Genomic DNA, 45,479 nt, shown 5'->3' with positions numbered 1-45,479 from the left:
CCCGGCAACCAACGCCACCGTCGACGTCAACCTCGGCAACACCACCGGCGCAGGCACCGAAACCATCCCGGCAACCAACGCCACCGTCGACGTCAACCTCGGCAACACCACCGGCGCAGGCACCGAAACCATCCCGGCAACCAACGCCACCGTCGACGTCAACCTCGGCAACACCACCGGCGCAGGCACCGAAACCATCCCGGCAGCCAACGCCACCGTCGACGTCAACCTCGGCGAAACGGGTCTCCTGGGCGATGGCGGCGCGGCAGCCGAAGGCACCGTCGACGTCACCCTTGGCACCGGGACGGGTACTTCCCCTGGTCTGAGTATCGACCTTGGCGTCCACCTCGGTACTGACATGGGCACCACACCCCCTGCGTCAGATCCCACGGACGGATCCGGAACGGGATCCGATCCTGCTGACGGATCCGGAACGGACGCCGGCACCACCGACGGCACAGGCACCACCGACGGCACCGGCACCACGGACCCCGGCACCGACGGCACAGGCACCACGGACCCCGGCACCGGCGGGACCGACAGTTCCGGCACCGCAACGGGATCGGACTCCGGAGCCCTTGCCACCGGCGGGACCGGATCCGGAATCGTTGTCCTGCCTGCGGGTTCAATGACAACGGACTCGTCAATGGCAGCCAACACGTCCGCGGCAGCCATGGGCTCCGGCCAGACAGTAGGCGCCAAGCAGTCCCTCGCCAACACCGGCGCAGACGCTGGCTTGCTGCCCCTCGCCCTCGCACTCCTTGCCATCGGAATGCTGATGGTCATCCGGAGGAAGAAGGCGTAGCCCCCTGAAGGAAAAATCAGCCGGGACCGCGCGTCCGGGCTGAGCACAACGGACCCATATCGGCGGTCCGGCTTCGACTGGTCCTTGGACGCTCCGAAGCCGGACTGCCGATAAGGCCGTGTCCGGGGCTGGCCAGTTCGGGGCATCCCCTGCGGCATCTCGGCGTCCTCCGCTCCGCGCGCGTATTACCCTTAACGGGACCCACTGCGGATAAGGACGGCAAAGTGTTGGAAGATTCGCCCAGCGGGATGACGGCTGATGTGCTGGACGGCCGCTACAGGCTCGGAGAAATAATTGGCCGCGGAGGCATGTCATCGGTCTACACGGCCCGCGACGAGAACCTCGGCAGGGACGTGGCGCTGAAGCTCTTCGCTCCCCAGGCTGCTGACGCGGATGAGCTCAAGCGTCAGGAAGCCGAGATCAAGCTGCTCGCCACGCTCAACCATCCGAGCCTCGTGACACTGTTCGACGCCGGCGTGGACACCCGTGTGCCTGACCAGCCGCGGCCGTTCCTCACGATGGAACTCGTGGCGGGCCAGGACCTTCGGGGCCGCCTCCGCCACAGCCGGGTTCCGCTCGAGGAGCTGGCCGTGATCGGAGCCGGGGTCGCCGACGCGCTGGCGTATGTGCACGGTCTGGGCATCATCCACCGCGACATCAAACCGGCCAATATCCTTCTCGTGCAGGTGCGCCCGGGAGAACCGGTGCGGCCCAAGCTGACCGACTTCGGCATCGCCCGGATCGTCGACGGCACCCGGCTCACGGCGACCGGTACCATGGTGGGCACCGCGGCGTACCTGAGCCCGGAACAGGCCATGGGCTCGCCGCTGTCGCCGGCCACGGACATCTACTCCCTGGGCCTCGTGCTGCTGGAATGCATCAAGGGAACCGTGGAATATCCGGGCAGCGCCGTGGAATCAGCGGTTGCCCGGCTGCACCGCGCACCCGAGCTTCCCGCGGACCTCCCGGAAGAGTGGCAGCACCTTCTGGCCTCCATGACAGCCCTCGATCCACTGGACAGACCCACCGCCGCAGACCTGGAGGTCGCACTGCGCCAGGCCCTGGTTTCGCCGGAATCCGTGCCGGGCGACGTGGCCGAGGAGCATACCCGCGTCCTGCCCGCCCTGCCGTCGCGGCCGCCGTCGTCAGTGCTTCCGGAAGGCTACGCCCAGACCGAGGAGCCCGCTGAAGACACTGCCACCGCACGGCAGAACAGCGACACACGCCGGGACGGCAAGAGGCCCAGCCGGCGCGTCTGGCTGGCGTCCGCCGTCGCCGCTGCCGCCCTGCTCGCCGGTGGAGCGGCGGTGGCCGCCGCCGTAATGGCCCCAAAAACGCCCGACGTCGTGACGTATCCCACGGTGACCGGAACCATGGGTGATCATCTCGCTGAGCTGCAAAAGAGCGTTCAACCGTGATCCCGCACGCCGGGTTGGGCCCGCAGGGCATCCGGCGGAGCAGCGCGTTGTCGGCTCTCGCCGCCGGCGCGCTTGCCGTCAGCCTTGCGGGCTGCGGCGGCACTGCCCCGGAGTTGGAGACCGCTGCCGCGGGGCATCTGCAGCAGCGCGTGCTCGCTGTCACCAAGGCAGCCGCGGGGAAGAATCCGGCCACCGCACTCAAGTCCCTTGACCAGCTGACATTGGAGCTCGACGCCGCCGCTGCCGCCGGCCAGGTTTCCTTCCGGCGCCACCAGAGCATCACGGTGGCCGTCAACGCGGTGCGCGCCGACCTCGCGGCCGTGCAGGCGGCCACGAAGTCCGCGGCGAAGGCCGCTCCTCCCGCGTCTCCCGCGACGACTTCACCGGTTGCCGTCTCTCCGGCGCCCGCGCCGGCCACGGGCGGACAGCCGGGCTCCGGGCAGGGCAAGTCACGGCAGAGCGAAAAGGGCAAGGGATCAGACAAAGGCAAGGGCTAGTCCGCGGTCAGCGCCGTTTAAGGTCCGGGCGGGCAGGACGCACGACGGCGGTGCTTCCTGCCTGCCCGGCCTTCAGCAGGCAGCTGGCCTGTTAGGTGTTCTCCGGTCCTGCCGCTGACGCCGGGAAACGCTCCCACGCCCGGTGCGCTGCCAGCAGTTCCTGGATCGCGGGCAGGACATCTTCCGGACCGTCACCCAGCACTACGCCGGCTGCGTCCTCCGTGATGCTGGCTGCATCCACTCCCGCGGCACCTGATCCCCATGCCCCGATTGCCTTGGCATGACGGAAGGCCTCAGACAGCAGGAGCACCACCCGGGGATCAAGCGAGGCACCCGGTTCGCCGGCCTTGGCATCGAGCCCCGGCTCAGCATTGTCGGCGGGGGCGCCGGAGCCGGCCACAACTACTGCGTCGAACTCCGTGGAGCGCGCGGTGAGATAGGTCCGCTGAACCGGGATCCCGCCGTCGTTCTCCGCGCCGAGCGTTCCTCCCACGGGCGCGATCACCAGCGGAACGATTCCGGCGGCATGAAGGGTCTTGCGTGCTGCGCGGACGGCATCAAGATCGCTGGATCCGTCCGCGACGATGCCCACTACCCGGCCGGCAACGGGCCAGGTCTGCCCCAGCTGGGACAGAGCTGGGCTCGGATCCGCGTCAGGCACTGCCTCGGTGGCCTCGGGCGCCAGCATGCCGAGTCCCTGCGCCACAGCCGCGCACAGCCTGGAATCGATATTGGCCAGGGCAAGCAGCTGCCGCTCACGGATCGCCTTCTCGTAGCACTTGCCCAGTTCGAACGTATACGCCTGGATCACGTGCTCCTGCTCCACCGGCGTCAGGCTGCGGAAGAACAGCTGCGGCTGGCTGAAATGGTCGTCAAAGCTCGCCGGAGACTTCCGCTCCTTGATGGCCTCGGCAATTGCTTCCGGCACCTCCACGAACGCGCCCAGATCCTGCCCGGCTTTGAAGGGGCACCCGCCGTCCAGCGAATTCGGCCGGTACGGGGCGACTCCCCCGTGAACGGCCGTCTGGTGCATGCCGTCCCGCAGCATGTCGTTCACGGGAGCCTGCGGACGGTTAATGGGGATCTGGCCGAAGTTGGGACCGCCAAGCCGGGAGATCTGCGTGTCAAGGTAGGAGAACAGCCGGACCTGAAGGAGCGGATCGTTGGTGACATCGATTCCGGGAACCAGGTGGCCCGGGTGGAAAGCAACCTGCTCTGTCTCCGCAAAGTAGTTGACTGGGTTGGCGTTGAGTGTCATGAGACCGATGGGCTGCACGGGCGCGAGTTCCTCGGGCACGAACTTCGTGGGGTCCAGGAGGTCGATCCCCTCGAACATCTGATCTTCAGTGTCCGGGAAGGTCTGGATGCCCAGCTCCCACTCCGGATAGGCGCCTGCCTCGATCGCATCGGCAAGATCCCTGCGGTGAAAGTCAGGGTCCATGCCGTTGATGATCTGTGCTTCTTCCCAGACCAGAGAGTGCACGCCCTGCTTGGGCTTCCAGTGGAATTTGACGAGCGTGGTGATGCCCTCGGCATCTACCAAGCGGAAAGTGTGAACGCCGAAGCCTTCCATGGTCCGGTAGGAACGCGGGATACCGCGGTCGGACATGTTCCACATCGTGTGCGCCTGGGCCTCGGTGTGAAGCGAGACGAAATCCCAGAAGGTGTCATGGGCGCTCTGGGCCTGCGGGATCTCGCGGTCCGGATGCGGTTTGGCCGCGTGGACAACGTCCGGGAACTTGATGCCGTCCTGGATGAAGAACACCGGGATGTTGTTGCCGACAAGGTCGTAGGTGCCTTCGTCGGTGTAGAACTTGGTGGAGAATCCCCGGGTGTCCCGCACCGTATCTGCCGACCCCCTCGAGCCCAGGACGGTGGAGAACCTCACGAATACAGGGGTCTCCACGTCCTTGGCCAGGAAGCCAGCCCGGGTGATTTTCGCGGCCGTTCCATACGACCTGAAGACTCCGTGTGCGCCGGCGCCCCGGGCGTGGACGACCCGCTCGGGGATCCGCTCGTGGTCGAAATGCGTGATTTTCTCGCGAAGATGGTGGTCCTGCAGCAGGATGGGACCGCGCGAGCCTGCCTTCAGGGAATGGTCAGTGTCGCTGAGCCGCAGTCCTTGCGCGGTCGTAAGGTACTGGCCGGACTGCGCCCGGGAATTGGCTGGGGCGCCGGTGGGGGTGCCGGTTGGGGACACTGCCTCGGGCCCCTGTTGGTCAGGCTTGGGAGGTAGCGGCTCCCGGGGCGTAGTGGGCTCCTCGGCGCTGGGAGGCTCGGGAGCGGGCGCACCAGGGATATTGATGTTGGTCTCTGCTGACATGAAATGCTCCTTCTATCTTGGACAGCCTTGGCAAGATTCGGCACACAATAGAAAAGCTAAGCCTGCTTAGCACTCTATGGAATATGCCTTCAGGCCACAACCGAGGTCCGTTTTTCGATGGACGCCGTCTTGGTCAGCAAAGGTACTGTCTCTCTTCAATTGCATCGCGCTTCGGACTAGCTTGGAGATGTTCCACCGAACGTGCAGCTATCAGAACCGCGGGCTGACCGCCCGCTCCCTGAAGGAGTGAACTACGCATGGCAACTGTTCAGGAATCCATCGACGTCGATGTCCCCGTGACCAAGGCCTACAACCAATGGACGCAGTTCGAGGACTTCCCGCACTTCATGAGCGGCGTTGACGCGGTGCGCCAGCTCGATGACACCACCGTTCATTTCGAGACAAGCATCGCCGGCGTCAAGCGTGAATACGACGCCCAGATCACCGTGCAGGAGCCTGACCAGCGTGTCAGCTGGGAGAGCCTGAACGAGCCCCGCAACGCAGGAACCGTATGGTTCGAGTCCCTGGGACCTGAGCAGACCAAGGTCAATGTCGAACTCACCTGGGAACCGGATTCCGCGGTGGAGAAGGCTGGCGCCGCCCTGGGCCTGGATTCCCGCCAGGTTGCCTCGGACCTGAAGAAGTTCAAGAAATACATCGAGAGCCAGGACTCCGAAACCGGCGCGTGGCGTGAAAGTGTCCGCGACGGCGACGTCGAAGACACAGCCGGGCCAACGGGTACCGCTGCGGCTGCAGGAGTTCCTTCGCCGACCGGAGGGGCCGGGGCTGCCGGAGTAGCCGGGGCTTCCGGCGCTGGAGTTGGGGCGGCCGGCGCTGCTCCGGCCGGTAGCTACGGAACAGACGACGACGGCACGGGCTATGCGGCCGGACCCGGAATGGACGCGACCCCCGGCCGCACCTACGAATCCGGTGACGGCTACGACACCGCAGCCACCGAAAGGCCGGTGGATGCGGATCCTGACATGGCGGTCGAAGCCCCCTACGGCGACACGGAAACGGGGGAGCCCCGGATAGACACCAGGGGTGACACCCGGCGAGACGAAACCCCGGACCGGTAGACCCCGCCGGTCCGACCCCGCTGAGCCGGCCGGGCTAACCCGGACGGCCGGGGCTAAGCCGGCCGGTCAGAGCAAACCAAAGCAGAAGCGCCCCGCCMCWCGAGTGGCGGGGCGCTTCCGATCTGTTGAGACTGTAGTCGCTAGCTCAGGCTCGCAATAACCTTGTTAAGCGTCGCGGAGGGCCGCATGACAGCAGCGGCTTTCTCGGCGTCCGGGCGGTAGTAGCCACCAATGTCCACGGGTGAACCCTGGACGCTCAGCAGTTCGGAAACAATGGCGTCCTCGTTGGAGGCCAGGGCCTCGGCGATGGCGGAGAAGGACGCAGCCAGTTCGCCGTCCTCGGTCTGCTTGGCCAGCTCCTGCGCCCAGTACAGGGCCAGGTAGAAGTGGCTGCCTCGGTTGTCGAGTTCGCCGACCTTGCGCTTCGGGGACTTGTTCTCCAGCAGGAACGTGCCGGTTGCACGGTCCAGCGTGTCCGCGAGCACCTGTGCACGGGCGTTGTCGGTGGACGTGGCCAGGTGCTCGAAGCTGACAGCGAGGGCCAGGAATTCGCCGAGGCTGTCCCAGCGGAGGTGGTTTTCGTTCAGCAGCTGCTGGACGTGCTTCGGAGCGGATCCGCCTGCACCGGTCTCGAAAAGGCCGCCGCCGTTGATCAGCGGAACCACGGAGAGCATCTTGGCGCTGGTACCAAGTTCGAGGATCGGGAAGAGGTCCGTCAGGTAGTCACGCAGCACGTTGCCGGACACGGAGATGGTGTCCTCGCCCTTGCGGATGCGCTCCAGGGTGAAGGCCGTGGCCTTGTCCGGAGACATGATCTCGATCTGCAGGCCCTCAGTGTCGTGCTCCTTGAGGTATTCACGGACCTTTTCGATGAGCTTGGCGTCGTGGGCGCGGTCTTCGTCCAGCCAGAAGACGGCAGGTGTGTTGGACGCGCGGGCGCGAGTCACGGCCAGCTTGACCCAGTCGCGGATCGGCAGGTCCTTGGTCTGGCAGGCGCGCCAGATGTCACCCGGGGCCACCTCGTGCTCGACCAGGACCGCTCCGGAACCGTCAACGATCTGGACCTTGCCGGGGACCTGGACCTCGAAGGTCTTGTCGTGGCTGCCGTACTCCTCTGCGGCCTGGGCCATGAGGCCGACGTTCGGCACCGTGCCCATGGTGGTGGGGTCGAAGGCACCATTGGCACGGCAATCGTCGATGACAACCTGGTAGATGCCGGCGTAGGAGCTGTCCGGGAGAACTGCCAGAGTGTCGGCTTCCTTGCCGTCCGGTCCCCACATGTGGCCGGAGCTGCGGATCATGGCCGGCATCGAGGCGTCCACGATGATGTCGCTCGGGACGTGCAGGCTGGTGATGCCCTTATCAGAATCGACCATGGCCAGCGCCGGGCCTTCTTCCAGGCCCTTCTTGATCGCGGCCTGGACGCCGTCGCGGACGTCCTCCGGAAGGTCTTCAAGCCCGTTGAGGATCGCGGCAAGTCCGTTGTTGGGGCTGATGCCGGCGGCGGCGAGCTGCTTGCCGTAGGTGTCGAACAGTTCGGAGAAGTAGGCCTTGACCACGTGGCCGAAGATGATGGGGTCCGAGACCTTCATCATGGTGGCCTTCAGGTGTGCCGAGAAGAGCACGCCTTCTTCCTTGGCGCGCACCACCTGGGCCGCGAGGAACTCGTCGAGGGCCGCGGCTCGCATCACGGTGCCGTCGATCACTTCGCCGGCGAGGACGGGGAACGCCTTCTTGAGGACCTTGACCGTGCCGTCTTCGCGGACCAGCTGGATCTCGATGGTGCCGTCAGCCGGGATCACCACGGTCTTTTCGTTGGAACGGAAGTCATTTTCTTCCATGTGCGCAACGTTGGTTTTCGATTCGGAAGACCATGCGCCCATGGAGTGCGGGTTCTGGCGGGCATAGTTCTTTACGGACAGCGGAGCGCGGCGGTCGGAGTTGCCCTCGCGCAGGACCGGGTTCACGGCGGAGCCCTTGATCTTGTCGTAGCGGGAGCGGATGACGGTCTCTTCATCGGAGGACGGGTTGTCCGGGTAGTCCGGCAGGTTGTAGCCCTTGGCCTGCAGCTCTGCGATGGCGGCCTTCAGCTGCGGCACCGAGGCGCTGATGTTGGGAAGTTTGATGATGTTGGCTTCCGGCTTCTTCGCCAGGTCCCCGAGCTCAGCCAGGGCGTCGCCGATCTGCTGCTCTTCGGTGAGGTAGTCGCCAAAGACAGCGATGATGCGGCCGGCCAGCGAAATGTCGCGGGTCTCCACCTGCACACCTGCCGTGGAAGCGAAAGCCTCAACGATCGGCAGGAACGAATATGTAGCCAACATCGGCGCTTCGTCGGTGTGGGTATAGATAATTTTGGCCATGCTCGGGCGTCTCCCTGGAGGTCGGCTTGTATATGGAATCCGGTCTATTTCACCAACCTTTAACTTACCCGAGGACGCCGCGTTGAACCCCACCCGAGCGGCCGGATCCCGTTCCGTGACCTCACGCCACGCCCCCAAGGTGACCAATCCCATTGTCCCCAGCCCGGCGGACCTTTATCTTTAGGTCATGGAAGAAAACCGCTTAGGCGGCTGAACGTCATTCAGTAACCCCTTGCGGCAGGGGCAGAGCGCATTACCCCTACCTGGAATACATAACTTGAAATGTCTATCTACAGAGCTTGTCATACCCGGGTAGGTTCAATCCGTCACTCGGCGGGCAGCACCATCGCCCGCCCCACCCCGATAGGTAGGACCACAATGACGAGCACAAAGTCTCTGGCCACTAGCCTCATAAGCCTTTCAGCAGGCTTGCTGCTGGCGCTGTCCGCAGCTGGCGGCGCAACGGCCTCTCCTTCAAAGTCGCAGGATTCGGGCCAGCCGCAGGTCGCCACCTCCACCGTCGCGAGTGCAACCACCACCGTCGCGAGTGCAACCACGGCAGGTTATTGGACGCCTGAGCGCATGCGCGCCGCCATTCCCGGCGATGTGCTGGCTGACCGGGCGGTTGCCCGGCAAAACTCCAAAGGCACCAATTCCGGCCCCAGCGTGGAGGAGAAGGGTTCCAGCACCAAAATCGCCGGCACGTCCGGAAAGGGCAGCAAGACAACCGCACTGCACAAGGATGAGCTTCCGGTAAACCACATCGGGAAGGTGTTCTTCACCCTCGGGGGCGCCAACTTCGTGTGCTCCGGGAACTCCGTGGTTTCGACCAACAAGAGCACCGTCTCCACGGCCGGACACTGCGTGAATGAGGGCCCGGGCGCCTTCGCCACCAACTTTGTCTTCGTTCCGCAGTACAAGGACGGTGCGGCACCCCTCGGCAAATGGCCGGCCAAGGCGCTGTTTGCGCCGAAGCAGTGGAGCGGCGACGGAAACATGCAGTATGACACCGGCTTCGCGGTCGTTTCCCAGCTCAACGGCCAGAACCTTGCCGACGTCGCGGGCGCCTCGGGTGTCGCTTTCAACCAGGCACGCGGACTGAATTACAAGTCGTATGGTTACCCGGCCGCCGCACCGTTTACCGGCCAGACCCTTGTGAGCTGCACCGGCAAGTCAGCCAATGACGTCATCAACCCGCAGTTCGACACCCAAGGTATTCCTTGCGACATGACCGGCGGTTCCTCGGGCGGGCCATGGTTCATGGGCTCGGACGCTACGGCGTTCCAGAACTCCATCAACAGCTATGGCTATGGCACGCGCTCCACAACGATGTTCGGTCCTTACTGGGGCGACACAATCCAGCAGGCCTACAAGAGTGCATCGGCCACCAAGTAAGGACGGCCCGCCACCCGACGAGGAGGACCCGGTAAGCCGCTCCGACGCCAGCCAGACCCCGGAAGAAATTCTGGAGTACTGGACGCCGGAGCGGATGGCGGAAGCGAAACCGCGTGAGGTCCGGCTCCCGGACCCTCGAGGCCGACCGGACCCTCAAGGGGAACCCGGCCCACAAAGTGAACCAGGCCTCCAAGGTGAAGCAGGACCGTCACCTGAGGACGACTGAATCAAGTTAAAGCCCGACGGCGGTTGTCCCCATAAGGGGGCAACCGCCGTCGACGTTTCACTGCGTTCTAGTGGAAACTGCGCTCTAGTGGAAGAAGTGGCGCGCGCCCGTGAAGTACATCGTGATGCCTGCCGCGTTGGCTGCCGCGATGACCTCATCGTCCCGGACGGAACCGCCGGGCTGGACCACGGCGCGGACGCCGGCGTCGACCAGGATCTGCAGGCCGTCGGCGAACGGGAAGAACGCGTCCGAGGCAGCCACGGCGCCGCGGGCACGCTCCGGCGCCCCGCTCGCGTCGGTGCCGGCGGCGCCGCCGGCGGCGTCGACGTCGGACGTCACGGTGACGCCCAGGCTGTTGGCGCGCTCAACGGCAAGCTTGCAGGAGTCCAGGCGGTTGACCTGGCCCATGCCGATGCCCACGGCAGCGCCGTCTGCAGCGAGCAGGATGGCATTGGACTTGGCTGCGCGGCAGGCGGTCCAGGCGAAGGCGAGGTCGGCGAGGGTGGCCTCGTCCGCAGCTTCACCGGCGGCGAGGGTCCAGTTGGCGGGGTTGTCGCCTTCGGCGTCCACCTTGTCGGAGACCTGGACCAGAACGCCGCCGGAGACCTGGCGGATTTCTGCCGGGTAGCGGCCGTAGCCCTCCGGGAGGGACAGGAGGCGGATGTTCTTCTTCTTGGAGAGGATCTCGACGGCTTCGGGCTCGAAGCCGGGGGCGATGACCACTTCGGTAAAGATGCCGGCCACGGTGCGGGCCATGCCGGCAGTGACGGTGCGGTTGGCTGCGATTACGCCGCCGAAGGCGGAGACAGGGTCGCAGGCGTGCGCCTTGGCGTGGGCGTCCGCGATCGGGTCTTCGGCTGAGTCCGAGCCGACGGCCACACCGCACGGGTTGGCGTGCTTGATGATGGCGACGGCGGGCTCGGTGAAGTCGTAGGCTGCGCGCAGGGCGGCGTCGGCATCCACGAAATTGTTGTAGCTCATGGCCTTGCCGTGCAGCTGGTCGGCCTGGGCGATGCCGGCGGGGGCTGCCCTGTCCACGTACAGGGCGGCCTGCTGGTGCGGGTTTTCGCCGTAGCGGAGAACTTCGGAGCGTTCCAGCGCAAGGCCGGCGTAGGCCGGCCAGTCAATGATTCCGTCGCCGTCTTCGTCCAGGAACTGGCTCGCCGTCCAGGTGGCCACGGCGTTGTCGTAGGTGGCGGTGTGCGCGAAGGCCTTGGCGGCCAGCCGGCGCCGGGTCTTCAGGTCGAAGCCGCCTTCACCGGCGGCGCGGACAACCTCACCGTAGAACGTGGGATCAACCACAATCGCGACGGCGGCGTGGTTCTTCGCGGCGGATCGCACCATCGCGGGGCCACCGATATCGATCTGCTCCACCACGTCGTCCTGGGCGGCGCCGGACTTGACGGTCTCCACGAACGGGTAAAGGTTCACCACCACGAGGTCGAAGGTTTCGATCTCCATGTTGGCGAGGGTATCCATGTGGGCCGGAACGCGGCGGTCGGCCAGGATACCGCCGTGCACGCGCGGATGGAGGGTCTTGACGCGGCCGTCCAGCATTTCCGGAGAGCCGGTGACTTCCTCGACTTCCTGGACCGGGATGCCGGCCGCGGCGATCTTCTTGGCCGTGGAGCCGGTCGAGACGATCTTGACGCCTGCTGCGTGCAGGCCCTTGGCCAGCTCCTCCAGACCGGTCTTGTCGTAAACCGAGATCAGGGCTCGGCGGATGGGAACACGGTCTAGCTGCGTGAAGCTCACAAAGGTCTCCGTCTTTTTACGCGGTTGTTGCCGCGGTTGGTGGGGATAGGGCCAGTTTATCGCGTTGCCGGACGTGTCCTTCCTGCCCGCCCGAGTGTGAAGGCCGCCCACTTCCGGAGCGCCGCAACGTAAGGTTTTAACAGGAGGCCGAGATGAACACTTACACCACTGTGCCCAGCGGCGAACAGGTGGTCCAGGAACTGCCGTGGCGCTGGAAGGTGCAGGGCCGGATTTTCGTGATCGGCGGCCTTGGATTCATGTTTGATGCCTGGGACGTGACGCTGAACGGCATCCTGATTCCGCTGCTGTCCACCCACTGGCAGCTCACCCCCGGCGAGGCCGGCTGGATCGGCACGGCCAACCTGATCGGCATGGCGCTCGGTGCGTTTATCTGGGGCACCATCGCCGACACCATCGGGCGCAAGAAGGCCTTCACGGCCACGCTGCTGATCTTCTCGCTGTTCACCGTTTTCGGGGCGTTCTCCCCCGACTTCACCTGGTTCTGCGTCTTCCGCTTCATGGCCGGATTCGGCCTGGGCGGCTGTATCCCCGTGGACTACGCGCTCGTGGGCGAGTTCACTCCGCGCCGGCAGCGCGGCAGGGTCCTCACCGCCATGGACGGGTGGTGGCCGGTGGGAGCCGCGCTGTGCGGCTTCGTTTCGGCGGGGCTGGTGGCGGCCTTCGCGGACTGGCGCCTGACCATGCTGGTGATGGTACTGCCAGCCCTGCTGGTTTTCTGGATCCGCCGCAGCGTCCCCGAATCGCCCTTGTTCCTCATCCGCAAGGGCCGCCGCGAGGAAGCCGCCAAGGTCATCGACGATCTGGTCCTGGCCACCGGCGCGGAGCCTCGCGCCTACAGCCTGCCCGATCCCGGGGCCGTCCCGCGACTATCGGCCGGCAGCGCCTGGCAGCAGCTGCGCGGCGTCTGGCAGTTCAACTGGAAAATCACCGCCACCGCCTGGGCGCTGTTCTTCAGTATCCTGCTGGTCTACTACCTGTCCCTGACCTGGATGCCCCGCATTCTAATCGGCGCCGGGTTCGCCGAGTACAAGGCGTTCCTGACGACGGCGGGGATGGCCGCCGTCGGACTTCTTGGCGTGGTGGCAGCGGCGCTGCTGGTGGAGCGGATGGGCCGCAAGTGGCTGCTGGCCATCACCGGACCGCTGTCCGCCCTGACGCTGGTGATCGTGGCCTTTGTGGTGGACATTCCGACGGCGGCCGTGTTCTGGCTGCTGGTGTTCGGCTTCGTGGTGCAGGTGGCCATTCCGGTGCTCTACACCTACGTCTCCGAGCTATACCCCACGGAGCTGCGCGGCACCGGCTTCGGCTGGGCGTCCACGTTCTCGCGGCTGGGCGCGGGCTTCGGCCCGCTGATCTTCGCGAACTACTTCTGGCCCGAGCTGGGGCTGGCCACATCATTCGCCCTCGCCGGCGGCCTGGTGGCGCTGGCCGTGCTGTGGATGATGTTCTTCTCCCCCGAAACCAGGCAGCGCCGCCTCGAATAGCGTTTCGAGCTAGTTGGGAGAGTGCGCCACGGCCAGCTCGGCGAGGGTGGACACCAGAAGCCGGCGTTCCACCACCTTGATGCGTTCATGCAGGGTGTCTTCGGTGTCGCCGTCCTCGATGGCCACGGCTTCCTGGGCGATGATGGGCCCCGTGTCCACGCCCGCGTCAGCCCAGTGAACGGTGCAGCCCGTCACCTTCACGCCGTAGGCCATGGCATCCCGCACACCGTGGGCGCCGGGGAAGGACGGCAGCAGGGCGGGGTGCGTGTTGAGGTATTTCCCGTCGAACGCGTCGATGAATTCCGGGCTCACGATCCTCATGAAACCGGAGGAAACCACAACGTCCGGCTGGTACGCCTCCACGGCTTCCGTTAGAGCGGCGTTCCAGGCGGCACGGTCCGGATAGGCCTTGAAGTCCACCACGAACGTGTCGATCCCGGCGTCGGCCGAGCGCTCCACCCCGAACGTTCCCGGCCGGTCCGCCCCCACCGCGGCGATCTCCACGTCCAGCTGCCCCGCTTGCACTGCGTCGATGACAGCCTGGAGGTTGGAGCCGGTTCCGGAGACGAGGACTACGATGCGCATTGCTCCAGCTTATGCGGCCGCTCGCGTAGGCTGGAAAACATGAACCCCACCCCCGGCCCGAACGGCTCACAGCGGACAAGGCATCCGCTCAGCGAGGACGCAAAGTCCTCGCTGCTGAAGACGCACACCCTCTTTCGCATGTTCATCGTGGCGGTGCTGGGCTCGTTCTTCGTCTTCCAGCTGGACGTCGGCTACCTGTGGCTGGCGTCAATCCTGACCGTGGCCGGGATCATCCTGGGGATCATGGTGCTCATCCGTGCCGTCAGGCTCAAGGAATCCAGGCTGGTGCTCTTCGGAACCATCTCGGGCCTGGTGGTGTCCGCCGTGATGGTGCTGCTGGTGCTGGCCTCCGCCTTGTTCTTCAACCAGGTGCGCGACTACCAGCAGTGCGCCCGCCACGCCCTGACCAGCCAGGCGAGCAACGACTGCCGCGCCCAGCTTGAGAACTCGATGCCCGGCCAGTTCCGCTGAGTGTACGGGCTACTTGCCCGGTGCCGTCCCGAGGTCGGCTTCCCGCAGTTGCTGGCGGCGTTCCAGCCACGGCCCGGCTGCGTAACCGACGACGACGCCGATGCCCGCTTCCGCTGCCACCCAGACTGCCGTCCACAAGGGGTCGGGGCCGATCTCCGTGAGCCGGCCGATTCCGGCCGAGCCGCCCGCAATCCACGCCAGGACGCCGGCCAGCAGGCCGGCGGCGACGCCGATGATGATGCCGAGGAACAGCGTCGAGGCGGCGGCCGTGAACCAGCGGACGCGGACCTTGATGGACAGCCACTCGTCGAGGTGGTTCTCGCCTTCACGCAGGAACCACCAGCCGGCCAGGACACCGGCGAGTACCGGCGCCACCAGCGCCACGAGGCCGTAATCCAGCGGTCCGGCGGGAATTGCTGCAAGCACGGGTACTGATGGAAGCGGCCCGGCTGCGGTGCCCAGCGGGCCCACCTGTGAACCAGCACCGAGGGCGAAGCCCGAGCCGGACACCCAGGCGAGCGCGAAGACGGCAAGGTTGGGAATGAAGCCGAGCTGTGCGATGGTGAGGACCGCGCCTCCCATGGCCCCGGCGTCGAGCCCTTCATATACAGCCACCACCAGGTTCCAGTGGATGACGAGATCCACCGCCAGCAGGGCCGCCGACAAGGCGAGCGCCGCCATGATGGCCACGAACCCGGCCTTCGCGGCAGAGGCCAAGTACGATCCCGCCCAGCGTGAATGCTGGCTGGTCCGGGCGATCCAGTCAACGGCGTCGACGCCGATCAGCCGGCTCCACGAGCCAGCCTCGCGCCGCGCACCGATCACCATGCCCAGGGCAAAGGGAACCAGCGGCAGTAGCGCAGCCCACCAGAGGAAGACCCCAACGTCGTCCGTGCGGCAGACAAATCCCGTGGCCACACCGAAGGCAGAATAAACGAGCCAGGACCCCAGCAGCGCCTGCCAGAGCTGGTCAGTATAGGAGGCCCGGGCCAGGCGCCGGCCCGCCCGCCAGGCCAGCAGGAACGGTATCAGCGTCAGGCCCAGGGGAATCAGCGAGAGCGTGCCCGTTTCCGGCCGGGCCGCAGCCCCCTCGGCGACGACGGTCAGGTACAGGGGCACCCCGTGAATGACCAGCCAGGCCTGGCCGGCAAGCCGCGCCAATACGTCGACGTGTGTGTCCTGGAAACCGGACGTTGCCCACACGGCCACGATAGGGGCGACGACCACCAGCGCGGAAATTATCGCCGCCTGGGCCGACTCCAGCCCGCCCTGCAGCCACAAGGGCATGGGAAGGCCACGGTCTCCGGTCTGATCAGCGCGCAGTTTCATCGTGTCCCATCGTGCCACGGGCGGCCTGGCTCTCCTGATTTCGACAGGCTCAATGCCGGCAGAAGACAGGCCGGAGTGAATCCGCGCAGGCTTCTATGCAGGCAACGCCCAGCGCTTTTTCGGGCGTACCGACGTAAAATTACTGTGTCCGCAATCAGTGGTTGGAGGCAGAAAATGACTACCGCATCCCCACATGCACACGGCGTTCACTTTGGTCGGACAGACGTCCAGAACGTTGGCATGGGTGTTGGTATTGTCGCGTTGGTGGTTGGTGTCCTGGGGTTCATCCCTGGTATTACCGCACGTTATGGCGAAATGATGTTCCTTGGGCCTGATTCGCACGCCATGTTCCTAGGCCTGTTCCAGGTATCCATGCTGCTCAACATTGTGCAGCTGGTCATCGGCGGAACCGGCTGGGCCATGTCACGCAATGAAATGGGTGCGCGCAGGTTCCTCATGGGCGCCGGGGCGCTGTACATCATCCTCAGCATCTACGGGCTCAGTGTCGGCGTGGATTCGGCGGCCAATTTCCTGTCGCTGAACATGACGGACAGCTGGACCCTCCTGGTGGTGGGTGTACTGATGATTGCCGCCGGCTGGATGTTCTCGCGGCATCTGGCCGAGGACAGGAAATAACCCGGAACGCGAACGCCCGGGAACTAGGAGCCGCGAATGAGTAGATATCTAATCTGAGTATTCGTACTACCGGTTGGTGCAGGTGCCACACGAAAGTCCGTGGGCGGCTGCACCAACTTTGCGACCGGGTACTGTCAGCTGAACCGGACCTCGTGGCGGAGCGTCGTGAGACCCGCGCCGGGTCCGGCGGTTCGACGGCGTCCCTTGCGTTTAGAAGCGGATCAGGGAATACGGCAGGCTCGGCAGATTGCCCGCAGTCCAGGGCCGTTGAGGCGGTTCGGACGGGACATTGCCGCGACCGTCGCGCAACACCACCACGACCGTGCCGATGATTGCCAGCGCTGCAATTACGGCAAGGATTACCAGGACGACGACGATCGATCCAGACATCACTCCAACACCTCTGACATCAATTTTACGGCGGAACGGGCATCGCCATCAGGGTTGTTCTGCCCGCCAGCCTGCCGATAGTAAGCAGGCGAATATTTTGACTCTGGACGGAACCGGCGCCCGGGCATATGCTGATCTCCCATTGCCTCTGGGGGGTGAATCGGAATGGGCAGCAGCCTGCGTCTTCTTTGCGCCATATCGTTGCGCGCGCTCCTGCTGCCCACAGTGATCGCGCTGGCCTGGCTCATCTGGGGTGCAGGACCGGCGACGGCATCGTCTCCGGACACCGGAACGCTCAGTTCAGGGTCGCTGAATTCCGGATCATTACTCGCCAAGCCCCTCAGGTCCGGCCTGGCCGGTGACGTGGCCGCGGCAGTGACAGGAGCCCTCGGACAGAACACCGGCCGGAACACCGGTCATCGCACCGCCGTCTCCAGTGTCCTCCCGGCGGTTCCAGCGCTTCCCGGAGCCACGCGTCCCGTCACCGCAGCGATCTCAGCGGTGACCGACTCTGCCGAGGCAGTCATCGGGAAGGCATCGGGGGTGGTTTCCACCGTGACCGGGACGGCTGCGCCGGTGCTGTCCGAGGTCGACAAAGTCGTTGGCACCGTAAATGATGCCCTTGCCTCAGTGGATCCGCGGCTGCCACGGATCCCGGTGCCGGACGTCACCGTACCGGTAGTCCAGGTGCCGGGCGTCACCGTTCCCGAGGTCCCCGTGCCGGGCGTCACCATTCCAGGGGTCCAGGTCCCGGGCGTCACCTTTCCTGGGGTCCAGGTCCCGTCTGTGGACGTTCCTACCGTTCCCACACCGCTCCCCTCGGAGCCGCGGCCGGTTCCCGCTCCCGACGCCGAACGCCCGGCGGCGGCGGTTCCTTCGCCGTCAATTGGTGAACCCAAAGCTCCGGCGGCTTCCGTGGTTGAGGCACCGTCCACGACGGGAAGAGTATCCGTCGCAAAGAACGCCGCACCGGCATCACCGGGCGCCAACTTTGCGGACTCCGATTCACGCGGCCAGACGCTGGCGCAGCTTGCCATGACGTCCTCGGGACGCCCCCTGGCGGCAGTCACACTCCATGCGCGGCCGCTCGTGCACACCCCGCTCGCCCCGGAGCACGCCTACCTCGCCGCGACACAGGGCGAGTCCGGTTCCTCGCTCTCGGGCTCTGACGGCCCGGGCGGGCAGGCTGCAGATGTCACAGGGGCGTGGCGCAACTTCTCCCGGGACCTCGGGGCGCGCGTCCTCGACGCCGCCACTGCGCTGCCTTCCAGTCCGGCATTCGATCCGGGGTCTTCCCCCGACTGAACAGGTCAACTCTGCCTTCATAACGGCAGAAACGACCACCTGCGCCACCGGCGTACGGATCCCAAAGTTCAGTCAAGGAGAACATGTCATGTCTACCCACGCCTCGATGCTCGCTGCGTCCCGTTGCCCCCTGCCCTCGTCCGGAAGCGCGCACAGCCACTCCGGCCCTTCCCGCGCCGGCATCGGCAACTGGCCCGACCCCATGCGCGGACGCATCGGTAACTGGCCCGACCCGATGGCCGGTTTCATCGGCAATTGGCCGGACCCGATGGCCAAGGGCAGCCTCGCTGCCGGGTCTTGAAAAACACGAGAAGAAAGCAGTAAAAAGCACTGCCCCCGCTCCACCAGGCGGTGGAGCGGGCACAGCGCTTCTTCGCATTCAGTTTTCCGGACTGCTTTCCGGCGGCCCCGCCTTCTCTGCGGTCTCAGCCACTGATTCATCTGGGCGCACTTCTTCAGGTTCTGTTTTCCCCGAACGGACTGCCTCTGCCTTGGGCGGACCGGGAAAGTAGCTGATCACCCGCGAGAGCTCCCGGCTGAGCACAGTGCCGCCAACCATGTCCGGAGGCAGGGCCTCGTTCTCCACCCTCCGGGCTGCCGCCAGAGCCTGCAGCCCGGCTTCCGTTATCGCCACCTCGTTGCTGCGCCGGTCCGTGGAACTGGACCGGCGGGAAACAAGCCCGGCTCCCTCAAGCCGCGCGAGCACCCTGCCCAGCGATTGGCTGCGGACTTTGATGTCGGCGGCAAGCCGCTCCTGGTTGAGCGGCCCGGCCGCGAGGCCTTGAAGGGCGATGACGGCCGCATGGGTGAGGCCCAGGTCAGCAAGGGCCTGATCCTGTCGGCGCTGGATGAGCCGGGCGGCCATGGACAGCAAGTGATGGGGCCCCCACGGCTCGGCGTCAGCATTCGGGACCATCGGTTCCGTCCTTCCTTCTCAAGCCTGAGTTGGTCAGGAGCAATGCCCCGGCCGCCGCGACCACGGGGGCCGGTACCGCCCGGCCCCCGTGCTTTGCGTGTCAGCGACGGGTGTCGTCAACGCCGTCGGTCTCGATGCGCTCCTTGCGGACTTCCTCATCAACTGTGACCTCGTCCGTGACGGTTTCGGTGTCCAGGCGGACCCGTTCCACGGGCACAGTCTCCTTGTCCACGACCGGCCGTTCTTCGTGGAGGATTACCTCGTGTTCCTCTTCGCTGAGGTCCGGTCCGCTCATTGCGTCACCTGCGTTCCCGTCCGTGATGGGTTCGCGTTCCACCCGTACTTCCTCACGACGCACCGGTACCGTCTGCGTGACATTTTCCGTCGTCACGTACTTGCGCAGCCGCGCCCTGCCGGTGGCCTGCCTCTCGGTGCCCACGTTGAGGCGCTCCTCGGAACGAGTCATGGCGTCGTCCGTGGTGGGGCCCGAAGTGTCCCGGCCCACCGTGCCTGATTCGTCCGCTGCGTTGTAGGTGCCGCCACTTGCAGCAAAGCCGGCGTCGCGCTCCGTGTTCGAGTACCGCTCTGTGTTCGAGGACCGCTCTGGGTTCGAGGACTCGGTGTCGCGGTCGATGACACCGCCAGTGCCCTGACCTGCTGTGGCGTCCGTGCCTGATGTGGCGTCCGGGTAGGTCCCGCCGCCGCTGAGCTGATAGTGGTCGTACAGACGTTCCTCCTCCGAGGGCTCAAGGTGGCCGTCTGTGTCCACCCGCGGGGCGTCCTTGACCTGTTCCTTCGTGTAAGGGACCACGATGTTGTCACCATCGACGCGGGCGCCTTCAAGGGGAACGAAGGACTCGGAAGTCCCGAAGAGGCCCGTCCGCGCCGTCACCCAGGTGGGCTGGCCGTTGTCGTCATCCGCGTAGATCTGGCCGATAGAGCCAATCTTGCCCCCGTCAGTGGAGAGGATGTTTCCATCCCGCTGGAGCAGGTCGTCGATATGTTCCTTGGTGAGCATTCTTGTCTCCTTGGATCTTGACTATTGATGCAACTGGCTTGCTGGGCTGGACGCCCTGATGTTGCGGGCGCTTTGCCGGTGCGGCCCGGTGGCAGGGATACCTCTGGCTGAGGAACCGGCCGTCCGCTGGCGAGATTTCTGAAGGTCAACCTCGCATCTACACCCTAAGCATGCTTACTATCGTATTGGCAAGCCTGCTTAGCATTTTAATGTTTTCGGAAGGCCGGCCAGCAAGGGGGCGCCGACCCTGGTGACGTGGCGCCGGCGCCCGCTGAAAGCGGCGGCAATCCCGAAAATCTCCATCGCAAGTCAAGAAAAAAGACAAGGGTGCTTACTATTTATTAGTAAACATGCTTACCATTGCATGCCAGCAACGCTGGTTCTTGAACAGCAGCTGACCCTTTCGGAAAGAGAGAGCGAAGATGACAGAGAACCAATGGCCGCAGGACGGGAGCCTCACGGTTCCCCCGGCTACACCGAACTCACCGGCTTACGGCTCGGGCGTCTCCTCCGGGAGCCCGGCGTCAGCCTCGAAGACCGACACGGCGAAGGAAGAAGCCGCCAATGTGGCTGGCCAGGCCGCCGGCGCCGCCCAGAATGTGGCAGGCACCGCCAAGGCCGAGGCAGCAAATGTGGCTTCCGAAGTGAAGACCAATGCCAAGGATCTCCTGCACCAGGCGAAGTCCGATCTGACAAGCCAGGCCGGCACCCAGCAGCAGAAGGTAGCCGAGGGACTTCGGTCCATTTCCGGCGAACTGCATAACATGGCCAACGCCTCGGATCAGCCCGGCGTCGCCTCGGACCTCGTCCGCCAGGCGGCAGAGCGCTCACAGTCCGTAGCATCATGGCTGGACAACAGGGATCCGGGGTCGCTGCTGGACGAAGTGAAGTCCTTTGCCCGCCAGCGCCCAGGCACCTTCCTGCTCCTCGCTGCCGGCGCAGGCGTCCTTGCGGGCCGGCTGGGCAGGAGCCTGCAGGCCGGGGCCCCCGCCGCTACCCCGGCAACCGGCACCGCCGTTCCGCCCCAGCCGGTTCAGCCGCCCGTCACGGAAACCGCAGTCGGAGCCGGCATAGGTGAGCCGTTCTACGACGAATCCGCACTCGGTGCGCCCGCCTTCGGCGAGCCGGCCTACGGGGAGCAGACCTACGGCACCCCCGCGTACGGCGAACCGGCCGCCGGGGAGCCCGCTTTCGGCGAGCCTGCTTTCGGGGAGCCCGCTCGGCCCGGCATGGCAGGTCCGGCCTCGGCGCAAACCCTTCCGGGAGGTTCCCCGGCAGGAGTTCCGCTGCGTGACGTCGATGACCCCTTTGCCGAAGGCGAAGGACGCCACCTGTGAGCAGCCAGATACCGGAGACCCACTCCACTGCCGCGCATGCCAAGGCGGATTCGACGTCCCTGGGAGATCTCCTGGGTGAAGTCACCCGGGACCTGTCCACCCTGATCAGGCAGGAAATAGAACTCGCCAAGGCCGAACTCAAGCAGTCCGGCACCCGGGCCGGCAAGGGCGGCGGCATGCTCGCCGGCGCCGGCGTGGCCGGGCACTTCGTGCTCCTGTTCCTGTCCATCGCCCTCTGGTACGCCCTCGGCGAGCTGATGGGCCTCGGCTGGTCCGCCGTCGTCGTTGCAGTCATCTGGGGCATCATCGCCGCAGTGCTGGCATCGGTAGGACGCAAGGAACTCAAGGCCATCAAGGGCATGCCCCAGACCGTTGAGACCGTCCAGGAAATCCCGCCCACCCTGAAACCCAATGGAGACCACCGATGAGTGAAAACCCGGACGCCATCCGCGCCGACATCGAAACGACCCGTGCACGCCTCGGCACCAACGTGGACGCGGTCGCCGACAAAGTATCACCGTCCAACATCGTCCACAGGCAGACTGACAAGGTCAAGGACGCCGTCTTTGGAGTGAAGGAGAAAGTCATGGGAGCTGCGGACCACGCCTCAGGCAACGTCCATTCGGTCTCGGGCACCGCCGGATCCGCAATCGGCGACGCCGGCGCGGCCATCAGCGACGCCCCGCACAAGGCAGCGGTGAAGACGCAGGGCAACCCGCTGGCAGCCGGGCTGATCGCGTTCGGCGCGGGCCTGCTTGTCTCGGCCCTTATCCCGCCGAGCGAGAAAGAACGCGAGGCTGCCGACGCCCTGAAGACCGCAGCGGAACCGGTCACCACCCAGCTGACCGAAGCCGCCAAGGACATGGCCCAGGGCTTGAAGGAACCGGCCCAGGAAGCCATGGAGAACGTCAGGGCGACCGCTACCGACGCTGCTGACCACGTCAAGGGAGAGGGCCAGGCGGCCGTCTCCGACGTCAAGTCCAGCGCCACGGATGCGAAGGACCACGTGCAGAACACCTAAGGTCCAAACCTTTCGGACCTGAAGCACGACGACGGCCGCCTCACCTTCGGGTGGGGCGGCCGTTTCGCGTGCCGGGACTTCCGCCAGGACCGCAGCGGGCGCATTCCAAGCGGATGACGGCCTCCTGCGTCGCTGCCCGATTCTTAGAGGCCGTTGCGTTCGATGGCCTGGCCAATAATGCGGGCCCCTTCCGGGAAGGCACCCGGGTTGGGTCCGGCGTAGTTGAGTCGGATGAAGGGCCCCGCCGGTTCGGCAGGGAACCATTCGGTGCCGGCGGCGATGATGACTCCCGCACTCTCGCAATCGCGGGTGAGCTGTTCGAGGTCGGTCCCGTCCGGCAGGCGTGCCCAGAGGTTCAGACCCCCCTTGGGAACCTGCTCGATGTGCGCCTGCGGGGCGTGCTCGCGCATGCTGGTGACCAGCAGGTCCCGGCGGGACTCAAGCTGGTGGCGGACGCCGCGCAGGTGCGTCTGCCACCCGGGCTGCGTCACGACGTCGAGCGCTGCCGCCTGAAGCAGGCCGCTGACGTACATCGATTCCGCCGCCCGGTCGGCCAGGATGCGTTCGCGCGCCGGGCCGCGGGCGATGACCGCGGCGACACGGATCGCCGGGGATACGCTCTTCGTCAGAGAGCGAAGGTAGACAACGTGGCCGGAGTCGTCGCGCGCTGCGATGGGCACGGGGGTCGTCGTGATGCCGAAGTCATGGGCCCAGTCGTCCTCCACAAGGAACGCACCGTTCTCGCGTACGACGTCCAGGACTTGTTCGCCCCGCCGGGCGGGCCATTGCGCCCCGGTGGGGTTCGCGTAGTTGGGCTGTGCGTAGAACACGCGAGCGCCGGTCTCGTCAAAGGCGCGGGCCAGTTCTTCCGGCTCCGGACCGTCGGGGCCGCTGGGCACCGGGACTACGCGCACACCGGCCTGCGCGGCGGCCAGGATGGCGCCCCAATACGAGGGCGATTCCAGCAGCAGCGGCTGCCCCGTGCCCACCAGTGCGCTGAAGATGGAGCTCAGCCCGCTTTGGCTTCCAGGGAGTACGACGACGTCGCTCGGGTTCGGCGGTGTGGTCCCCGCCGGCGTCGAGGTGCCGAGCTCGTGTGCGAACCAGGACTGAAGCTCCGGCAGGCCGGCGGCGGGTGGACGGGACAGGGCTGCATCGCCCCGGGCCGCGCGCACGAGGGCGGCGCGCACGAGCCGCTCCGGCAGGAGTTCGCGGTCCGGGTAACCGGAGTGGAAGGAGATCGCATCATTCGGCACAGTGCGCATGGTGCTGGAGGCCGGGGGCAGCGGTGCCAGAGGTGACCGCAGCGCCGCAGTCTGCCAGCCGTAGTCGGACGGGCGTGCGGTCCGGACAGCCCGCACAAAGGTCCCGACGCCCGGCCGGCTCTCGATCAGGCCCTGCGCCGTGAGGGTCTGCAGGGCCTTCTGCACCGTCACGGGGCTGGCCTGGTATTCGGCCACCAGTGACCGCGTGGACGGGAGTCTGGATCCCGGTGCGGCCTTGGCGATCCATTCCCGCAGTCGCGTCGCTATTCGGGAACTGCTATCGTTGTTCATGAGAGACAATAGTAGCGCTACTACGCTAGTTCGGCCAGTGATATCGCCACGACAACCCACGGGCCTGTGGTGGGGGCTCATCGGAGTAGCGGCCTTCTCGTTCACCGTTCCCTTCACCCGGGTGGCTGTCGCAGGACTGTCGCCGTTGTTCATCGGCTCCGGCCGGGCGGTCGTAGCCGCAGTTTTGGCCGCCTTCGCCCTCGCACTCACCCGGCAGCGACTCCCACGCGGCATGCAGTGGGCCCGACTCGCGGTGGTGGCCGCCGGCGTCGTCGTCGGGTTTCCCCTGCTCACGTCCTTCGCGCTTGCCACCACCCCCGCCAGCCACGGCGCCGTGGTGATCGCTCTTCTCCCAGCCGCGACGGCCACGGCGGCGGTTCTCCGTGGGCGCGAGCGTCCACCGCTGGCGTTCTGGCTCATCACCGGCGTGGGCGCGCTGGCTGCCATCGTCTTCGCTTCCATGCAGTCCGGCGGCCTCGGGCAGCTGCACTGGGCGGACGTGCTGCTCCTCGGAGCCGTGGTGGCTGCGGCCATCGGCTACGCCGAGGGCGGCCTGCTGGCCCGCGAGCTCGGCGCGTGGCAGACGGTGTCCTGGGCCCTCGTCCTCGCATCGCCGCTGATGGTGTTCCTCGGCGCCCTCTCCGTGGCTCAGCAGCCGCCTTCCGCTACCCCGGTCCAGTGGCTGGCCTTCGCCTACCTCGGCGTCGTGAGCATGTTCCTTGGCTTCTTCGCCTGGTACCGCGGCCTGGCCATCGGACCGATGGCCAAGGTCAGCCAGGTCCAACTCATCCAGCCGGTCCTGAGCATCTGCTGGGCCGGGCTCCTGCTGGGCGAGAGCCTGACCTGGACCACCATCATCGGCGGCCTCGCCGTCATCCTCTGTGCCGGCATCGCGGTCCGCGTACGGCTCAACCCGCCGCGCCCGGCACAGAATCCCTGACGATTCAGACCCAACAGATCCTTCATCCACCAAAGGAAGTCCCCATGTACGTCCCAACGCATTTCGCAGCCGGCCCCGACGCAATCCATGATCTCCTCACGCGGCCCGCCGCTGCCAATCTGGTCACTATGACCTCGCAGGGCCTGCTCGCCACACTGCTGCCGTTCGTCTTTGAGCCCTCGATTGGTGAACACGGCGCGCTGCACGCGCACCTCGCACGGAACAACGCCCAGTGGTCCGAACCCGCGATCGGGGAGGCACTCGCAATCCTCCAGGGCCCGGACGCCTACATCTCGCCCTCCTGGTACCCATCGAAGGCCGAACACGGACGCGTCGTACCAACCTGGAACTACTCCACCGCCCATGTGTACGGCAAGCTGGTTATCCACGACGACCCGGCCTGGCTCAGCCATCACGTGAGGCGGCTGACCGACCTCAACGAAGCCGAGGCCGAGCGGCCCTGGTCCGTGGACGATGCACCTGAGCGCTACGTCTCCGGCCAGCTGCGCGCCATCGTGGGCGTCGAACTGCTGATCACAAGGATCGACGCGAAGACCAAACTCAGCCAGAACCGGCCCGACGCCGACGTCGACGGCGTCGTGGCAGGACTTAGGGCCCGAGGCCAAGCTGCGAGCGCGGCCGATGTGGAACGGGCAAATTCAGCCCGGCCGTCAGTCCGTGACTAGGACGCAGGTCTCCGTCTCCCGGGCGGGGCTCCGGGCGGCGCCGGTTGAAGACCCGTCCCGCGGCCACGCCGGGCACGAGCATGCCGGGCAAAAACACTGGAGAATGGACGTATGACAGCCATCATCCTGGCGTGGGACCCCGACCGCAGGAACGGCTGGAACCATGCCGCCGCCGTCGAACTGGTGACGGAAACGGGCCAGTGCCTGGCCACGTGGAGCGTGGCTTGCCAAGCGGACATCCGTTCCGGCACGGAAGCCTGGCTATGGCTGCAGGCCCGCACCCACAGCGGTCTCCTCGGCCACGGCACGGTGGTCTCGGAGGACCTGCCGGCTGAGACACCAGATGGGCCAACCGTCCGGACCGGCGGCGGGGAGCCTGAACTGGCTGCCACCGCGATGCGGCACATCCGGGTGGCCTTTGACGCTCTGCTGCCCGTCGGCGACCAGGTTCCGCCCCATGCTCTCGCTGAAGCCCTGCCCCGTCTGAACTGGGACGGCCAGGACCTGCCGGACATCGTCCTCGACGTGCTCGACGCCGCGCGTATTCGGAACGTATGGAAGGAGTTCGGCCCTGCTCCAGCCTCGGACCCCACCCATCCCGTGCCCGGCACGTACCCTGAGAGCGCAGTCAGCAAGGTGCAGGTTAACCGGTACGAGCGCAGCCCCGACGCGCGGCGGATCTGCGTGGCGCACCATGGGGAAAGCTGCGCCGCCTGCGGCTTCTCCTTCGAAGCTGCCTACGGCGAGGCCGGCAGGGGCTTCATCCAGGTCCACCACATCGTCCCGGCGTCACAGATCGGCGGCGTGTACCAGCTGGATCCGGTCGCGGACCTGGTGCCGCTGTGCCCGAACTGCCACGCGATGGCGCATCTTGGGGTGGGCACGCCGCGCACCGTGGCCGAGCTGAGGCGGATCATGGCCGGGGCCGGTTACCTGGCCGGGCAAACGGTGGCCGCGGAAGAGATGGAGGCCCAGCGGAACGCCCGGCGGATCCTGGAACAGCAGGAGTAGTCGCCGGTCGCCCCGGCCCCGGGCCACCCGCCGTCGTTCCGCAAGGGCCGGAAGACCCAAGTACCCAGGCGTCCTGAAGGTGTTCCGCAAATCGCTGGACTTCCTGATAGCGGGCCGACAAGACTGTCTCTTAAGCAGGCAGCCAGGTCCGCCGGCTCGACGCTTTACCTTTTTCAATGATGTGAAAGGAAACACTCGTGGAGGCTCTGTCAGCTTTCTTCCCGCTAATATCGATCATCCTTGGGGTGCTGGTTGGCGTCGGCGCTATTTGGCTGGCCGTAAAACTGATGTGGAAGGTGGCTGAACCCAACGAGGCGCTCATCATTTCCGGCCTGACCCGCGGAACGCTTGAGGGCACCGACGGGATGGACTTCAAGATCGTCACCGGTAAGGGTGCGCTCGTGGTTCCGGGGCTACAGACCGTCAGGGCCTTGTCCCTGACACTGAATGAAACCGAGCTCAAGGTTTCTTGTGTCACGTCCCAAGGCATCCAGGTCATTGTGGACGGTGTGGTCATTTACAAAATCGGCGATGCACCCGCCTTCATTGCCAATGCGGCCAGAAGGTTTCTCGGCCAGCAGCCCAAAATGGAAAGCCAGGTCTACAACGTCTTCGAGGGCCATCTCAGGTCCATCATCGGCAGCATGACGATGGAGGAAATCATCCGCGAGCGCGACAAGCTCGCGTCCCAGGTCCGCGGCGCCAGCGGCGTGGAAATGGAAAAGCTCGGCCTGGTGGTTGATTCGCTTCAGATAAAGGACCTGCAGGATCCCACGGGGTACATCCAAAACATCGCGAAACCGCACATTGCACAGGTCAAGATGGAGGCCCGCATCGCCGAGGCCACTAGGAACCGGGAGGCGGCAGAGAAGGAAGCCGAAGCTGCGGCGCAGATCGCAGACGCCCAGAGCGTCTCGGCCATCAAGCAGTCCGTTGCCCAGGCCAATGCCGAACGTGCCAGGGCCAACGCGGCCCAGGCCGGACCGCTGGCGGAAGCCACGGCGCGGCAGCAGGTGGTAGTCCAGGAGACCGAAGTGGCCAAGCTTGAGGCGGACCGCGAGGAACAGAAACTGCAGACCAGCATCCGCAAACCCGCAGACGCCAAGGCCTACGCCCAGCGCACCGAGGCGGAGGCCCAAAAGTCCGCCGACATCAGCGCCGCCGAAGCACGAGCCAAGCGGACCGAGCTCGAAGCGCAGGCCAACGCCCGGCGGGTGGAAGTCGAGGCGCAGGCCAACGCCACGGCCGCGGCCGCCATCGCGGGGGCAACCCGCGTGACAGGTGAAGCCGAAGCGGCCGCCACGAAAGCCCGCGGCGATGCAGCCGCGTCGGCAATCAAGGCCAAGGCCCTCGCGGAGGCGGACGGCATCAAGGCCCGCGGCGAGGCACTCGGGACCAACCAGGACGCCGTGATCGCCCAGCAGTTGGCGGAGAACATGCCGGCAATTGTGGCTGCCGCCGCGGAACCGTTCGGCCACGTGGACCAGATGACGGTCCTTAACGGCGCGGACGGCGTCAACAGCATGCTCGGCGGCATCCTCTCCCAGGCCGGCACGTTCCTTCCCCGCCTTTCCTCGGCGCTCAAGAACGGTCAGGATCCTGCCAAGCATGCCCCCAAGCCTCCCAGTGCATAGGAATGTGGACCGGAGCCTCACCGGAAAGATCGGCAGGGTCACCGGGCGGATCGGGCCGGGCACCATCGGCGAGGTGATGCTTCCGTTCCGCGGCGGAACCAACGCCTTCCACGCCCACCCGTTCGATAAGACCAGCATCTTCTCTGTAGGTGAAAAGGTCCTCGTCATTTACTTCGAGCCGCCGCAGACCGTTTATGTGGACGAGCTGCCGGACGTCCTGAGGTCCGACCCCGCCGGTTGAGCCCGTCGAAACCCTGGCCGCCCGCCGGTTGAGCCGGTCGAAACCCTGGCCGCCCGCCGGTTGAGCCCGTCGAAACCCCGGCCCTCCTGTTAACCCAACCTTCCCCTTCCCGTCACGCCCGCTCCCCCGCAACGTCAGACGCCGGGCACACCGTGGAGGGGTGAGGATCGCAATAGTCGCTGAATCATTCCTGCCGCTGATGAACGGGGTTACGCACTCCATCCTGCGGGTGCTGGAGCATCTGCAGGAGCGGGGAGACGAGGTGATGGTGATTGCGCCGTCGACGTCGGACACAGATGTTCTGGACGTTGTTTACGGCGCGTTTGTGCACCGGCTCCCCTCCGTCCCGCTGGCCGGGTACACGAATCTCCGAGTGGCGCTGGGCGGTGTGAACCGGGTCAAGAGAATCCTTGCCGATTACGCACCGGACGTGGTCCACCTGGCGTCACCGTTTGTACTCGGCTGGCGGGCAGCGCAGGCGGCGCAACAGCTGGGCATCCCGAGTGTGGCGATTTACCAGACCGAGGTTCCCAGCTACGCGGCGCGGTATGGGGTCCCGTTCCTCGAGAACTGGGCGTGGAACCGGGTGGAGAACATTCACCTGCTGGCCTCCCGGACGCTGGCGCCCTCCACTTTCGCGCTGAACCAGTTGCGCGGCCGCGGGATTCCGCGGGTGGACATGTGGCGGCGCGGTGTGGATACCGCGCGGTTCTCGCCGGAAAAGCGCGACGACGGCTGGCGGGCTTCCGTGGCTCCCGGCGGCGAACGGATCATCGGCTATGTGGGCAGGCTGGCCATCGAGAAGCAGGTGGAGGACCTGGCGGTGCTGGCCGACATCCCCGGCACCCGGCTGGTCGTTGTGGGTGACGGGCCGCAGCGTGCCGCCCTGGAGGAGGCGCTTCCCGGTGCCGTGTTCGCGGGGTTCCTCGGCGGCGAGGAGCTGGCCCGTGCGGTGGCATCCTTCGACCTGTTCGTTCATCCGGGCGAGTTCGAGACGTTCTGCCAGACCATCCAGGAGGCCATGGCATCGGGTGTGCCGGTGGTGGCCACGGGCCGCGGCGGGCCGCTGGATCTGGTGGAGAACTCCCGCACCGGGTGGCTGTACGAACCCGGCGATCTGGCCGGACTGCGCGGGCACGTCGTGGACCTGATGGGCGACGACGCCAAGCGCCGCGCGTTCGCGGCGGCGGCGCACGCTTCGGTCCAGGGCCGGACGTGGCCGGCGCTCAGCGCGGAACTGGTCCGGCATTACAAGGCAGTCATTGCGGGTACGCCGGTTTCGACGGGCCCTACCAGCGAAATCTACAGCCCCCCGCCGGTTGAGCGTCTCGATCCTGAGGCCCTCCGTACCAACCCAGCCCGCAGCACCGAAGGAGCCGCCCTGTGAAAATCTCCGTGATCGGCTGCGGCTACCTCGGCGCCGTGCATGCTGCCACTCTCGCCTCGATGGGCCACACCGTGGTGGGGATCGACGTCGACCCCGCCAAGGTGGACCATCTCGCCAGGGGCACTGCGCCCTTCTTCGAGCCTGGGCTGGACGAGCTCCTCAGCGACGGCCGCACCACCGGCCGGCTCACCTTCTCTACGGACTTCGCCGATGCCGCAGACGCCCGGGTCCACTTCCTCTGCGTGGGCACCCCGCAGTCCAAAATCTCCGACGGCGCCGACCTCAGCTACCTGGTCTCCGCCACCCGAACGCTCCTTCCGCATCTGGGCCGCGGTGCCGCCGTCGTCGGTAAATCGACCGTGCCCGTGGGCACCGTCGACATGCTCGGCAAGATGCTCGCCCGCCGGCCGGACGTCCTGCTCGGCTGGAACCCGGAGTTCCTGCGACAGGGAACCGCAGTGAAGGACACGCTGGTGCCGGACCGGCTCGTGTACGGTGTGGCGGGCGGCAAGGAATCCGCCTTCGCGCGAGGGAGCGGAATTGCGCGGGGTGTGACCGCCGTGCTGGATGCCGTCTACGAGCCGCTGCTGTGCGCTGGCATTCCGCGGCTGGTCTGCAACTTCGCCACGGCGGAACTGATCAAATCGGCGTCGAACGCGTACCTGGCCACAAAGGTCAGCTTCATCAACGCGATGTCCGAGTTGTGCGACGCCTCCGGCGCTGACGTGAGCGAGCTCAGCGAGGCGATGGGCCTTGATCCGCGTATCGGGAACCGGTATCTGCACGCGGGCCTGGGGTTCGGCGGCGGCTGTCTGCCGAAGGATATCCGCAGCCTCAAGACGCAGGCTTCCTCACTGGGCGTTGGTGCGGTGAGCGACTGGATGGGGCTGGTGGATTCCATCAACACTGGGCAGCGGAGCCGGACGGTGCAGCTCGCCCGCGACCTCTGCGACGGGCACCTGGCCGGGCGGACGGTGACCGTGCTGGGCGCCGCGTTCAAGCCGGACACTGACGACATCCGCGACTCCCCCGCCCTGGACGTCGCACTCCAACTCGCTGCGGCCGGGGCGCACGTGACGGTGACGGACCCCAAGGCCATCAACAACGCGTGGATGCGCTACCCGCAGCTGCGCTTCGAGTCAGCTCCTGGGCGGGCGCTGGAGGGTGCCGAACTGGTGCTGTTGCTGACCGAGTGGGACCAGTACCGCTCCATGTCGCCGGCCCTCGTTGGGCAGCTGGTACGACGGCGGACGGTGCTGGACGCGCGCAACGTGCTGGACGCTGCGGCTTGGGAAGCGGAAGGCTGGACAGTGCGCGGGCTGGGTACGAACGCCCGGCCGGTCGCCTCGCCGGTTTCGACAAGCTCAACCAGCGGCAGCCAGACCCGCTGATCGAGCCTGTCGAGATCAAGGGACAGCCGGGTCCGACAAGCTCAACCAGCGGCAGCCAGACCCGCTGATCGAGCCTGTATTTCGCCGATCGAGCCTGTCGAGATCAAGGGACAGCCGGTTTCGACAAGCTCAACCAGCGGCGTTGCTCAGGCACCGGAGGTGCCCAGCACCGCCCACCCATATGCCGGCAGACTCACAGCGTCCCTGCCTGGCTGTTTCTCGCCCCGGCCTGCCAGCAACCCTGTAGCCGGCTTGGGCACAGCCAGCCGGGCCGGTTCACCGGACAGGTTCAGGGCCACGACCAGGGCGCCGCCGTTGGCGCGGGCCTCGAAAACAAGGTGCTCGTTGCTGAGGGTCAGGACCTCGGTGTGCGCGCCGTGCAGCCACGGGTGGCGCCGGCGGAGGCTGATCAGTTCCTGGTGCACGTGGTAGACGGGCCGCCCCACCGTTGCCAGATCCGAGGGCGCGGCGGGGAAAGCCGGCCGGACGGCGTCGTCTCCCCCGGCTCTGTCCTCCTTGACGCCGCGGAATGCCTGCTCGTCGCCGTAGTAGATAGACGGTGTTCCGCCGATTGTCAGGAGTACGGTGAGGGCGAGCGGCAGCAGGTCCGGATTCTCCAGCTTGCTCGCGATGCGGGTGACGTCGTGGTTCCCTACGAAGGTCAGGGGCAAAAAGGTATCGAGGAACCCGTTGTGCCGTTCCAGTGCCGCCGCGAGCTCGTAAAAGTTACCGTCGTTGAGTGAGCTCCAGATGGCCTTCCAGAGTTCATACTGCGTGACCGAATCCAGGGTGCTCGCACGCACTTCCGCCGCGTAGTCCCCGTGAATGTACTCGCCGAGGAAATACGCCTCCGGATACTCGCGGCGTACCTCCGCCAGGACAGGCTTCCAGAACGACGGCGGGACCGCGTACGCCGCGTCGAGGCGCCACCCGTCGGCGCCGCGGCCGAGCCAGTGCTTCATCACGTCCGTGACGAAGTGGGCGACCTCGGGTTCTTCGTGGTTCAGCGCCACTAGGTGATGGTGGCCCTCGAAGTCTTCGTACTCTGGCTCGCTCCCCGGGGACCAGGCGGAGTCCGGCCATGTCAGCCGGAACCAGGAGGCCGTGGCTGCCTGCGGGCCTTCGGCGAGAACGCGCTGGAACGGCTCGAAGCTGCGGCCGGTGTGGTTGAAGACGCCGTCGAGCAGGACCTTGAGACCCCGCGCGTGCGCCTGCGCAATCAGTTCGTCAAAGTCGGCGTCGTCGCCCAGGCGGGGGTCGATGGTGTAGTAGTCCGTGGTGTCGTATCCGTGCGATTCCGACGAAAAGACGGGACCGAGCGCCAGCCCGGACGCCCCGAGCCCCACCACATAATCAAGCCAAGGAAGCAGCTGCCCGAGTCGGTGGGTCAGCCGCCGTTCCGGCGCCATCCCGGGTTCGGCCCCGACAAAGCCGAGCGGATACACCTGCCACCAGATGGCGTGCTGGACCCATTCGGGCTCCGTCATAAGGAATCCTTCCGTCAAAGCCCAAACATACCCTGAGGTCCTGACAAGAATGGGAACACTTCCGGCGGGACGGCGCCCCTAGTCTCCCTGAAGCGACTGGACTTGGAGCAGGAACTTCAGTCCGCCGTCAGTGAGCACAGGCGGCTTGGTCCAGCGCGGCTCGGGATGAACCAGGTCGAGACATTCCAGCGTCCACCGGACGTCAAGGTAAAGATCCTGGGCCAAGTCAAGAGGGACGGAGTTTCCGGAAGTCATCCGGAACCCCGCTCGCTCCAGCGAATCGGCAATGATCCGCTCGCGCCTGTCCCCCGCCGGCGTGGACCCGTCGATCATCCACTGGACCACGAGTGCGGTCACCAATCTCATGGCGTCTTCTTTCGGGAAAGCCACTCGCTCGGCGATGTAGTCCCAAAGTGGCCGCCCGCCGTCGTGCATTTTCCGAGCCGCAGGCGTCAGGTGCAGGCGCCCTTTCAGCTTCCTGATGAGCTTCCACGCCTGCAGCTGTTCACGGAGACGCAGAACGGGCAACGTCTGGACCTCGCGGTTCGCTTTTCCCGGCCACCTATACTCCCACCCGAGCTCATCCATCATCTGCCGGACCACGGCCGGTTTGAGGTAGCCGTCCTTGGTGAGTTCCAGACCGGCCGGAGGCATCTGGCCGAGCAACCAGAGGACGGGACGGAGCACGGCACTGAGTTCAGCGTCGGAAAGCGGTTCCGGCCAGATTTTCCGGCTCAGCGCGCGAAGCCGCCCGTTGATGTCGGCCAGGTCCACAAATGAGGGGTTAAACGTGCCGCCACCGTCACCGGTCGCGAACTTGTACCAGTCCGCCATCTCCTGATGATCGTGGTGGCCCGGATCGGCCAGGACTTCGATCAGCCGCCGGTATCCGCCGATTCCGCCGGCGTCCTCCACCGGGCCGCGGTTGGCGCCCTCCACACAAATCATGGTGCAGGCCGGTACCGAGGCCTCACCCAGGACTTCGACTTCGTGGATCCATGAGTCACCGAAGTCATACTCGTACTCCAGTTTCGCGGGGCCTGGATTGCGGGTGTCCGCCAGTTCAAAGAGCACGACGCCGGACGCGGGCTCCGCGTCGGTGTCCTCTGCCGCTTCATCAGGTCCCATGATGCTTCGGTAACTGCCGTGGCGGTCGACGGCGGTGATGGCGTAGAGGTGCCGGTTCTCCCAGCCGAAGGCCACCTGGATGGCGCTGTGAAGTTCGGGAACAGTAATGGTCTCCGGGACGTGCAACCGGCGCCAGATAAGGGGTTCGGTGCCCCGGATGCTGATGCGGAGATCGTAGGCTGGGACAGTGCCGGCTGGTTCCATGCTGGCTATTTTGCCAGAGGCTGCCGGGTCGGATGCTCCGGTTGATTGGCTGGCGGACACCGCGGGGTAGAGCCTGTCAGGTCAGCCCTCTATGATTTCCCCAAGGGGGTTGGCACTCAATGAAGGATTCGTGGTCTCACACGGTGGTCGGTTAATGGATGCTCCTTTGCGGCCCGAGCAGCATGAGGATCCGCGTCCGCACTACCAGGCAATCTTCGATGCGCTTCCGGACGCTGTGCTGGTCATCGCCGAGGACGGCGTCATCAGCTTGGCCAACACCGCGGCGGGAACAATGTTTGGGTACGCGCGGCAGGAGCTGGTCGGCCAGAATCACCGCTTCATCCTTGCTGAAGGCTTTCGCGACGGCTTCGAGCGGCTCTTCGCCAGCCTCCGCCGCGGCCACGGAACGGCCGAGGGCGCCGCGGCCCACCTTCCGTTTGAGACCTATGGCCTCCGCCGCGACGGCACAGAGTTCCAGGGCGAGGTGGCCTGTTCCCTGCTCGGCTCGGAGCAGGGCGCTTCCATGACCGTGTCCGTGCGAACCACAGCGCACCGCAAGGAGGCCGACGCCGGGTTGCGGGAGGCAATGTCGTTGCTCAGCGCCACATTGGAGTCGACGGCCGACGGCATCCTGGTGGTGGGCTCGGACGGCCAAATCGCCGGCCTCAACGATCAGTTTGTGTCCATGTGGGGAATTCCGCGTGAGCTGCTGGCCACGCATGACGACGAGGCTGTGATGGGGTTCGTGCTGGGTCAGCTCTCAGACCCCGCGACGTTTCTGGACAAGGTGCATGAGCTCTATACCCATCCCACCGCTGAAAGCCACGACGTCCTTGAGTTCATTGACGGGCGAACGTTCGAGAGGTATTCGCGTCCGCAGAAGGTTGACCACCAGGTAGTTGGCCGGGTGTGGAGCTTCCGCGATGTCACACCACGGCGCAAAGCGCAGGAGCAGGCCCGGCAGGCGTTATCGGACCTTGCCGCACAGGCGGCCCAGCTCAAGGCGATGGCGTTCCAGGACCCGTTGACCGGGCTGGCCAACCGCAAGCTGTTCCACGACCAGCTGACCGAGGCCCTGCACGGCGAGTGCAGTGCCGCCGTCGACGTCCTTCTCCTGGATCTGGACGACTTCAAGGAGGTCAACGACATTCTGGGCCACCACGCCGGGGACCAGATGCTGATCGAGGTGGCCCGGCGTTTGCGGTCCTGCGTTGGGTCCGAGGACACTGTGGCCCGTCTCGGCGGCGACGAATTCGTGGTGCTCCTGACGGGTTCGCAGGACGCAGAGTCGGTGGCGGCATGCATTGTGGAATCCCTGAATGTGCCGGTATGGATCGAGGGGGCCATGCTGCGGCCCAGCCTGAGCCTGGGACTCGCTTCGAGCCAGGATGCTGTAGTCGCTTCGGAGCTGCTGCGCCACGCAGACGTGGCCATGTATGCGGCGAAGGCTGCTGGCAAGAACCGCTACATGCGGTTCGAACCTGAGATGATGACGGCGCTGGTCCAGCGGACTGACATGGAGGCCGGCCTGCGGCTCGCCGTGGACAACGGCGAGCTCACGGTCAACTTCCAGCCCATCGTGTCACCTCTGCTTGAATCCGTGACCCAGTTCGAGGCACTTGCCCGGTGGGACCGGGACGGGGAGAGGATCCCGCCGTCGCTGTTCATTCCGGCGGCGGAGCGCAGCGGGCTGATGTCCGCCATCGGCACGCATATGCTGCAGGAAAGCTTCACCCAGCTGCGGCCCTGGCTCGCCGGCGACCCCAGACACTCCCTGGCGGTGAACGTTTCCGGAACGCAGTTGAAGGAGCGCGACTTCGCCGATGGTGTGCTCTGCCTTGCGGAATCCTGTGACATGGACGCCAGGCAGCTCGTGCTGGAAGTCACGGAGAGTGTGTTCTTCGACCCCGATGAGCACGTCATCGAGCAGTTGGGCTGCCTGCGCCGGGCGGGTGTGAGGGTGGCGCTGGATGATTTTGGAACCGGCTATTCATCGCTGGGCCGGCTTCAGGACCTGCCCGTGGACGCCGTGAAGATTGACCGGTCCTTTGTCTCCATGATCCGAACGGGCGCGGAGAAGCTGCCGATTCTCAGTTCCATGATCAACATGGCCCACAGCCTGGGCCTAACCGTCACGGCGGAAGGCGTCGAGACGGCAGCCCAGGCCGCCTATCTGACGGACCTGCGCTGCGATTCTATGCAGGGCTACCTGTTCTCCCACCCGGAACCCGAGACGGGACTGGAACTCGCCATCCTGCGCTCGGCGGACGCCATCGACGCGCTGGAGGAGCTCCGGCTCAAGCGGTGAGGGCAGGCCGCTGGTTGAGGGCTGGATCGCTGGTTGAGTCTGCCGAAACCGAGCACCGAGTGCCGCTGGTTGAGCCTGCCGAAACCCTGGATCACGACAGGCTCGATCAGCCACACCGCTGGTTGAGCCTGCCGAAACCCTGGATCTCGACAAGCTCGATCAGCAAAGTCTGAGCTCCACGAGCGCCCGAGCAATTACCGCTTCTCGCAGGAGATGCCGTCGTTGTCGCGGTCAAGGTCGTATTCGCGGAGATAGCGCTTCGGTGCACCGTCGTTGTACGCGTAAACAGTGTTATTGACCGTGAAGTTAGTGACTGGTCTGCCGGAGGTCCGGTCCCGGGCGCCCTTCCTGCCCACACCGTGGGGATAGACGCGGTTGAGTTCAGTGCAGTTCTTGTACGACCTCGGTGCCGGGGCAGCATTTGCCGGCACGGAAACAGTCAACAGCAGACCCGCGGCCGCCACAGTTGCCACGAGAATTATCTTCACGCTCATAAGAATGACTCCCCCATTGAAAAACGCCTCCGGCCACTGGTCGGCGGGAGCTAGAGGAATGCTATCCCATGCCGGCGCTCCTTCAGCGCTGGCAGAACGAAATACTTGCATTAGCCGTGTCATATTTTCGAGGAACCATTGACGACGGATCGGCCGGTGCTACGCTCGCCTCACACTTCGCACACCTTGTGAATTAATGGGGCATCAATGAACACGAGCCAGTACTTCAGCGCGCGCAAAAGCGCTTTCCTCGACGGACCAGCTGCCCGCGCACGCGTCAAATGGCTGGCCCTGCCTAGCCTGCTGCTGCTGCTGACGGTGACCGCCTGTGGAAATGGAGCGGCGGCCAGCAGCAGCGTTCTGGCCAACGGTGGCACTGGGCAGCCGCAGGTAGCCACGGAAACTCCTTCAGAGAGCACGCTGGCAATGACCCCGTGTGCGTCAGAAAAGGACCAGATGCCGCAGTCGTCGGAGGCCTTCATCTGCACCAAGGACGCCTCCGGCCAGCTCGTGTGGCTCGAAGCATCCGCCTCCAAAGCCGTCACGGACCAGCGGGCTGCGGACGTTTTAGCCAAAGCTGCCAAGGCCAAGGCCGCTGCCACGAAAGTTGCCGCTGCCAAGGCCGCAGCGAAGGCTGCGGCCGACAAGGCCGCGAAGCTGGCAGCCGAAAAGGCTGCGGCAAAGAAAGCTGCCGCGGACGCCGCGGCCGCCCGAGTTGCATCGCAGCGAGCTGCCGAGGCTCGAGCTGCACGGGATGCAGCCGCCGCCCAGGCCGCGGCGGAACAGGCTGCCCAGCAGGCGCTGGTAGCGCCTCCGGGGCCGGCGGCATCGGACTGCGACCCTAACTACTCGGGCGCGTGCGTGCCCATCGCATCAGACGTCGACTGTTCAGGGGGCAGCGGCAACGGCCCCGCCTACGTGCAGGGACCGGTCCAGGTCGTTGGCACTGATATCTACCGGTTGGACGGCAACCACGACGGCTACGGCTGCGAGGGCTGACCCCGGCCACTGGTTGGGCCTGTCGAAACCCTGGATCTCGACAAGCTCGATCAGCGGGGCCGCGCTCGATAGAGGCAGCCTCGGCTACCGGCGGTCGAGCTCAGGCCTCTCCACGGGCTCCTCTTCCTTGACCATCTCCGCGCTCCGGTCCCACAGCTCCCGCGCGAGCTCAGCGTCGTACGCCTGTTTATTGGCCTTCGCCAGGGCCCGCTTGGCGTAGTACGCACCGGGCACCCAGTCCTGGCCGGGGGTTGACGTGGCGAGCCACACCAGCGTGTCGGCGCCCTGTTCTGAAGTCAGCAGGAAGCGGTTCAGGAATGTCTTGTAGGCGTGCCGCATCCAGCTGGTCGAGTCCGCGGCGAAGTTGGTGGCGACAACGCCGGGGTGGAAGGCCGCCGTCGAAATTCCTGCCGCGCCGAAGCGGTTCTGCAGCTCCGACGTGAACAGGATGTTCGCGAGTTTGGCCGTGCCGTAAGCGCGGTTCGTCGAGTACTTCCGGGCGGATTGGAGGTCGGCCAGATCAAGGTTCCCGAACGCGTTGGCGCCACTGGCGGTGTTGATGACCGTTGCGCTGCTGGCCACCAGCACGTCCATGAGTTCAGTGGTAAGCAGGAACGGGGCCAGGTGGTTGATTTGGAAGGTCTTCTCGTAGCCATCCACGGTGAGCTCGCGCTGGCCCATGATGCCGCCGGCGTTGTTGACCAGCACATCAATCCGCGCGTACTTTTCCTTCAGCGCGGTGGCCAGGTCACGCACCTGCGACAGCTCGGCGAAGTCGCTGATGAAGTAATCGGCTCCCAGGCCGGCGGCCACCGCCTTGGTCTTTTCGGGAGAACGGCCGACGACGACGATCCGCTCGCCTGCCTTCGCCAGGTTCCGCGCGGCTGCTGCGCCGATACCGTCGCTGGCTCCGGTGATGACGATGGTGCGCTGGGGCATGAATTGTCCTTTGACGTCGGTGGTTGAACGTGCGGGAACCTGGAATACCTGCCCCACATCCCGCTCACACAACGACATCCGGCCGGGTTATGTTCCGCGGCCGGATGTCGGGTATTTCAACGGGCACTGAGAATGTGAGTTGACTATATATTCAACGGCCCCCTCAGGCTAAGCGCGTTGCCAGCATTGAGCAATTTCGGGCCGATCCCCAGCATTTCCTCGGTTGATCGCAACAAGGAGTAGTGGCTGTAGGAGCCCTGCACAACCGTGCCCGTGACCACCGACGGTGCCACGACGAAATTCGGGAGGGGCGTGTCTTCGTCGAAAAGCACAAATACGGCGGTACGTCCTGCCTGGTAGCTCTGGCTGGCCAGGATGATGGGCAGCCATCGGGAAAGCCAGGTGTCGCCGGTAGCGATGCTGCAGTCATGCATGTCATTGCAGACGTTCGGGGTGAGGAAGGAGAAAGCCGGCAGGGTGTTGTTGGCGAGGTCCCCGGCAAGGTTTCCCGAAGTCGTGGTACCCATGGGCACGTTGTTGGTGGCACAGGCGGTTCTGTCCCCCGGTCCCTGGTAGTAGATTTCGGGGTTGTGCCGTTCCGCGTACAGGCCGGACGCACTCAGTCTGCAGTTCGATGGCATGTCTTCCATATAGCTCTTCTGCGACTGGCCCGATGCCCTCACTTGCCGGAAGATGTTGTCGGCTGTTATCGGTGGCAGGCCGCTCGGATTGGAGTCTGAGGTTACGCCTTGTGTGCTGCCGGATGTCATGGCCAGATAGCTCGGCAGCGACGGCAAGCCGAGTCCCGCGTCACTCCACGTGGACACTGAGGCGCACTGCCTGGCAGTTTGCGTCATGTAGGGCGCGTTGGCGCTTCCTATGACCTGCGAGTACGTCTTGTTCTCGAAGAGCACCCAGATGACATGGTCGTATGTCGCCGGCGGCGCTGCCGCCTTGCCACAGGCACTTGACGGCGGAGGGGGCGGTGGTGGCGGCGGAGGGGGTGGCGGGGGCGGTGGCGGCGCTGTGCCAGTCGTCAGAATCAGTTGGGGACGGCGCGTCGCGTCGGAAGTTTCCTTCGAACTGTAAATTACGCCGTCGGACGAAGTGTTATTGATCCTGAACGAGTAAGTGCCGTCTCCCCTAACAACGCTGAATACATCAATTTCCACAAAGGTGTTGATGGATACGGCTCCGCGCGATGCCACAACCGTGGTCTCGGCCACCGGCGCGTTGTTGAAGTTGATCGTGCTTTCAGTCCATGAGTTGTTCAGAACACGGCGGAACTGACCACCCAGGTTGGAGGGGTCGGCAACGAACAGCCTGAGTTTCGCAGCGGTGACGTTGGTCCCGGCACCGGATACTGTGAATTTCAAGAACGACATTTCCACCGGCGAATTGTCGGCCTTAAGGCCAGTTGCCGTGCCGTAGTTGGTAGTGGGAGTGTCACGCTTGACGACAGCGTCCGCCGAAGCGGGAAACGTCAATGTGGCAGCTTCCGCCGGCTCAGCAATGATGGAAACTGTGGCCGCTAGAAAAAGAGTTGTGGCCACAGATATCCAACGTTTACGCAAATGCGCGTATCCAGGCCGAGGTTTTTTGGGATTGTTGCCTGAGGCATATTCTTTGGGATTTTTGTTGCCGAAGGCAAAGTTCGATTTGAGGCTCATCGTGGGACTCCTAAGTCCGATTCACGCACCCCCAATGCCTTGAGCCCACATTAAGCCCTAATGGCCAGTAGGGATCCAAAGAATTTGCTGCAAAAATGCACAGCGCAAATAATTATGCGCAAAAATGCGCCGCACATTTGTATTCCCCGAATAGAATATTGGTATTCCATTCGCGGCATAAACACCTCAACTGCGAAAACATTGTTAAATGGCTCTTCATAATCCAGGGTGTAGCAGCGGCCTGAAGCCGCCGGTCTCGAGTAGCGATCTGGCGATGTAGGTGGTGAGGTTGCGGAACCCGAGGGCGGAGCCGCGGAGGTGTTCGAGTCGTAGGTCGGCGCCGGTGAGCAGGGTCCTCCGGGCGGCGTAGAGCGTGTCGTCCTTGTGACCGCGGTAGCCGTGGATCGCGAGTTGGACCCGACGCCGGCACGACTCGCTAATATGGGGCACACCAAAGCAAAGGAGTGCCCCGTGGGCAAGGTGGTCATGTACAGCTCGGTGTCGGTGGACGGCTTCGTCGCGGACGAGAACGACCAGCCCGGACCGCTGTTCGACTGGTTGTCCAGCGGTGACGTCCCGTTGGACGAGAGCGGCGAGGTGAAGGTGTCGCAGACATCCTACGACTACACCCGGCCGTATTGGGACCAGATCGGGGCGACAATCGTCGGCCGCCACGTCTTCGACATGACGGACGGCTGGGACGGGAAGCCTCCGGGCGGGGTCGACCACGTGGTCGTCGTGACGCACCGGCCGAAGCCCGAGGGCTGGGACCCCGAGGCGCCGTTTCACTTCGTCGACGGCGTCGAGGCAGCCGTGGCCAAGGCGCATGAGCTCGCGGGTGACCGCATCGTCGAGGTCGCCGCTGGCGACGTCGGTGGCCAGGTGCTTGCCGCGGGCCTGGTCGACGAGGTGCGCATGGACGTCGTACCCGTCGTGTTCGGGTCCGGCAAGCGCTACTTCGGGTCGGTCCACGCACAGCACCTGTTGGAGGATCCCGACGTGGTGATTCAGGGCAACCGGGTGCTTCACCTGCGCTATCGGGTGCGCCGTTGACCGATCTGATGCGGGTACGCGGAGAAGTCCACTGCGAACGGTGACACAAGACGGGCCTCCGGCTGCGTTTGCGCATCGCTGCCACGGGGCCGACGCATCAGCCAACATCCAGCCGGCGATTACACCCTCAAGTGTGAAGAGCCCGTTAAATGCGGGAGGACCCCCAACGTGGTTGGGGGTCCTCGACCTAATGGTTGTCCGGCGGTGACCTACTCTCCCACACCCTCCCGGGTGCAGTACCATCGGCGCTGTGGGTCTTAGCTTCCGGGTTCGGAATGGGACCGGGCGTTTCCCCCACGCTATGACCGCCGTAACCAAGCAACGGGTTTGTTGGTTGGGAACCACATAGTGGACGCGGGCAGTCTTGTTATCTTCGTACCATTGTGGGTGTGAACGTCTTTTGAATCCGTTCACCAATGGTGTGTGGTGTAAGTTATCGGCCTATTAGTACCGGTCAGCTTCACGAGTCGTTAGTCCTCGCTTCCACATCCGGCCTATCAACCCAGTGGTCTGGCTGGGGGCCTCTCACACCCGAGGGTGTATGGAAATCTCATCTCGAAGCGAGCTTCCCGCTTAGATGCTTTCAGCGGTTATCCCATCCGAACGTAGCTAATCAGCGGTGCACTTGGCAGTACAACTGACACACCAGAGGTTCGTCCGTCCCGGTCCTCTCGTACTAAGGACAGCCCTTCTCAAATTTCCTGCGCGCGCAGCGGATAGGGACCGAACTGTCTCACGACGTTCTAAACCCAGCTCGCGTACCGCTTTAATGGGCGAACAGCCCAACCCTTGGGACCTACTCCAGCCCCAGGATGCGACGAGCCGACATCGAGGTGCCAAACCATGCCGTCGATATGGACTCTTGGGCAAGATCAGCCTGTTATCCCCGAGGTACCTTTTATCCGTTGAGCGACGGCCATTCCACAATGTACCGCCGGATCACTAGTCCCGACTTTCGTCCCTGCTCGAGATGTCTCTCTCACAGTCAAGCTCCCTTGTGCACTTACACTCGACACCTGATTGCCAACCAGGCTGAGGGAACCTTTGGGCGCCTCCGTTACTTTTTAGGAGGCAACCGCCCCAGTTAAACTACCCATCAGGCACTGTCCCTGACCCGGATTACGGGCCGAAGTTAGATGTCCAAAGTGACCAGAGTGGTATTTCAACGATGACTCCACCCGAACTGGCGTCCGGGCTTCAACGTCTCCCACCTATCCTACACAAGCCACTCCGAACACCAATACCAAACTATAGTAAAGGTCTCGGGGTCTTTCCGTCCTGCTGCGCGTAACGAGCATCTTTACTCGTACTGCAATTTCGCCGAGTTTATGGTTGAGACAGCGGGGAAGTCGTTACTCCATTCGTGCAGGTCGGAACTTACCCGACAAGGAATTTCGCTACCTTAGGATGGTTATAGTTACCACCGCCGTTTACTGGGGCTTGAATTCTCAGCTTCGCCTTGCGGCTAACCGGTCCTCTTAACCTTCCAGCACCGGGCAGGAGTCAGTCCGTATACATCGTCTTGCGACTTCGCACGGACCTGTGTTTTTAGTAAACAGTCGCTTCCCCCTGGTCTCTGCGGCCCCGATCCCCTCCCACCAGCAAGTGGTGTTCAAGGTTGGGGCCCCCCTTCTCCCGAAGTTACGGGGGCATTTTGCCGAGTTCCTTAACCATAATTCTCTCGATCGCCTTAGTATTCTCTACCTGATCACCTGTGTCGGTTTGGGGTACGGGCGGCTAAAACCTCGCGCCGATGCTTTTCTAGGCAGCATAGGATCACCGAATCCCCCCTTACGGGAGTCCCATCAGGTCTCAGGCATCATGAACGGCGGATTTGCCTACCGTTCGCCCTACATCCTTGGACCGGGACAACCATCGCCCGGCTCGGCTACCTTCCTGCGTCACACCTGTTAATACGCTTGCCTCCCAGGATCAGGTCCCGCGCTCCACCAAAAACCGCACACCACAAGGGTGATTGGTCAGGTCTCGGGCGGTTAGTATCCCCTGTTCAGCATGGGCGGTTTTTCGCCGGTACGGGAATATCAACCCGTTGTCCATCGACTACGCCTGTCGGCCTCGCCTTAGGTCCCGACTTACCCAGGGCAGATTAGCTTGACCCTGGAACCCTTGATCATCCGGCGGACGGGTTTCTCACCCGTCTTTCGCTACTCATGCCTGCATTCTCACTCGTGTAGGCTCCACCGCTGGTTTACACCGCGACTTCACTGCCCACACGACGCTCCCCTACCACTCCAGACGCCTGAACCAACCCACAAGGGGCGGCTTAGCTAATATCTGAAATCCACAACTTCGGCGGTGTACTTGAGCCCCGCTACATTGTCGGCGCGGAATCACTTGACCAGTGAGCTATTACGCACTCTTTTAAGGATGGCTGCTTCTAAGCCAACCTCCTGGTTGTCTTCGCAACTCCACATCCTTTCCCACTTAGCACACGCTTAGGGGCCTTAGTTGGTGGTCTGGGCTGTTTCCCTCTCGACTATGAAGCTTATCCCCCACAGTCTCACTGCTGCGCTCTCACTTACCGGCATTCGGAGTTTGGCTGACGTCAGTAACCTTGTAGGGCCCATTAGCCATCCAGTAGCTCTACCTCCGGTAAGAAACACGCAACGCTGCACCTAAATGCATTTCGGGGAGAACCAGCTATCACGAAGTTTGATTGGCCTTTCACCCCTACCCACAGCTCATCCCCTCCATTTTCAACTGAAGTGGGTTCGGTCCTCCACGACGTCTTACCGTCGCTTCAACCTGGCCATGGGTAGATCACTTCGCTTCGGGTCTAGATCACGCCACTGCAACGCCCTGTTCAGACTCGCTTTCGCTACGGCTTCCCCACACGGGTTAACCTCGCGACGTAACACTAACTCGCAGGCTCATTCTTCAAAAGGCACGCCGTCACCAGAATCAGACTGGCTCCGACGGATTGTAAGCACACGGTTTCAGGTACTGTTTCACTCCCCTCCCGGGGTACTTTTCACCTTTCCCTCACGGTACTGGTCCGCTATCGGTCATTAGGGAGTATTTAGGCTTATCAGGTGGTCCTGACAGATTCACACGGGATTTCTCGGGCCCCGTGCTACTTGGGATCCCTCCCAGGCGGTGCACAGCATTACGGTTACGGGGCTCACACCCTCTACGGCCGGCCTTTCAAGACCGTTCACCTATACTCACACTCTCACCCCACTGCCCCGGCAGAGACAGTATGGGAAGTCCCACAACCCCGACCATGCAACGCCCGCCGGCTATCACACATGGAACGGTTTAGCCTGATCCGCGTTCGCTCGCCACTACTGACGGAATCACTATTGTTTTCCCCAGGCTTATCGCAGATTCCTACGTCCTTCTTCGGCTCCTAATGCCAAGGCATCCACCGTGTGCTCTTAAAAACTTGACCACAAAAGATCAAAAAAACTACTTCACGAGAGAACCACGAAAACCAGCCACACCCAACACCACCACCCCCAAAAGGAGATGACACCATCACGCGCAGCCAGATCCAGGTTCATATTCTTGGAAATTGCTTCTTATAAAAGATGCTCGCGTCCACTATGTAGTTCTCAAACAACAACCCCATACCACACACCCCACACACCAGCCCCCAAAAGGAACCAAACCGTGCATGCTCGATGCAGCCAGGAAACCAGAAACAAACAAGCACCGGGGCTAACCCCGGCCCTGTTGCCTCAGGACCCAACAGTGTGCCAAACACTACCCGGCGATACCGTTCCGGCGAGCGTTCCAGGACACCGGGCCCCCCGAAGGGAACACCAGTGACCGTACTAACCGCCGGCACGTGCCGCCAGGCACCTATTCGTTGATATTCCACCCATGAGCACCCGCCGCAGAACAATCGTCTGCGCAACGGGCTTTTACTCCTGACAACCCCTCCACACCCACATAACGCGGGGCAAGGTGATTGTAGGTGCTCCTTAGAAAGGAGGTGATCCAGCCGCACCTTCCGG

At 64.7% G+C, this 45,479-nt stretch carries 36 protein-coding genes, 2 rRNA genes and 1 pseudogene; 23 read left to right on the top strand and 16 right to left on the bottom strand.

Features of this window, described 5'->3' with window-relative positions; all coding sequences use genetic code 11:
• The 3 genes and pseudogenes from AC1DDG_RS20185 to AC1DDG_RS20175 all read left to right on the top strand — a co-directional run.
• Positions 1-805: pseudogene (locus AC1DDG_RS20185) on the top strand (hypothetical protein); the annotation flags it as partial.
• A 224-nt stretch (positions 806-1,029) separates the two neighbouring features.
• On the top strand, positions 1,030-2,223 hold the full coding sequence (locus AC1DDG_RS20180; protein ID WP_476877465.1) for a serine/threonine-protein kinase: 1,194 nt from the start codon (positions 1,030-1,032) through the stop codon (positions 2,221-2,223).
• Positions 2,220-2,720 carry a mucin-associated surface protein gene (locus AC1DDG_RS20175; RefSeq protein ID WP_476877464.1) on the top strand — a complete coding sequence of 167 codons (501 nt, stop codon included), beginning with the start codon at positions 2,220-2,222 and terminating at the stop codon, positions 2,718-2,720. The genes AC1DDG_RS20180 and AC1DDG_RS20175 overlap by 4 nt, the downstream gene beginning before the upstream one ends.
• A 91-nt stretch (positions 2,721-2,811) precedes the next feature.
• On the opposite strand, the gene AC1DDG_RS20170 is transcribed toward AC1DDG_RS20175, so the two are convergent.
• Positions 2,812-5,043: a catalase gene (locus tag AC1DDG_RS20170; protein WP_476877463.1), complete on the bottom strand. Its 2,232-nt coding sequence runs from the start codon at positions 5,041-5,043 to the stop codon at positions 2,812-2,814.
• 257 nt (positions 5,044-5,300) lie between these two features.
• Here AC1DDG_RS20170 and AC1DDG_RS20165 point away from each other — a divergent pair, with 257 nt between their 5' ends.
• Positions 5,301-6,122 carry an SRPBCC family protein gene (locus tag AC1DDG_RS20165; protein WP_476877462.1) on the top strand — a complete coding sequence of 274 codons (822 nt, stop codon included), beginning with the start codon at positions 5,301-5,303 and terminating at the stop codon, positions 6,120-6,122.
• Between the two features lie 140 nt (positions 6,123-6,262).
• Here the strand turns inward: AC1DDG_RS20165 and AC1DDG_RS20160 are convergent, their stop codons facing one another.
• The gene (locus AC1DDG_RS20160; RefSeq protein WP_476877461.1) at positions 6,263-8,482 is read right to left on the bottom strand and encodes an NADP-dependent isocitrate dehydrogenase; all 2,220 of its coding nucleotides are present in this window, start codon (positions 8,480-8,482) and stop codon (positions 6,263-6,265) included.
• Positions 8,483-8,860: 378 nt separating this feature from the next.
• On the opposite strand from AC1DDG_RS20160, the gene AC1DDG_RS20155 reads away from it, so the two are divergent.
• Positions 8,861-9,877 carry a trypsin-like serine peptidase gene (locus AC1DDG_RS20155; protein WP_476877460.1) on the top strand — a complete coding sequence of 339 codons (1,017 nt, stop codon included), beginning with the start codon at positions 8,861-8,863 and terminating at the stop codon, positions 9,875-9,877.
• A 310-nt stretch (positions 9,878-10,187) separates the two neighbouring features.
• Here the strand turns inward: AC1DDG_RS20155 and purH are convergent, their stop codons facing one another.
• Positions 10,188-11,858: a bifunctional phosphoribosylaminoimidazolecarboxamide formyltransferase/IMP cyclohydrolase gene (purH, locus tag AC1DDG_RS20150; RefSeq protein WP_476877459.1), complete on the bottom strand. Its 1,671-nt coding sequence runs from the start codon at positions 11,856-11,858 to the stop codon at positions 10,188-10,190.
• A gap of 152 nt (positions 11,859-12,010) precedes the next feature.
• On the opposite strand from purH, the gene AC1DDG_RS20145 reads away from it, so the two are divergent.
• A complete protein-coding gene (locus tag AC1DDG_RS20145; RefSeq protein WP_476877458.1) occupies positions 12,011-13,363 on the top strand; it encodes an MFS transporter in 1,353 nt (450 codons plus the stop codon).
• Between the two features lie 9 nt (positions 13,364-13,372).
• Here the strand turns inward: AC1DDG_RS20145 and purN are convergent, their stop codons facing one another.
• Complete coding sequence (gene purN / locus AC1DDG_RS20140) at positions 13,373-13,948, bottom strand: phosphoribosylglycinamide formyltransferase (protein WP_476877457.1); 576 nt, start codon at positions 13,946-13,948, stop codon at positions 13,373-13,375.
• Between the two features lie 39 nt (positions 13,949-13,987).
• Here purN and AC1DDG_RS20135 point away from each other — a divergent pair, with 39 nt between their 5' ends.
• Positions 13,988-14,419 (top strand): hypothetical protein, encoded by a 432-nt coding sequence (locus AC1DDG_RS20135; protein ID WP_230117080.1) that lies wholly within the window; start codon positions 13,988-13,990, stop codon positions 14,417-14,419.
• A gap of 9 nt (positions 14,420-14,428) precedes the next feature.
• Here AC1DDG_RS20135 and AC1DDG_RS20130 read toward each other — a convergent pair whose 3' ends face one another.
• Positions 14,429-15,748: a cell division protein PerM gene (locus tag AC1DDG_RS20130; RefSeq protein WP_476877467.1), complete on the bottom strand. Its 1,320-nt coding sequence runs from the start codon at positions 15,746-15,748 to the stop codon at positions 14,429-14,431.
• 174 nt (positions 15,749-15,922) lie between these two features.
• Between AC1DDG_RS20130 and AC1DDG_RS20125 the strand changes: the two genes are divergently transcribed.
• Complete coding sequence (locus AC1DDG_RS20125; RefSeq protein WP_476877456.1) at positions 15,923-16,384, top strand: DUF4383 domain-containing protein; 462 nt, start codon at positions 15,923-15,925, stop codon at positions 16,382-16,384.
• 210 nt (positions 16,385-16,594) lie between these two features.
• Here the strand turns inward: AC1DDG_RS20125 and AC1DDG_RS20120 are convergent, their stop codons facing one another.
• The gene (locus AC1DDG_RS20120) at positions 16,595-16,774 is read right to left on the bottom strand and encodes a hypothetical protein (RefSeq protein ID WP_230117184.1); all 180 of its coding nucleotides are present in this window, start codon (positions 16,772-16,774) and stop codon (positions 16,595-16,597) included.
• 165 nt (positions 16,775-16,939) lie between these two features.
• On the opposite strand from AC1DDG_RS20120, the gene AC1DDG_RS20115 reads away from it, so the two are divergent.
• On the top strand, positions 16,940-18,079 hold the full coding sequence (locus AC1DDG_RS20115) for a hypothetical protein (RefSeq protein ID WP_476877455.1): 1,140 nt from the start codon (positions 16,940-16,942) through the stop codon (positions 18,077-18,079).
• 88 nt (positions 18,080-18,167) lie between these two features.
• A complete protein-coding gene (locus tag AC1DDG_RS20110) occupies positions 18,168-18,380 on the top strand; it encodes a hypothetical protein (RefSeq protein ID WP_230117077.1) in 213 nt (70 codons plus the stop codon).
• A 78-nt stretch (positions 18,381-18,458) separates the two neighbouring features.
• Here AC1DDG_RS20110 and AC1DDG_RS20105 read toward each other — a convergent pair whose 3' ends face one another.
• Together AC1DDG_RS20105 and AC1DDG_RS20100 are read right to left on the bottom strand one after the other, a co-directional pair.
• The gene (locus AC1DDG_RS20105; protein WP_476877454.1) at positions 18,459-18,995 is read right to left on the bottom strand and encodes a MarR family winged helix-turn-helix transcriptional regulator; all 537 of its coding nucleotides are present in this window, start codon (positions 18,993-18,995) and stop codon (positions 18,459-18,461) included.
• A 100-nt stretch (positions 18,996-19,095) separates the two neighbouring features.
• Positions 19,096-20,013, bottom strand: coding sequence for a PRC and DUF2382 domain-containing protein (locus tag AC1DDG_RS20100; RefSeq protein ID WP_476877453.1), 918 nt, complete (start codon positions 20,011-20,013; stop codon positions 19,096-19,098).
• Between the two features lie 422 nt (positions 20,014-20,435).
• Here AC1DDG_RS20100 and AC1DDG_RS20095 point away from each other — a divergent pair, with 422 nt between their 5' ends.
• The 3 genes from AC1DDG_RS20095 to AC1DDG_RS20085 are packed head-to-tail and all read left to right on the top strand — an operon-like array spanning position 20,436 to position 22,371.
• Positions 20,436-21,350 (top strand): hypothetical protein, encoded by a 915-nt coding sequence (locus tag AC1DDG_RS20095; protein ID WP_476877452.1) that lies wholly within the window; start codon positions 20,436-20,438, stop codon positions 21,348-21,350.
• On the top strand, positions 21,347-21,778 hold the full coding sequence (locus tag AC1DDG_RS20090; protein ID WP_230117073.1) for a phage holin family protein: 432 nt from the start codon (positions 21,347-21,349) through the stop codon (positions 21,776-21,778). The genes AC1DDG_RS20095 and AC1DDG_RS20090 overlap by 4 nt, the downstream gene beginning before the upstream one ends.
• Positions 21,775-22,371, top strand: coding sequence for a DUF3618 domain-containing protein (locus AC1DDG_RS20085; RefSeq protein ID WP_230117072.1), 597 nt, complete (start codon positions 21,775-21,777; stop codon positions 22,369-22,371). Before AC1DDG_RS20090 ends, AC1DDG_RS20085 begins: the two co-directional genes overlap by 4 nt.
• Before the next feature lie 143 nt (positions 22,372-22,514).
• Here AC1DDG_RS20085 and AC1DDG_RS20080 read toward each other — a convergent pair whose 3' ends face one another.
• Entirely contained in the window at positions 22,515-23,927 is a 1,413-nt protein-coding gene (locus AC1DDG_RS20080) for an aminotransferase-like domain-containing protein (RefSeq protein ID WP_476877451.1), read from the bottom strand.
• Between AC1DDG_RS20080 and AC1DDG_RS20075 the strand changes: the two genes are divergently transcribed.
• From AC1DDG_RS20075 to AC1DDG_RS20045, 7 genes are all read left to right on the top strand, one after another.
• Positions 23,926-24,867, top strand: a complete 942-nt coding sequence (locus tag AC1DDG_RS20075) for a DMT family transporter (protein ID WP_476877450.1) — start codon at positions 23,926-23,928, stop codon at positions 24,865-24,867. The genes AC1DDG_RS20080 and AC1DDG_RS20075 overlap by 2 nt on opposite strands.
• Before the next feature lie 44 nt (positions 24,868-24,911).
• Entirely contained in the window at positions 24,912-25,553 is a 642-nt protein-coding gene (locus AC1DDG_RS20070; RefSeq protein WP_476877449.1) for an FMN-binding negative transcriptional regulator, read from the top strand.
• Between the two features lie 111 nt (positions 25,554-25,664).
• Positions 25,665-26,564, top strand: coding sequence for an HNH endonuclease (locus AC1DDG_RS20065; RefSeq protein ID WP_476877448.1), 900 nt, complete (start codon positions 25,665-25,667; stop codon positions 26,562-26,564).
• 197 nt (positions 26,565-26,761) lie between these two features.
• Positions 26,762-28,198 (top strand): flotillin family protein, encoded by a 1,437-nt coding sequence (locus AC1DDG_RS20060; RefSeq protein WP_476877447.1) that lies wholly within the window; start codon positions 26,762-26,764, stop codon positions 28,196-28,198.
• Positions 28,191-28,439, top strand: coding sequence for a hypothetical protein (locus tag AC1DDG_RS20055; RefSeq protein WP_476877466.1), 249 nt, complete (start codon positions 28,191-28,193; stop codon positions 28,437-28,439). Before AC1DDG_RS20060 ends, AC1DDG_RS20055 begins: the two co-directional genes overlap by 8 nt.
• A gap of 160 nt (positions 28,440-28,599) precedes the next feature.
• Entirely contained in the window at positions 28,600-29,826 is a 1,227-nt protein-coding gene (locus tag AC1DDG_RS20050) for a glycosyltransferase family 4 protein (protein ID WP_476877446.1), read from the top strand.
• Positions 29,823-31,217 carry a UDP-glucose dehydrogenase family protein gene (locus AC1DDG_RS20045; RefSeq protein WP_476877445.1) on the top strand — a complete coding sequence of 465 codons (1,395 nt, stop codon included), beginning with the start codon at positions 29,823-29,825 and terminating at the stop codon, positions 31,215-31,217. Before AC1DDG_RS20050 ends, AC1DDG_RS20045 begins: the two co-directional genes overlap by 4 nt.
• A gap of 146 nt (positions 31,218-31,363) precedes the next feature.
• Here AC1DDG_RS20045 and AC1DDG_RS20040 read toward each other — a convergent pair whose 3' ends face one another.
• Together AC1DDG_RS20040 and AC1DDG_RS20035 are read right to left on the bottom strand one after the other, a co-directional pair.
• Positions 31,364-32,704 (bottom strand): alpha-amylase family glycosyl hydrolase, encoded by a 1,341-nt coding sequence (locus tag AC1DDG_RS20040; protein WP_476877444.1) that lies wholly within the window; start codon positions 32,702-32,704, stop codon positions 31,364-31,366.
• Positions 32,705-32,782: 78 nt separating this feature from the next.
• Complete coding sequence (locus tag AC1DDG_RS20035; protein WP_476877443.1) at positions 32,783-34,036, bottom strand: plasmid pRiA4b ORF-3 family protein; 1,254 nt, start codon at positions 34,034-34,036, stop codon at positions 32,783-32,785.
• Between the two features lie 154 nt (positions 34,037-34,190).
• Between AC1DDG_RS20035 and AC1DDG_RS20030 the strand changes: the two genes are divergently transcribed.
• Entirely contained in the window at positions 34,191-36,344 is a 2,154-nt protein-coding gene (locus AC1DDG_RS20030) for a putative bifunctional diguanylate cyclase/phosphodiesterase (RefSeq protein WP_476877442.1), read from the top strand.
• A 194-nt stretch (positions 36,345-36,538) separates the two neighbouring features.
• On the opposite strand, the gene AC1DDG_RS20025 is transcribed toward AC1DDG_RS20030, so the two are convergent.
• On the bottom strand, positions 36,539-36,838 hold the full coding sequence (locus tag AC1DDG_RS20025; protein ID WP_230117061.1) for an excalibur calcium-binding domain-containing protein: 300 nt from the start codon (positions 36,836-36,838) through the stop codon (positions 36,539-36,541).
• A gap of 207 nt (positions 36,839-37,045) precedes the next feature.
• Between AC1DDG_RS20025 and AC1DDG_RS20020 the strand changes: the two genes are divergently transcribed.
• Complete coding sequence (locus AC1DDG_RS20020; protein ID WP_476877441.1) at positions 37,046-37,837, top strand: hypothetical protein; 792 nt, start codon at positions 37,046-37,048, stop codon at positions 37,835-37,837.
• Between the two features lie 84 nt (positions 37,838-37,921).
• Here the strand turns inward: AC1DDG_RS20020 and AC1DDG_RS20015 are convergent, their stop codons facing one another.
• Both AC1DDG_RS20015 and AC1DDG_RS20010 read right to left on the bottom strand, forming a co-directional pair.
• Positions 37,922-38,776, bottom strand: a complete 855-nt coding sequence (locus AC1DDG_RS20015; protein WP_476877440.1) for an SDR family NAD(P)-dependent oxidoreductase — start codon at positions 38,774-38,776, stop codon at positions 37,922-37,924.
• A 143-nt stretch (positions 38,777-38,919) separates the two neighbouring features.
• Positions 38,920-40,446 (bottom strand): CBM96 family carbohydrate-binding protein, encoded by a 1,527-nt coding sequence (locus AC1DDG_RS20010; protein WP_476877439.1) that lies wholly within the window; start codon positions 40,444-40,446, stop codon positions 38,920-38,922.
• A gap of 471 nt (positions 40,447-40,917) precedes the next feature.
• On the opposite strand from AC1DDG_RS20010, the gene AC1DDG_RS20005 reads away from it, so the two are divergent.
• Positions 40,918-41,499, top strand: a complete 582-nt coding sequence (locus AC1DDG_RS20005; RefSeq protein WP_476877438.1) for a dihydrofolate reductase family protein — start codon at positions 40,918-40,920, stop codon at positions 41,497-41,499.
• A 196-nt stretch (positions 41,500-41,695) separates the two neighbouring features.
• Here the strand turns inward: AC1DDG_RS20005 and rrf are convergent.
• Positions 41,696-41,812: ribosomal RNA gene (rrf, locus tag AC1DDG_RS20000) — 5S ribosomal RNA — on the bottom strand.
• Between the two features lie 110 nt (positions 41,813-41,922).
• A 23S ribosomal RNA gene (locus AC1DDG_RS19995) occupies positions 41,923-44,911 on the bottom strand.
• Positions 44,912-45,479 lie beyond the last annotated feature (568 nt).

The sequence above is a fragment of the Arthrobacter sp. 10L430 genome, from assembly GCF_056395245.1.
This window is presented reverse-complemented; position numbering and strand designations above follow the sequence as displayed.

Bases quoted from the DNA above. Each gene is read 5' to 3' on its own strand.
- AC1DDG_RS20015 (WP_476877440.1), bottom strand. From the start codon at position 38,776: ATGCCCCAGCGCACCATCGTCATCACCGGAGCCAGCGACGGTATCGGC.
- AC1DDG_RS20100 (WP_476877453.1), bottom strand. From the start codon at position 20,013: ATGCTCACCAAGGAACATATCGACGACCTGCTCCAGCGGGATGGAAAC.
- AC1DDG_RS20080 (WP_476877451.1), bottom strand. From the start codon at position 23,927: ATGAACAACGATAGCAGTTCCCGAATAGCGACGCGACTGCGGGAATGG.
- purN (WP_476877457.1), bottom strand. From the start codon at position 13,948: ATGCGCATCGTAGTCCTCGTCTCCGGAACCGGCTCCAACCTCCAGGCT.
- AC1DDG_RS20125 (WP_476877456.1), top strand. From the start codon at position 15,923: ATGACTACCGCATCCCCACATGCACACGGCGTTCACTTTGGTCGGACA.
- AC1DDG_RS20070 (WP_476877449.1), top strand. From the start codon at position 24,912: ATGTACGTCCCAACGCATTTCGCAGCCGGCCCCGACGCAATCCATGAT.
- AC1DDG_RS20095 (WP_476877452.1), top strand. From the start codon at position 20,436: ATGACAGAGAACCAATGGCCGCAGGACGGGAGCCTCACGGTTCCCCCG.
- AC1DDG_RS20025 (WP_230117061.1), bottom strand. From the start codon at position 36,838: ATGAGCGTGAAGATAATTCTCGTGGCAACTGTGGCGGCCGCGGGTCTG.
- AC1DDG_RS20115 (WP_476877455.1), top strand. From the start codon at position 16,940: ATGGGCAGCAGCCTGCGTCTTCTTTGCGCCATATCGTTGCGCGCGCTC.
- AC1DDG_RS20145 (WP_476877458.1), top strand. From the start codon at position 12,011: ATGAACACTTACACCACTGTGCCCAGCGGCGAACAGGTGGTCCAGGAA.
- AC1DDG_RS20105 (WP_476877454.1), bottom strand. From the start codon at position 18,995: ATGGTCCCGAATGCTGACGCCGAGCCGTGGGGGCCCCATCACTTGCTG.
- AC1DDG_RS20065 (WP_476877448.1), top strand. From the start codon at position 25,665: ATGACAGCCATCATCCTGGCGTGGGACCCCGACCGCAGGAACGGCTGG.
- AC1DDG_RS20110 (WP_230117077.1), top strand. From the start codon at position 18,168: ATGTCTACCCACGCCTCGATGCTCGCTGCGTCCCGTTGCCCCCTGCCC.
- AC1DDG_RS20085 (WP_230117072.1), top strand. From the start codon at position 21,775: ATGAGTGAAAACCCGGACGCCATCCGCGCCGACATCGAAACGACCCGT.
- AC1DDG_RS20135 (WP_230117080.1), top strand. From the start codon at position 13,988: ATGAACCCCACCCCCGGCCCGAACGGCTCACAGCGGACAAGGCATCCG.
- AC1DDG_RS20170 (WP_476877463.1), bottom strand. From the start codon at position 5,043: ATGTCAGCAGAGACCAACATCAATATCCCTGGTGCGCCCGCTCCCGAG.
- AC1DDG_RS20120 (WP_230117184.1), bottom strand. From the start codon at position 16,774: ATGTCTGGATCGATCGTCGTCGTCCTGGTAATCCTTGCCGTAATTGCA.
- AC1DDG_RS20030 (WP_476877442.1), top strand. From the start codon at position 34,191: ATGGATGCTCCTTTGCGGCCCGAGCAGCATGAGGATCCGCGTCCGCAC.
- AC1DDG_RS20035 (WP_476877443.1), bottom strand. From the start codon at position 34,036: ATGGAACCAGCCGGCACTGTCCCAGCCTACGATCTCCGCATCAGCATC.
- AC1DDG_RS20155 (WP_476877460.1), top strand. From the start codon at position 8,861: ATGACGAGCACAAAGTCTCTGGCCACTAGCCTCATAAGCCTTTCAGCA.
- AC1DDG_RS20165 (WP_476877462.1), top strand. From the start codon at position 5,301: ATGGCAACTGTTCAGGAATCCATCGACGTCGATGTCCCCGTGACCAAG.
- AC1DDG_RS20040 (WP_476877444.1), bottom strand. From the start codon at position 32,704: ATGACGGAGCCCGAATGGGTCCAGCACGCCATCTGGTGGCAGGTGTAT.
- AC1DDG_RS20075 (WP_476877450.1), top strand. From the start codon at position 23,926: ATGAGAGACAATAGTAGCGCTACTACGCTAGTTCGGCCAGTGATATCG.
- AC1DDG_RS20130 (WP_476877467.1), bottom strand. From the start codon at position 15,748: ATGAAACTGCGCGCTGATCAGACCGGAGACCGTGGCCTTCCCATGCCC.
- AC1DDG_RS20020 (WP_476877441.1), top strand. From the start codon at position 37,046: ATGAACACGAGCCAGTACTTCAGCGCGCGCAAAAGCGCTTTCCTCGAC.
- AC1DDG_RS20010 (WP_476877439.1), bottom strand. From the start codon at position 40,446: ATGAGCCTCAAATCGAACTTTGCCTTCGGCAACAAAAATCCCAAAGAA.
- AC1DDG_RS20160 (WP_476877461.1), bottom strand. From the start codon at position 8,482: ATGGCCAAAATTATCTATACCCACACCGACGAAGCGCCGATGTTGGCT.